This window comes from Stenotrophomonas sp. YIM B13575 (assembly GCF_042787595.1).
Classification (GTDB): domain Bacteria; phylum Pseudomonadota; class Gammaproteobacteria; order Xanthomonadales; family Xanthomonadaceae; genus Stenotrophomonas; species Stenotrophomonas lactitubi_B.
On record NZ_JBHZOP010000020.1, the window covers coordinates 1 to 54,860 of the forward strand.

Annotated in this window: 61 protein-coding genes and 1 tRNA gene (1 of these 62 running past the window's edge); 35 read left to right on the top strand and 27 right to left on the bottom strand. The window is 66.3% G+C overall.

Features of this window, described 5'->3' with window-relative positions; translation table 11 throughout:
- Positions 1-180 precede the first annotated feature (180 nt).
- Complete coding sequence (locus ACFX4F_RS04505) at positions 181-393, bottom strand: DUF4287 domain-containing protein (RefSeq protein WP_025874036.1); 213 nt, start codon at positions 391-393, stop codon at positions 181-183.
- 211 nt (positions 394-604) lie between these two features.
- Here ACFX4F_RS04505 and ACFX4F_RS04510 point away from each other — a divergent pair, with 211 nt between their 5' ends.
- Positions 605-1,504 (top strand): LysR family transcriptional regulator, encoded by a 900-nt coding sequence (locus ACFX4F_RS04510; protein ID WP_089239281.1) that lies wholly within the window; start codon positions 605-607, stop codon positions 1,502-1,504.
- Positions 1,505-1,601: 97 nt separating this feature from the next.
- Here the strand turns inward: ACFX4F_RS04510 and ACFX4F_RS04515 are convergent, their stop codons facing one another.
- The 4 genes from ACFX4F_RS04515 to ACFX4F_RS04530 form a co-directional block, all read right to left on the bottom strand.
- The gene (locus tag ACFX4F_RS04515) at positions 1,602-2,585 is read right to left on the bottom strand and encodes an aldo/keto reductase (protein WP_100463493.1); all 984 of its coding nucleotides are present in this window, start codon (positions 2,583-2,585) and stop codon (positions 1,602-1,604) included.
- 139 nt (positions 2,586-2,724) lie between these two features.
- Positions 2,725-3,393 (bottom strand): PIN domain-containing protein, encoded by a 669-nt coding sequence (locus ACFX4F_RS04520; protein ID WP_380652686.1) that lies wholly within the window; start codon positions 3,391-3,393, stop codon positions 2,725-2,727.
- Between the two features lie 41 nt (positions 3,394-3,434).
- Positions 3,435-4,577, bottom strand: coding sequence for a PilT/PilU family type 4a pilus ATPase (locus tag ACFX4F_RS04525; RefSeq protein WP_285834928.1), 1,143 nt, complete (start codon positions 4,575-4,577; stop codon positions 3,435-3,437).
- 100 nt (positions 4,578-4,677) lie between these two features.
- Entirely contained in the window at positions 4,678-5,715 is a 1,038-nt protein-coding gene (locus ACFX4F_RS04530) for a type IV pilus twitching motility protein PilT (protein ID WP_004147099.1), read from the bottom strand.
- A gap of 87 nt (positions 5,716-5,802) precedes the next feature.
- On the opposite strand from ACFX4F_RS04530, the gene ACFX4F_RS04535 reads away from it, so the two are divergent.
- Together ACFX4F_RS04535 and proC are read left to right on the top strand one after the other, a co-directional pair.
- Positions 5,803-6,480 carry a YggS family pyridoxal phosphate-dependent enzyme gene (locus tag ACFX4F_RS04535; protein WP_380652691.1) on the top strand — a complete coding sequence of 226 codons (678 nt, stop codon included), beginning with the start codon at positions 5,803-5,805 and terminating at the stop codon, positions 6,478-6,480.
- A gap of 16 nt (positions 6,481-6,496) precedes the next feature.
- Positions 6,497-7,321 carry a pyrroline-5-carboxylate reductase gene (gene proC / locus ACFX4F_RS04540; protein WP_380652694.1) on the top strand — a complete coding sequence of 275 codons (825 nt, stop codon included), beginning with the start codon at positions 6,497-6,499 and terminating at the stop codon, positions 7,319-7,321.
- Positions 7,322-7,442: 121 nt separating this feature from the next.
- Here the strand turns inward: proC and ACFX4F_RS04545 are convergent, their stop codons facing one another.
- A complete protein-coding gene (locus ACFX4F_RS04545; RefSeq protein ID WP_380652697.1) occupies positions 7,443-8,318 on the bottom strand; it encodes a LysR family transcriptional regulator in 876 nt (291 codons plus the stop codon).
- 98 nt (positions 8,319-8,416) lie between these two features.
- Here ACFX4F_RS04545 and ACFX4F_RS04550 point away from each other — a divergent pair, with 98 nt between their 5' ends.
- Positions 8,417-9,019 (top strand): short chain dehydrogenase, encoded by a 603-nt coding sequence (locus tag ACFX4F_RS04550; RefSeq protein ID WP_380652700.1) that lies wholly within the window; start codon positions 8,417-8,419, stop codon positions 9,017-9,019.
- A 37-nt stretch (positions 9,020-9,056) separates the two neighbouring features.
- Here ACFX4F_RS04550 and soxR read toward each other — a convergent pair whose 3' ends face one another.
- Complete coding sequence (gene soxR, locus ACFX4F_RS04555; RefSeq protein WP_032951587.1) at positions 9,057-9,491, bottom strand: redox-sensitive transcriptional activator SoxR; 435 nt, start codon at positions 9,489-9,491, stop codon at positions 9,057-9,059.
- 29 nt (positions 9,492-9,520) lie between these two features.
- On the opposite strand from soxR, the gene ACFX4F_RS04560 reads away from it, so the two are divergent.
- Positions 9,521-10,942: an MFS transporter gene (locus ACFX4F_RS04560; protein ID WP_380652703.1), complete on the top strand. Its 1,422-nt coding sequence runs from the start codon at positions 9,521-9,523 to the stop codon at positions 10,940-10,942.
- Between the two features lie 20 nt (positions 10,943-10,962).
- On the opposite strand, the gene ACFX4F_RS04565 is transcribed toward ACFX4F_RS04560, so the two are convergent.
- The gene (locus ACFX4F_RS04565) at positions 10,963-13,005 is read right to left on the bottom strand and encodes an esterase/lipase family protein (protein WP_380652706.1); all 2,043 of its coding nucleotides are present in this window, start codon (positions 13,003-13,005) and stop codon (positions 10,963-10,965) included.
- Complete coding sequence (locus ACFX4F_RS04570; RefSeq protein ID WP_380652875.1) at positions 13,002-13,979, bottom strand: DUF4105 domain-containing protein; 978 nt, start codon at positions 13,977-13,979, stop codon at positions 13,002-13,004. The genes ACFX4F_RS04565 and ACFX4F_RS04570 overlap by 4 nt, the downstream gene beginning before the upstream one ends.
- A 165-nt stretch (positions 13,980-14,144) precedes the next feature.
- On the opposite strand from ACFX4F_RS04570, the gene ACFX4F_RS04575 reads away from it, so the two are divergent.
- Positions 14,145-14,549 (top strand): GFA family protein, encoded by a 405-nt coding sequence (locus tag ACFX4F_RS04575; RefSeq protein ID WP_099819242.1) that lies wholly within the window; start codon positions 14,145-14,147, stop codon positions 14,547-14,549.
- Positions 14,550-14,992: 443 nt separating this feature from the next.
- Here the strand turns inward: ACFX4F_RS04575 and ACFX4F_RS04580 are convergent, their stop codons facing one another.
- Positions 14,993-16,507 (bottom strand): MFS transporter, encoded by a 1,515-nt coding sequence (locus ACFX4F_RS04580; RefSeq protein ID WP_380652710.1) that lies wholly within the window; start codon positions 16,505-16,507, stop codon positions 14,993-14,995.
- 105 nt (positions 16,508-16,612) lie between these two features.
- On the opposite strand from ACFX4F_RS04580, the gene ACFX4F_RS04585 reads away from it, so the two are divergent.
- On the top strand, positions 16,613-17,509 hold the full coding sequence (locus ACFX4F_RS04585) for a LysR substrate-binding domain-containing protein (RefSeq protein WP_380652713.1): 897 nt from the start codon (positions 16,613-16,615) through the stop codon (positions 17,507-17,509).
- Between the two features lie 464 nt (positions 17,510-17,973).
- Here ACFX4F_RS04585 and ACFX4F_RS04590 read toward each other — a convergent pair whose 3' ends face one another.
- From ACFX4F_RS04590 to ACFX4F_RS04600, 3 genes are all read right to left on the bottom strand, one after another.
- Positions 17,974-18,861, bottom strand: a complete 888-nt coding sequence (locus ACFX4F_RS04590; protein ID WP_380652716.1) for a LysR family transcriptional regulator — start codon at positions 18,859-18,861, stop codon at positions 17,974-17,976.
- Between the two features lie 39 nt (positions 18,862-18,900).
- Positions 18,901-19,782 (bottom strand): SDR family NAD(P)-dependent oxidoreductase, encoded by an 882-nt coding sequence (locus ACFX4F_RS04595; protein ID WP_380652719.1) that lies wholly within the window; start codon positions 19,780-19,782, stop codon positions 18,901-18,903.
- Positions 19,783-19,878: 96 nt separating this feature from the next.
- A complete protein-coding gene (locus ACFX4F_RS04600; protein ID WP_380652722.1) occupies positions 19,879-20,742 on the bottom strand; it encodes a DMT family transporter in 864 nt (287 codons plus the stop codon).
- A 133-nt stretch (positions 20,743-20,875) separates the two neighbouring features.
- Between ACFX4F_RS04600 and ACFX4F_RS04605 the strand changes: the two genes are divergently transcribed.
- The gene (locus ACFX4F_RS04605) at positions 20,876-22,255 is read left to right on the top strand and encodes a PLP-dependent aminotransferase family protein (RefSeq protein ID WP_099819237.1); all 1,380 of its coding nucleotides are present in this window, start codon (positions 20,876-20,878) and stop codon (positions 22,253-22,255) included.
- 58 nt (positions 22,256-22,313) lie between these two features.
- Positions 22,314-23,039, top strand: a complete 726-nt coding sequence (locus tag ACFX4F_RS04610) for a hypothetical protein (protein ID WP_380652725.1) — start codon at positions 22,314-22,316, stop codon at positions 23,037-23,039.
- Between the two features lie 11 nt (positions 23,040-23,050).
- On the opposite strand, the gene ACFX4F_RS04615 is transcribed toward ACFX4F_RS04610, so the two are convergent.
- Entirely contained in the window at positions 23,051-23,524 is a 474-nt protein-coding gene (locus tag ACFX4F_RS04615; RefSeq protein ID WP_380652728.1) for a hypothetical protein, read from the bottom strand.
- Between the two features lie 117 nt (positions 23,525-23,641).
- Between ACFX4F_RS04615 and ACFX4F_RS04620 the strand changes: the two genes are divergently transcribed.
- The gene (locus ACFX4F_RS04620; RefSeq protein ID WP_380652731.1) at positions 23,642-24,325 is read left to right on the top strand and encodes a class I SAM-dependent methyltransferase; all 684 of its coding nucleotides are present in this window, start codon (positions 23,642-23,644) and stop codon (positions 24,323-24,325) included.
- Positions 24,326-24,340: 15 nt separating this feature from the next.
- Here the strand turns inward: ACFX4F_RS04620 and smqnr are convergent, their stop codons facing one another.
- From smqnr to ACFX4F_RS04650, 6 genes are all read right to left on the bottom strand, one after another.
- The gene (smqnr, locus tag ACFX4F_RS04625) at positions 24,341-24,988 is read right to left on the bottom strand and encodes a SmQnr family pentapeptide repeat protein (protein ID WP_380652734.1); all 648 of its coding nucleotides are present in this window, start codon (positions 24,986-24,988) and stop codon (positions 24,341-24,343) included.
- Between the two features lie 214 nt (positions 24,989-25,202).
- Positions 25,203-26,756: a PepSY domain-containing protein gene (locus tag ACFX4F_RS04630; RefSeq protein ID WP_380652737.1), complete on the bottom strand. Its 1,554-nt coding sequence runs from the start codon at positions 26,754-26,756 to the stop codon at positions 25,203-25,205.
- An 11-nt stretch (positions 26,757-26,767) separates the two neighbouring features.
- A complete protein-coding gene (locus tag ACFX4F_RS04635; RefSeq protein ID WP_380652740.1) occupies positions 26,768-28,906 on the bottom strand; it encodes a TonB-dependent receptor in 2,139 nt (712 codons plus the stop codon).
- 120 nt (positions 28,907-29,026) lie between these two features.
- The gene (locus ACFX4F_RS04640; RefSeq protein ID WP_099819230.1) at positions 29,027-29,413 is read right to left on the bottom strand and encodes a DUF2946 family protein; all 387 of its coding nucleotides are present in this window, start codon (positions 29,411-29,413) and stop codon (positions 29,027-29,029) included.
- Between the two features lie 226 nt (positions 29,414-29,639).
- On the bottom strand, positions 29,640-29,894 hold the full coding sequence (locus tag ACFX4F_RS04645) for a hypothetical protein (RefSeq protein WP_099819229.1): 255 nt from the start codon (positions 29,892-29,894) through the stop codon (positions 29,640-29,642).
- A gap of 11 nt (positions 29,895-29,905) precedes the next feature.
- Positions 29,906-30,130, bottom strand: a complete 225-nt coding sequence (locus ACFX4F_RS04650) for a hypothetical protein (RefSeq protein ID WP_089239225.1) — start codon at positions 30,128-30,130, stop codon at positions 29,906-29,908.
- Between the two features lie 487 nt (positions 30,131-30,617).
- Between ACFX4F_RS04650 and ACFX4F_RS04655 the strand changes: the two genes are divergently transcribed.
- The 24 genes from ACFX4F_RS04655 (at position 30,618) to ACFX4F_RS04770 (ending at position 49,361) form a co-directional block, all read left to right on the top strand.
- Positions 30,618-32,954: a VapE domain-containing protein gene (locus ACFX4F_RS04655; protein WP_380652744.1), complete on the top strand. Its 2,337-nt coding sequence runs from the start codon at positions 30,618-30,620 to the stop codon at positions 32,952-32,954.
- Positions 32,954-33,238 carry a hypothetical protein gene (locus ACFX4F_RS04660; RefSeq protein WP_099819387.1) on the top strand — a complete coding sequence of 95 codons (285 nt, stop codon included), beginning with the start codon at positions 32,954-32,956 and terminating at the stop codon, positions 33,236-33,238. Before ACFX4F_RS04655 ends, ACFX4F_RS04660 begins: the two co-directional genes overlap by 1 nt.
- Positions 33,239-33,300: 62 nt before the next feature.
- A complete protein-coding gene (locus ACFX4F_RS04665) occupies positions 33,301-33,528 on the top strand; it encodes a hypothetical protein (RefSeq protein WP_099819227.1) in 228 nt (75 codons plus the stop codon).
- A 41-nt stretch (positions 33,529-33,569) separates the two neighbouring features.
- Positions 33,570-34,106 (top strand): hypothetical protein, encoded by a 537-nt coding sequence (locus ACFX4F_RS04670; protein WP_380652749.1) that lies wholly within the window; start codon positions 33,570-33,572, stop codon positions 34,104-34,106.
- A gap of 168 nt (positions 34,107-34,274) precedes the next feature.
- Positions 34,275-34,658: a hypothetical protein gene (locus tag ACFX4F_RS04675; protein WP_380652752.1), complete on the top strand. Its 384-nt coding sequence runs from the start codon at positions 34,275-34,277 to the stop codon at positions 34,656-34,658.
- Between the two features lie 360 nt (positions 34,659-35,018).
- A complete protein-coding gene (locus ACFX4F_RS04680) occupies positions 35,019-35,447 on the top strand; it encodes a Mor transcription activator family protein (protein ID WP_380652755.1) in 429 nt (142 codons plus the stop codon).
- Complete coding sequence (locus ACFX4F_RS04685) at positions 35,444-35,794, top strand: hypothetical protein (protein WP_099819223.1); 351 nt, start codon at positions 35,444-35,446, stop codon at positions 35,792-35,794. The genes ACFX4F_RS04680 and ACFX4F_RS04685 overlap by 4 nt, the downstream gene beginning before the upstream one ends.
- Positions 35,791-36,276 (top strand): glycoside hydrolase family 104 protein, encoded by a 486-nt coding sequence (locus ACFX4F_RS04690; protein WP_099819222.1) that lies wholly within the window; start codon positions 35,791-35,793, stop codon positions 36,274-36,276. The genes ACFX4F_RS04685 and ACFX4F_RS04690 overlap by 4 nt, the downstream gene beginning before the upstream one ends.
- Positions 36,277-36,287: 11 nt before the next feature.
- A complete protein-coding gene (locus tag ACFX4F_RS04695; protein ID WP_380652759.1) occupies positions 36,288-36,650 on the top strand; it encodes a hypothetical protein in 363 nt (120 codons plus the stop codon).
- A complete protein-coding gene (locus ACFX4F_RS04700; RefSeq protein WP_380652762.1) occupies positions 36,625-36,903 on the top strand; it encodes a hypothetical protein in 279 nt (92 codons plus the stop codon). Before ACFX4F_RS04695 ends, ACFX4F_RS04700 begins: the two co-directional genes overlap by 26 nt.
- A gap of 119 nt (positions 36,904-37,022) precedes the next feature.
- Entirely contained in the window at positions 37,023-37,577 is a 555-nt protein-coding gene (locus ACFX4F_RS04705; RefSeq protein WP_380652765.1) for a hypothetical protein, read from the top strand.
- Entirely contained in the window at positions 37,574-38,164 is a 591-nt protein-coding gene (locus ACFX4F_RS04710) for a phage baseplate assembly protein V (protein WP_380652768.1), read from the top strand. Before ACFX4F_RS04705 ends, ACFX4F_RS04710 begins: the two co-directional genes overlap by 4 nt.
- Before the next feature lie 52 nt (positions 38,165-38,216).
- A complete protein-coding gene (locus ACFX4F_RS04715) occupies positions 38,217-38,555 on the top strand; it encodes a GPW/gp25 family protein (protein WP_380652771.1) in 339 nt (112 codons plus the stop codon).
- 2 nt (positions 38,556-38,557) lie between these two features.
- Entirely contained in the window at positions 38,558-39,454 is an 897-nt protein-coding gene (locus ACFX4F_RS04720; RefSeq protein WP_380652774.1) for a baseplate J/gp47 family protein, read from the top strand.
- Positions 39,447-40,226, top strand: coding sequence for a phage tail protein I (locus ACFX4F_RS04725; RefSeq protein WP_380652777.1), 780 nt, complete (start codon positions 39,447-39,449; stop codon positions 40,224-40,226). Before ACFX4F_RS04720 ends, ACFX4F_RS04725 begins: the two co-directional genes overlap by 8 nt.
- Positions 40,227-40,233: 7 nt before the next feature.
- Positions 40,234-42,204, top strand: coding sequence for a tail fiber domain-containing protein (locus ACFX4F_RS04730; RefSeq protein ID WP_380652780.1), 1,971 nt, complete (start codon positions 40,234-40,236; stop codon positions 42,202-42,204).
- A 1-nt stretch (position 42,205) separates the two neighbouring features.
- On the top strand, positions 42,206-42,865 hold the full coding sequence (locus ACFX4F_RS04735) for a hypothetical protein (protein WP_380652783.1): 660 nt from the start codon (positions 42,206-42,208) through the stop codon (positions 42,863-42,865).
- A 106-nt stretch (positions 42,866-42,971) separates the two neighbouring features.
- Positions 42,972-44,174 carry a phage tail sheath C-terminal domain-containing protein gene (locus ACFX4F_RS04740; protein WP_099819213.1) on the top strand — a complete coding sequence of 401 codons (1,203 nt, stop codon included), beginning with the start codon at positions 42,972-42,974 and terminating at the stop codon, positions 44,172-44,174.
- Positions 44,175-44,176: 2 nt separating this feature from the next.
- Positions 44,177-44,680, top strand: a complete 504-nt coding sequence (locus ACFX4F_RS04745; protein ID WP_093817501.1) for a phage major tail tube protein — start codon at positions 44,177-44,179, stop codon at positions 44,678-44,680.
- Positions 44,681-44,763: 83 nt separating this feature from the next.
- Complete coding sequence (locus tag ACFX4F_RS04750; RefSeq protein ID WP_089239186.1) at positions 44,764-45,054, top strand: phage tail assembly protein; 291 nt, start codon at positions 44,764-44,766, stop codon at positions 45,052-45,054.
- 120 nt (positions 45,055-45,174) lie between these two features.
- Entirely contained in the window at positions 45,175-47,628 is a 2,454-nt protein-coding gene (locus ACFX4F_RS04755; protein WP_380652788.1) for a phage tail tape measure protein, read from the top strand.
- A gap of 2 nt (positions 47,629-47,630) precedes the next feature.
- Entirely contained in the window at positions 47,631-48,098 is a 468-nt protein-coding gene (locus ACFX4F_RS04760) for a phage tail protein (protein ID WP_380652791.1), read from the top strand.
- Positions 48,082-48,297 (top strand): tail protein X, encoded by a 216-nt coding sequence (locus ACFX4F_RS04765; RefSeq protein ID WP_089239180.1) that lies wholly within the window; start codon positions 48,082-48,084, stop codon positions 48,295-48,297. The genes ACFX4F_RS04760 and ACFX4F_RS04765 overlap by 17 nt, the downstream gene beginning before the upstream one ends.
- Positions 48,288-49,361, top strand: a complete 1,074-nt coding sequence (locus tag ACFX4F_RS04770; protein WP_380652794.1) for a phage late control D family protein — start codon at positions 48,288-48,290, stop codon at positions 49,359-49,361. Before ACFX4F_RS04765 ends, ACFX4F_RS04770 begins: the two co-directional genes overlap by 10 nt.
- A gap of 82 nt (positions 49,362-49,443) precedes the next feature.
- Here ACFX4F_RS04770 and ACFX4F_RS04775 read toward each other — a convergent pair whose 3' ends face one another.
- Complete coding sequence (locus ACFX4F_RS04775; RefSeq protein WP_380652797.1) at positions 49,444-49,824, bottom strand: tautomerase family protein; 381 nt, start codon at positions 49,822-49,824, stop codon at positions 49,444-49,446.
- Positions 49,825-50,388: 564 nt separating this feature from the next.
- On the opposite strand from ACFX4F_RS04775, the gene ACFX4F_RS04780 reads away from it, so the two are divergent.
- Positions 50,389-50,817: a hypothetical protein gene (locus ACFX4F_RS04780; protein ID WP_380652800.1), complete on the top strand. Its 429-nt coding sequence runs from the start codon at positions 50,389-50,391 to the stop codon at positions 50,815-50,817.
- A 54-nt stretch (positions 50,818-50,871) separates the two neighbouring features.
- On the opposite strand, the gene ACFX4F_RS04785 is transcribed toward ACFX4F_RS04780, so the two are convergent.
- The 6 genes from ACFX4F_RS04785 to ACFX4F_RS04810 form a co-directional block, all read right to left on the bottom strand.
- A tRNA-Val gene (locus ACFX4F_RS04785) sits at positions 50,872-50,946 on the bottom strand.
- Between the two features lie 134 nt (positions 50,947-51,080).
- On the bottom strand, positions 51,081-51,434 hold the full coding sequence (locus ACFX4F_RS04790; protein WP_099819207.1) for a PilZ domain-containing protein: 354 nt from the start codon (positions 51,432-51,434) through the stop codon (positions 51,081-51,083).
- Complete coding sequence (locus ACFX4F_RS04795; RefSeq protein WP_099819206.1) at positions 51,431-52,387, bottom strand: DNA polymerase III subunit delta'; 957 nt, start codon at positions 52,385-52,387, stop codon at positions 51,431-51,433. Before ACFX4F_RS04795 ends, ACFX4F_RS04790 begins: the two co-directional genes overlap by 4 nt.
- Positions 52,384-53,049 carry a dTMP kinase gene (gene tmk / locus ACFX4F_RS04800; RefSeq protein WP_099819205.1) on the bottom strand — a complete coding sequence of 222 codons (666 nt, stop codon included), beginning with the start codon at positions 53,047-53,049 and terminating at the stop codon, positions 52,384-52,386. Before tmk ends, ACFX4F_RS04795 begins: the two co-directional genes overlap by 4 nt.
- A complete protein-coding gene (mltG, locus tag ACFX4F_RS04805; RefSeq protein WP_380652805.1) occupies positions 53,046-54,107 on the bottom strand; it encodes an endolytic transglycosylase MltG in 1,062 nt (353 codons plus the stop codon). Before mltG ends, tmk begins: the two co-directional genes overlap by 4 nt.
- A gap of 157 nt (positions 54,108-54,264) precedes the next feature.
- Positions 54,265-54,860, bottom strand: the 3' portion of a protein-coding gene (locus ACFX4F_RS04810) for an aminodeoxychorismate synthase component I (RefSeq protein WP_099819203.1). 769 nt of this gene lie beyond the right edge of the window; the window shows 596 of its 1,365 coding nt (coding positions 770-1,365); its start codon lies off the right edge, out of view — the gene reads right to left on this strand; the stop codon is at positions 54,265-54,267.

Below are 54,860 nucleotides of genomic sequence, written 5' to 3' on the forward strand. Positions count from 1 at the left end.
CGGGTGGGCTGTGCAGGGGGCGCTGCAAGTACGTCCATGTAAGCTCGGTCGCCGCATCCATGCGGCTCACGCCCCTGCACAGCCCACCCGCCCGGCCTTGGACAATTTCCGTGCGCGTCCAGCCACGTAAAGAGAAAAGAAGAGCAGAAGCGGGTCGCTGCGCTCGGTGGAGCTGTGGGTTCAGCGCTGGGTGGCCAGGTGGTGGGCGACCAGGGCATTTGCGTGGCCATGGCCCAGCCCATGCTCGGATTTCAGGAAGCTGACCAGCTCCATGTGCTTCAGCCCCGGCCGTTTGGCCAGCAGCCCCAGCCAATGCGTCACCGGCTGCCCGTAGGTCTTCTCGATGGACGGAAAGTAGGACGCCGGGCCCTTGGGTTTGCTGTCGGTGCTCATGTGCTGCTCCCTGTTGTTTGGAAAGTACCCATTCGACGAACCACGGAACCACAAATCGACATGGCGGATTTACAAACCAGCACCGGCACAACCCGGCACCTATCCACGCATGGCGTGGATCTACGTGTCGACCAAGGTCGACACCTACCAACTGCCTCGGGAACCTGTCGACGGCGGGCGCCGGGCGCAGCCCGGCCGTATCATCCCCCTCATGCCGCGTGAAAACCTCAACGACCTGCAAGCCTTCGTCCACGTCGCCCGCGAAGGCAGCTTCACCAAGGCCGCCGCCCAGCTGGGCGTGTCCCAGTCCGCCCTCAGCCATGCCATGCGTGGGCTGGAAGAACGGCTGGGCGTGCGCCTGCTGACCCGCACCACCCGCAGCGTCGCCACCACCGAGGCCGGTGCCCGTCTGCTGGAGACCCTGGCCCCGCGCCTGGCCGAGATCGAAGACGAACTGGCCGCACTGGCCGAATATCGCGAGCGACCCGCAGGTACCATCCGCATCAATGCCACCGGCCACGCCGCCGAATACCTGGCCTGGCCAAGGCTGGCGCCGCTGCTGCAGCAGTACCCGGACCTGAAGGTCGAGCTGACCACCGATTACGGCCTGGCCGACATCGTCGCCGAGCGCTATGACATCGGCATCCGTCTCGGTGAGCGCCTGGCACGCGACATGGTGGCGCTGCCGATCAGCCCGCCGCTGCGCATGCGCGTGGTGGGCGCGCCGTCGTACTTCCGCCAGCACGTGGCGCCGGTGCACCCGCACGATCTGGCCGGGCACAACTGCATCACCCTGCGCCTGCCCACCCATGGCGGCCTGATGCCGTGGGATTTCGGCCAGGACGGCAACGAGCTGAGCATCCGCGTCTCTGGTCAGTGGACCTTCAACACCATGGGCATGACGCGGGCGGCAGCGCTGGCTGGCAGTGGCCTGGCCTGGCTGCCCGAGGACCAGGTGCAGGCGGCCCTGCAGGAGGGCCGCCTGCAATCCACACTGGATGACTGGTGCCCGCACTTCGACGGCTATTACGCGTACTACCCGTCGCGCCGGCATGTCACCGTGGCGATGCGCACCGTGCTTGATGCGCTGCGCGGGCCGATGATGGATTGAGGAGTGCGGACCAACGGTCCGCACCCACCACAGGCCGAGAGTCCGCACCCACCACAGGCCGAGAGTCCGCACCCACCGCAGAACGCACCCACTGCGATCAGCCCTTGGCCTGTGCCGCACGCTGCGCGTTGTAGCGCTCGCCGACGATGGCGATCTCCTGCAGCGTCTGCGCGATACGCTCCAGCTCGGCCGGCGACAACTGCAGGTCGGCGGCAGCCAGATTCTCTTCCAGGCGATGGATCTTGGTCGTACCCGGAATCGGCACGATCCAGGGCGCCTGCGCCAGCAGCCAGGCCAGCGCGACCTGTGCCGGGGTGGCACCCCGCGCCGCCGCGATCGTGGTGATGCGGTCAACCAGCGCTTGATTGGCCCGACGCGCTTCCACTTCGAAACGTGGCACGGTATTGCGGAAATCGTTGTCGGCGAAGGTGGTGTCGGCGTTGATCGCGCCGGTCAGGAAGCCGCGACCCAGCGGACTGAACGGGACGAAGCCGATGCCCAGTTCCTGCAGCGCCGGCAGCAGTTCGCGCTCCGGCTCGCGCCACCACAGCGAGTACTCGCTCTGCACTGCGGCCACCGGTTGCACGGCATGGGCGCGACGCACCGTGGCGGCACTGGCTTCGGACAAGCCGAAGTGGCGCACTTTGCCCTCAGCGATCAGGTCACGCACGGTACCGGCGACGTCCTCGATCGGCACGTTCGGATCTACACGGTGCTGGTAGAACAGGTCGATATGGTCCGTGCGCAGGCGCTTGAGGCTGGCTTCGGCCACTGCGCGGATGTTCTCCGGGCGACTGTCCAGGCCTGTGTCGACCTGTGCGTCCTTGAAGCCGAACTTGGTGGCGATCACCAGCTTGTCGCGGTGCGGTGCCAGCGCTTTGCCGAGCAGATCTTCGTTGGTATACGGCCCATAGACTTCGGCGGTGTCGAAGAAGGTCACCCCGCGTTCGACCGCCGCATGCAGCAGGGCGATGCCCTGGCTCTGCTCGACGGCGGGACCATAGCCGTGGCTCAGGCCCATGCAGCCCAGGCCCAGGGCGGAGACTTTCAGGCCGCTGCGGCCGAGTTCACGTGTCTGCATCGTCGTGCTCCAGTAGGGGAGCGATGACGATACGCCTGCAGGGCCGGCGGATTGAACGACCTGGATGGCAGTCGGTCATGACTGGATTTCATGAATGCCGTTCTGCCACACACAATCCGGCATCCGCTGGTCGAGGTACCTACGCGACCTTGGACGGCAGCTGATAACGCACTTTGGTGCCCTCCAGCGTGATCCATTTTTTCTGTTGGAGTTGCTGAATGAGCGCAGTGACATCCTTTGCCGGCAGTGCTTTCTGAAACAGGCTGTGGATCGCACAGGTGAGCGACTTCATTGAAGCCGGCCGCGCCTTGCCCTGCTTCACCAACACCGCATGTACGCGCTGCAGACGCGCATCGACGCCCAGTGCTGGCGGCTTGGGCTTCGATACGATCGGCGCCGGAGCCTTGGCCGGAGCCCGCTGCGTGCCACGGAGCATCGGCAGATCGGCCACGGAAGCGCACCGCAAGACGTTGAGATGACGCGATTGCAGGTGCGCAACCAGCGGATCGAAGCCGGTGTCCCTCGAAACGATCTGGAAGAAGGCGCTGGGATCGGCTGCCGCCATTTCGCCAATGTAGAAGGCTATATGGAAATCCAGCGCGTTGGACCCGCTCCCATTGCAACGCACATAGCGGCCGTTGCTGCCCAATGCCTGGACTGCCTCGGCGACATCCATGCTGATCCGCGACTGCGATGCGCCAACAAAAATCAGCACGGTGAAACCAGGGGCAACCAACTCTCTGAGAGACGGAGGCTGCACATTCTCGTAATCGATGAGGACAACATTGCGAGCAAGCGGCATATCCATATGCACCCCATTTACGAGAGTCAACCAGCGGCAGCGGCCCCTCACCGGACCTCTGAAATCTCCACCCCGTCCAGCCCCTGTGACAGGGTGCGGGCATCGCCGCCCTGGCTGAGCTTGATGCGCAGGCGCACTTCGTTCTGCGAATCGGCGTAGCGCAGTGCGTCCTCGTAGCTGATCTCACCGGCCTGGTACAGCTCGAACAGGCTCTGGTCGAAGGTCTTCATGCCGAGCTGGACCGAATCCTTCATCAGCTCCTTCAACTTGTGGATCTCGCCGTCGCGGATGTAGTCCTGCACCAGCGGCGTGCCCAGCAGGATCTCCATCGCGACCTTGCGCGAGCGGCCATCCGGCGACGGAATCAACTGCTGCGCGACCACGCCCTTGAGGTTCAGCGACAGATCCATCAGCAGCTGGTTGCGGCGATCTTCCGGGAAGAAGTTGACGATGCGGTCCATCGCCTGGTTGGCGTTGTTGGCGTGCAGTGTGCACAGCACCAGGTGACCGGTTTCGGCGAAGGCGATGGCGTGGTCCATGCCCTCGCGGGTACGCACCTCGCCGATCATGATCACGTCCGGGGCCTGGCGCAGGGTGTTCTTCAGCGCGGCTTCCCAGCTGTCGGTATCGATGCCGACTTCGCGCTGGGTGATGATGCAGCCCTCGTGCTTGTGCACGAATTCGATCGGGTCTTCGATGGTAATGATGTGCCCGGTCGAATTCTGGTTGCGGTAGCCGATCATCGCGGCCAGCGACGTGGATTTACCGGTACCGGTAGCGCCGACGAACAGGATGATGCCGCGCTTGGTCATCGCCAGCGTCTTGATGATCGGCGGCAGGCTCAACTCCTCCACGGTCGGGATGCGCGTCTCGATGCGACGCAGCACCATGCCGACCTGGTTGCGCTGGTAGAAGCAGCTCACACGGAAGCGGCCGACACCGGACAGGCCGATGGCGAAGTTGCATTCGTGGGTCTTTTCGAATTCCTCGCGCTGCGCCGGCGTCATCACGTTCAGCACCAGGTCGCGGCTCTGCTGCGGCGTCAGCGGAGTCTGGGTGATCGGCGAGATCTTGCCGTTGACCTTGATCGCCGGCGGCATGCCAGCGGTGATGAACAGGTCCGAGGCGCGCTGGTGCGCCATCAGCTTGAGGAACGAGGTGAAATCGATGGTGGTCGCGGTGGTGTTCACGGCGGGCTCCCAATGGGGCATGTACCAGGAATCGGTCGGTGGAGGAAACAGCGCGGGGCCGGCGGCGTAGTGCTGCGCCCTGCCCCGCCATTGCCTCGCCTTACTCGAACAGACGCTTGTCCTTGGCGTATTCGCGGGCCTGGTTGCGGGTGATCAGGCTGCGCTTGACCAGGTCCTGCAGGTGCTGGTCAAGGGTCATCATGCCGTACTGCTGACCGGTCTGGATGGCCGAATACATCTGCGCCACCTTGTCTTCGCGGATCAGGTTGCGGATGGCCGGAGTGCCGACCATGATTTCCCACGCGGCGGTACGACCGCCACCGACCTTCTTCAGCAGCGCCTGCGAAATGACCGCGCGCAGCGATTCGGACAGCATCGAGCGCACCATCGGCTTTTCGCCGGCCGGGAACACGTCGATGATGCGGTCGATGGTCTTGGCCGCCGAACTGGTATGCAGGGTGCCGAACACCAGATGGCCGGTTTCCGCGGCGGTCAGCGCCAGGCGGATGGTTTCCAGGTCACGCAGTTCGCCGACCAGGATGATGTCCGGATCCTCACGCAGTGCCGAGCGCAGCGCCTCGTTGAAGCCGTGCGTATCGCGATGCACTTCGCGCTGGTTGATCAGGCACTTCTGCGAGGTGTGCACGAATTCGATCGGATCCTCGACAGTGAGGATGTGGCCGTATTCGTTCTTGTTGATGTAGTCGATCATCGCCGCCAGCGTGGTCGACTTGCCCGAACCGGTCGGGCCGGTCACCAGGATCAGACCCTGCGGCTGCTGGATCACCTCGCGGAACAGCGGCGGGCAGGCCAGGTCTTCCAGGGTCAGCACTTCGGACGGAATGGTACGGAACACCGCACCGGCGCCACGGTTCTGGTTGAACGCATTGACACGGAAGCGCGCCAGCGACGGGATCTCGAAGGAGAAGTCGACTTCGAGGAATTCCTCGTAATCGCGGCGCTGCTTGTCGGACATGATGTCGTACACCAGCGCGTGGACCTGCTTGTGGTCCAGGGCTGGAATGTTGATCCGGCGAACATCGCCGTCCACGCGGATCATCGGCGGCAGGCCTGCAGACAGATGCAGGTCGGACGCTTTGTTCTTTACGGAAAACGCCAACAGCTCGGCGATATCCATGAGCGGCTACTCCCCAATAACGGCTTCGACTGGAAGGATCTTTCCCCGGGCGGCAGTATAGCCTCCTGATTGAACGGAACGCGTTACGTGGCCACTCCCCTGCCCCAGATCCTGAGCAACCTGCACAACGCCGCCGATGCCGCCGGGCGGCCACCGCCGCGCCTGCTGGCGGTGTCCAAGACCCAGCCGGCCGAGGCCGTCGCGGCCCTTGCCGCGCAGGGCCAGACCGCCTTCGGCGAGAACTACGTGCAGGAGGCGTTGGCCAAGATGCAGGAACTGCAGCAGCTGGGCCTGGAATGGCACCTGATCGGCCACCTGCAGTCGAACAAGGCCGAGCCGGTCGCCACGCACTTCGACTGGGTGCAGAGCGTGGACCGGCCCAAGCTGGTCACCGCCCTGGCCCGCTACCGCCCCGCTGAACGTGGCCCGCTGAACGTGCTCATCCAGGTCAACATCGATGACGAATCGAGCAAGCACGGCTGCGCGCCGGAGGACGTGGAGGCACTGGCCGCAGCCATCGCCGCCGAACCCAAGCTGCGCTTGCGTGGCCTGATGGCGATTCCTGCGCCGTGGCCCGAAGCCGAGCGCCGACGCGATGCGTTCGTGCGCATGCGCACACTTTTCGAGGCGCTGGCGGCCCGTCATCCACAGGTGGACACCCTGTCGATGGGCATGAGCAGCGACTACGCTGACGCCATTGCCGAAGGTGCCACCCTGGTGCGCATCGGCACCGCCCTGTTCGGCGCGCGTCCGCGCCCGGCCTGATTCCAAGGAGATTCCCATGGCAGCTGATTCCATCACCTTCATCGGCGGCGGCAACATGGCCCGCAGCCTGATCGCTGGCCTGATCCGGCAGGGCGTGCCGGCCACGCACATCCACGTGGCCGAACCGGTGGCCGGACTGCGGGAAGCACTCGCTGCCGATTTCGGCGTGCAGACCCATGACAACGCGGCCGACGCGGCTGCTCAGGGTGGTGACACCTGGCTGCTGGCAGTGAAGCCGCAGGTGCTGCGCGATGTCTGCCAGTCACTGCAGGGGCTGGCGCAGGCGAAGAAACCCTTGGTGATCTCGATCGCCGCCGGCATCACCAGCGCGCAGCTGCAGCGCTGGTTGGGGGGCTCGCTGCCGGTGGTGCGCGCGATGCCCAACACGCCCGCCCTGCTCGGTGCCGGTGTCACCGGCCTGTATGCAACGTCGTCGGTGGATGCGCAGCAGCACGCGCAGGCCGAACGTGTGCTGGCCAGCGCGGGACGCACGGTGTGGATCGACGACGAAGTGCAGATGGATTCGGTCACCGCCGTATCCGGCAGTGGCCCGGCCTATGTGTTCCTGCTGGCCGAAGCGATGGAAGCGGCGGGGATCGCACAGGGCCTGCCTGCAGAGGCGGCGCGCACGCTGGTGGTGCAGACGCTGCTGGGCGCCTCGCGCATGCTGGACGAAGCCGGTGAAAACCCGGCCGAACTGCGTCGCCGGGTCACCTCGCCCAATGGCACCACGCAGGCGGCGATCGAGAGCTTCCAGGCAGGCGGGTTTGAAGCGCTGGTGGAAAAGGCACTGCGTGCGGCGCAGGTGCGCGGGCAGGAGCTCTCTGCAGCGAATGATTGAAACAGGTGTGCCGAGCAACGGTCGGCACCCACCGCCATCCACGCATGGCGTGGATCTACTGACACCTGTCGCCGCTGGAATGCATGGTGCTCTTCAGTAGATCCACGCCATGCGTGGATGCTCATTGCCCCAATGTGGCCATGACGAAATCGACGAAACACTGCAGCCGCGGTCGTGGCCGACGGTCGGGCAGATAGATCAGGTGCATCGGCCGTGGCTCGGGCAGATGGTCGCGCAATAGTGGCTTCAATCGTCCTGCCGCGATTTCACCGGCAAGCAGCGCGGTCGGCTGCAGCACCAGGCCCGCACCCGCCACGGCTGCTTCGCGCAGCGCGTAACCGTCATTGCTGGTCAGCCGCGCTTCCCAGTCCACCTGTTCGCCGTTGGCCAACTGCCAACCGTGACCACCGCGCCAGGCCAGGTGGCTCAGGCAATCATGTCCTTCAAGATCGGCAGGCGTGCGCGGCGTGCCGCGGCGGCGCAGGTACGACGGCGATGCGCACAGGCTCATCGCATACGGCGGCAGCGGCCGCGCCACCAGTTCCTGCGACGGCAGCGGACCGACGCGGATCGCTGCATCAAAGCCATCCTCGATCAGATCGATGCGGCGATTGCTCAGGTCCAGTTCGAGGTTCAGCAGCGGCTGTGCCCGCAGCAGCTCGGCCAGCAGTGGTGCGAGTACACAACTGCCCCAGGTAGTCGGCGCACTGACCCGCAACAGTCCGCGTGGCTGCACCTGCAGCCCGGCCACGTCCGCCTCGGCCTGCTGCACCTGTTCCAGCACCTGCCGGCACCCGGCCAGATAGGCGTTGCCGGCCTCGGTCAGGCGTTGGCGCCGGGTGTTCCGCTGGAGCAGCGCGGTGCCCAGGTGCGCTTCCAGCTGCTGGATGTACTTGCCGACCATCACCGCCGAGACCTGCAGGTGACTGGCGGCGGCGGAAAAACTGCCGTGCTCGGCCACGGCGACGAAGGCCTGCATGCAGCGCAAGGTATCCATTGCAAACCCATGGTTAGGAATATGCGAATGATACGCCCCTTACCAAACTACCCAGTGACGGCGCAGACTGCGTCCATTCCCTCTCGCAAGGAGCTGTCATGAAGATTCTTCTCGTCGGTGCCAGCGGCACCCTCGGCCAGGCCGTTGCCCGCCACTTGGGCCAGCAGCACGACATCCTCGCTGCTGGTCGCCGCAGCGGCAGCCTGCGCGTGGACCTCACCGACGACGCCAGCGTGCGCGAGCTGTTCGCGCAGACCGGCCCGGTCGATGCAGTGATTTCCACCACCGGCAAACTGCATTTCGGCCCCCTGCAGCAGATGACACCCGAACAGTTCAACATCGGCCTGCAGGACAAACTGCTCGGTCAGGTGCGTCTTGCGCTGGCCGCGCAGCACCATCTCAACGTGGGCGGTTCGATCACCCTGACCAGTGGCATCGTCAGCGCGCAGCCGATCCGCGATGGTGCCAACGCCACCGCCGTCAACCATGCGCTGGAAGGCTTCGTGCGCGCGGCGGCGCTGGAACTGCTGCCGCGCGGGCTGCGCATCAACGTGGTCAGCCCGAACGTGCTGGTGGAATCGATGGAGGCCTACGCTCCGTACTTCCCCGGCTTTGAAGCAGTCACCGCACAGCGCGCGGCGCTGGCCTTCCAGCGCGCGGTGGAAGGCATCCAGAGCGGCGAAACGATCACGGTCTGGTGACGGGCGTGCCGACCAGGGTCGGCACCCACCAGCACGGTCAGCCCCAGCGCATCGGGCCGTCGCCGCGCTCGCCGAGCACATCATCCGGGTTGGCCAGGCGGCAACGCTTCAGTGACAGGCAGCCGCAGCCGATGCAACCGGTCAGCTCGTCGCGCAGCAACTGCAGCATGTGGATGCGTTCTTCGAGCTCCACCTGCCAGCGTGCCGACAGCTTGGCCCAGTCGGCCTTGGTCGGCGCCCGCCCCTGCGGCAGGCTCTCGAACGCACGCGCCACCGCCTCCAGCGGCATGCCCACGCGTTGCGCCACGCGGATCACCGCCAGCCGCCGCAGCACATCGCGGGCGTAGCGGCGCTGGTTGCCCGACGTGCGCAGGCTGCTGATCAACCCCTTGCGCTCGTAGAAATGCAGCGCAGAAACCGCTACGCCACTGCGGCGGGCGACATCGCCGACGCTCATGTCCTGTGCCAGCATCGATTGACCTCAACTTTGGTTGAGGTGACATGCTGCTACCATCGCCGCCAGATGACAAGCGCGGCCCGTCCGCCACCCGCAGGAACCCGATGCCCTCCCCCGCTGCCACGGCCGATCCGGTCGACTCCTCCATCCTGTCCGCGCGCTACCGCGCCACCACCGTGGGCATGGTCGCCCTGGTCTCCCTGCATGCCTTCGAGGCGCTGGCGGTGGCCGCCGCGATGCCGACCGTGGCCGAGGCACTGGACGGCCTGCGCCTGTATGCGCTGGCCTTCGGTGGCACCTTGGCCACCAGCGTGATCGGCATGACCCTGGCCGGCCGCTGGGCCGACCGCCACGGGCCGGCACGGCCGCTGTGGTGGGGCCTGGCCTGCTTCGTGCTGGGCCTGCTGCTGGCTGGCTTCGCGATGCGCATGGGCATGCTGGTGGCCGGCCGTCTGCTGCAGGGCCTCGGCGCCGGTGCCATCTCGGTCTCGCTGTATGTGATGGTCGGCCGCACCTATCCCGAGCATCTGCGGCCGAAGGTATTCGCCGCGTTCTCTGCCGGTTGGGTAGTGCCCTCGATGATCGGCCCGGCACTGAGCGGGGTGATCGTGCAGCACCTGGGCTGGCGCTGGGTGTTCCTGGCGGTGCCGCTGCTGGCGATACCGGCCGGCCTGCTGCTGCGACCGGCGCTGGCGCGCATGCAGGCGCCAGCGACAGGTGTTGCCGATGATGGCCGCGGAAGCATCGTGCGCTGGGCCACCGGCGCGTCCCTGGCTGCCCTGCTGCTGTATCTGGGTGGGCAGCAACAGGGCGTGCCGGCGCTGCTGTGCATCGGCGTGGCGATGCTGGCGCTGCTGTTCTGCGTGCATCGCCTGTTGCCCGCCGGCACCCTGCGCCTGCGCCGCGGACTACCCAGCGTGATCGCATTGCGAGGTGTGGCCGCTGCCGCGTTCTTCGCCTGCGAAGCCTACCTGCCCCTGCTGCTGCAGCGCGAGCGCGGGCTGTCGCCCAGCTGGGCCGGTGCGGTGCTGAGCCTGGGTGCACTGGGTTGGTTCACCGGCTCGTGGCTGCAGGGTCACCAACAGCGCGGCTGGTCGCGGCAGCAACTGCTGCGCGTGGGCACGCCGCTGATGACCGTGGGCATCGCCGCGACGCTGGCGGTGCTGTTCACTGCGGTGCCACTGCCGGTCGCACTGGTCGGCTGGACGCTGACCGGCTTCGGCATGGGCATGATCTACGCCAGCCTGTCGGTGCTGACGTTGTCACTGTCACCGCCGCACGAACAGGGCGCGAATACCTCGGCCCTGCAGTTGAGCGAAGCGCTGTCGGTGACCACCGCACTGGCGGTATCCGGCGCGCTGTTCGCCTTATTCGTGGAACGCGCCCCGCATACCGGTTACATCCTGTGCCTGGCCATCACCCTCGGCCTGGCCGCGTTCGCCACGGTGATCGCCAGTCGGGTGTAGGCGCCGCGGAGAGCATCCCGTTATGGCCGCGCCACCGTGCCCACTTCATCGATGTCCTGGTGCAGGATGCGGCGTACTTCCAGCACCGCCTGCGGGGTTTCCTGCACGCTGTGGCCGGAAATGATCACCTTCTCCGACAGCGCGCCGGGCAGGTGCGAACTCCAGTACGGCACCAGCCCATCGTCGGACTTCTCCACCGGCAGTTCCGGTTTGCGCTGGGCGATGATCGAGTGGTACTTCAGGCCCGGCGTGATCGGCAGCTGTGCAGCGGCTTTCACGAACGGGTCGCTGGCCTTGAGGTTGTCGATGCTGTTGGGAATCTTCGGCTTGGCCGTGCCATCCACCTGCTGCTCGGCCTGCGCCAGGGCCAAAAACACATCCTCGAACTTGCCGAGGATGGTCAACGGCAGGCGAACAAGGCGGCCGATCAGGCGGCCGACCTTGTTGCCGGCGATGTCCGTGCCTTGGTGCGGGGCGGCGATGAAGATCGCACGCTCCACGTTCGGTTCGGCCTTGAAGTGCAGGAGCGGACCGAGCTTGGACTGCACCCGCTTCAGGCGTTCGCCCTTCAGGTTGTAGTTGGCCAGCAGATCGTTCCACAGCACGTCGCCGGAGTCGCTGACCAGCAGCCGCGCCAGCACGCCGCCCATGCTGTGGCCGATGTAGACCATGTCCTTGGAAGCACGCGTGCTGCCGTTCGGGTCGAAATGCTTCAGCGTGTCGTTGAATGCGTTGGCAATCTCATAGCGGTTCAGCGCAATCGGCGCATTGGTAGGGTAGTACACCTGCCACACTTGGAACTGCTGGCGCAGTTCGGGGTCACCCATGATCTCGTTGGCCAGGTTCACCCACGCTTCCGGGCTGCTGCCCAGGCCATGCAGCATGAAGATGATGCGGCGGTTCGGATCCCACGGCTGCATCAGGTAGATGTGCGGCTCGCCGATGCCCTCGCTCATGCCGAACAGGGTACGCAGCGACTGCGTGGCGAACCCGCTCTGCGCCAGCCACAGGCCGTAGGCGGCAGTGAAGTTGCCCGCCAGCGGCACCTCTTCGCCATGCAGGCTGATGCGCTCGGTCGCCTCCGGCGAATAGCCATCCAGCAGCACCTGGCGGGTGCGCATCACGTCTTCCAGCGTGTTGCCTTCAAAACGCAGCAATGCGGTGACGTTGATCGAGGACATCTCGCTGTACTCGGGCACCGAATCGTCGTGCTGGTGGCGGCGTCCGCGACGGACGCCCTCCTCCTGCTCGTCCCTGGTGGCCTGCGCCTGCGCCGTTTCGGCCTTGGCCCCCTCCGCGGCGACTGCCGGCACCACCAGTTTCGGCGGGTCCATCACCATCACCAGCTCGGCGCCGAAACCATCGCGGCGATAGGTGCTGCGCATGCCGACGAAGCTGACGGTACCGGCCGGCACCAGCTGCTTGGGAATGCTCTTCAGCGACAGCCGCTGGAAATCGGAAGCCAGCGTCCAGCTGCCTGCCGACACCGGCTTGGTGTAGTCCTCGCCGGCCAATGCGGCGGCGCGGGCGCGCGCGAACAGCACCACGGCGGCCTTCTCCGCAGCGTAGTTGTAGTAATCGCGCACCTGCGTCTGCCGGTCCTCGAACGCGCGATCGGAGGGCGAGCGTCCGCTGTAGAACAGATAGGCGTAGCCATAGCGCGCCGCCTCCAGCCACGCATCCAGCGCCGCATCGCTCATCGGTGGTTCGTTGGCTGCCTGCTTCTTCGGCGTCAGTGCCAGCGCCGCCTTCACCCACAGCTCGGACAACGTCGACAAGCGCTGCTCGACGTTGAGGTCATCGGTCATCAACAGCGTGCTGCGGCAGACCAGGAAGTCCTTCTCGCACTGCGATTCGTCCAGCCCGGCCGCACTCAGCGTCTCGCGCGAGGCGGGGCTGAGCTTGCCGGTGTTGAGCACGTCGGCACGCTTGTTGACCAGGTAATCGCTGGACGCCACCTGCTTGACGGTGACCATCGCGCAGCCGCTGCCACCCAGCAGCAGGAAGGCAGCAAACAGCGCCGGCAGCACGCGCTGCCAGCGGAACAGGATCATCGGGGTCATTGCTGCGGGTCCTGCTCGGTGCCCGGGATGCCCTGGCGGATCACGGTGGAGAAATCATCGTCGGATGCCATCTTCAGCGCGCGCTCAGTGATGCGGCCCTTGGCATGCAGTTCGGCGTACGCCACGCCAGGCGTGAGCGCGCCCACCTCCTGCGCGTACTCGGCCAGGTAGCCCGAAGCCAGCAACCGGTAGTCCAGCGGCAGGCGCGGAGCGATATGCCGTGCCAGATCGAAGACGATCGTGGTGCAGTTGCTGGTCAGCGTGTTGTAGAAACCGGGCGCGGCATCGAGCTGCCGCGCCTGGTCGATGTAGGCAGCGAACAGGGTCTTGAGCTGGTTGCGGTCCATGCCGTGCAGGCGGTACAGGTAGACATCCTCGCCGCGCGCGTTGGTGCGGGTGCGGATGATGTCGGTTTCTTCAGAGGCGACCAGCGTCATCTCGAACTTGCGGAAGAAGCCGCCCAGCGCCGAGAACGATTCACCGCGCTCCTTGCGGATTTCCAGCGAGAACACCAGGTGGCGCCCGTCCTCGAATCCGAACGAGACCAGGGTGTGGGCGATCGCCGGCCCCATCCAGTACGACAGCACCAGATCGGCCGAACGCAGCTGGTCCAGGTCGTAGCTGCGGCGCACCCAGCGCGCGTCGTAGTCGGTCTCGGTGCGCCAGGTGAAATCGCGCACGTTGTCCAGCACCACGTGGCGGCCATCGAAGGATTGCACGTGCAGGCGCTGCGCCACGTCATCGGCCCAGTCGCGGTCCTGGCGCGGGGTCAGCAGCAGCCACCACAGCCCCGCCAGCGCCAGAGCGCCGGCAAAGGCCGCCCACAGCCGGCGCGTGCCACGGCCGCGCGCCACCTGCCAGGCCGCCCAACCGGCCCCCAGCAACCACAGCAACGCCACAGCACCGCCCAGCCAGCCCGGCCCGGGCATCTGGTAGGTCAACAGACCGGCCACCCACAGCGCCAGCAGCACCATCACACATCCTGTCATCCATCGTCCTGCGGCTTTCACTGGCGTCCTGTCGGGGTCCCGGGGCGGCATAGTTAGCCACAAGCCGCCTCACGGCGACATCTACAATCGGTTCAGGCTGGCGCCGCCGGGGGCATACTGGCACCCACCAAGGGCGCGCAGGGAGCAGAGATGGGCATCACCACCGTGGCCGGCGTCGCCGTGCAGGCGCAGCATCGGGCCAGCTGTCATTGCGGCACGGTCGAGCTGCTGCTGGACCTGCCCGAGGGCATCGTCGACCCGCGCCGCTGCGATTGTTCGATGTGCCGGCGCCGCGGCGCCATCGCCGCCAGCGTGGCGCGGCACGGGCTGCAGATCGTGCGCGGGCAGGACCATCTGCGCCTGTACCAGTTCAACACCCACGTCGCCGAGCACTACTTCTGCGGGATCTGTGGCATCTACACGCACCACCGCCGCCGCTCCAACCCGGACCAGTACGGCTACAACGTGGCCTGCCTGGAAGGCATCGATCCGTTCGCGCTGGGAACGATTCCGGTCAATGACGGAGTGAACCACCCCGCCGACCGTACCGGTTAGTGCCGGCTGCGCCGGGGCGGCGGCGCGATCTTCTGCCACGGCGCCATGCTGGCCCGGCCGACGCGCAACGGGCGCTTCAGCGGCGTTCGACGCAAGGGCGCGTCCGCCGCAGGCGGCAGCGTCTCAGCAGGCAGCGCAGGGCGCGAGGGCCAGAGTCGGTCGAGCAACCACATGGCAGGTCTCCGTGGGGGACGGGGACGCTCTACCCTACCGACGCCCAGGCCAAGACCGGGTGACGGCGCTGCGGCAGGCAGGTGACCGCCAGACACATTGTCCATGTGGCGGCCGCGCACCTCACCGTCACTGCGGCTTTCACGCGCAACGAAGCTGAAGTCAGCGCAGCAACATTGGAAGTGGGCGAACACCTGAATGACGAGCTGCCACACCTTGCCGCGCCTTCGGCGATTGTTTCGCCGGCTCCCCCCGTGCGGTCACCGCCACCATCAGCTACCGGCTCCGGGCACGGCAACGGCCGTTGAGCGCCGCAGCAGCACATGCAGCAGCAGGGCGCTGCCGGCGGTCAGCGCTGACAGCATGTGCAGCAGTTGCGCCAGCGCCTCGCCGCTGGCGCGCTGCAACTGCAGGGCCGTTGCTCCGGGCAGCAGCGGTTGGGCCGAATGCAACGCACCGGTAGCCAGATAGGCCGCCGCCCTGCCCAGTGCTGGAGCAGATGTGCCCTGCAGGCGGTGGCCGATGAGCGTCGCCAGCAATGCGGTCACTGCCGCCAGTGCGATGCCCTCGCCCGCTACCCGCACCGTGCCGAAGATCCCCGCTGCCATGCCCGCGCGTTGCACCGGCACCACACTGACCGACAACCCGTCCATCAGCCCCCAGGGCAATGCGGTGCCTGCACCGATCAGCAGCAGCGGCGGTATCCATTGCGCAGGCAGCGGATGTACCGCCTGCCGCGACAGCAGATACAGCCCCAACGCGCAGAGCAGCAACCCAGCCACGCACAGGCGCGTGCTTGCCATCCGGCCGGCCCAGCGCGCGGCCAGCAGTGGCAGCACCAGCATCGGCGCGGACAGCGCCAGCATCTGCACGCCGACGGTGGCGACGCCCTGGCCATGCACGCCCAGCAGCTGCAGCGGCAGCAGCACCAGCAGCACCACGTAGCCGAAGCAGGTTGCCACCGGCAGCAGCTGCACACCGACGAATGCCCGCTGCGCGAACAGCGAAAGATCCAGCAACGGCGCCGGCTGCCTGCGCTCGATCAGTACGAACGATGCCGCCAGCAGCACGGTCGCCAGCGATGCCCACCGTACCCGCGCTGCGGGCAGGCCGAATTCGCCCAACCACAACAGCGCCAGGGTCAGCATGCTCAGCGTCAGGCTGAAAGCCAGCATGCCCGGCACGTCCAGCCGCCCGGCCTGCCCGCGGCTCTCTGGCAGCACGCGCACTGCCAGCATGCATGCCAGCAGAGCCAGCACACCACCGGCGGCAAACACGCTTCGCCAACCCATCGCCTCAAGCAGCGCGCCCGCAAGCAGCGGCCCCAGCGCCAGGCCGGCGCCAAAGGTGGTGCCCAGCAGGGCAAACACACGCATACGGGCCTGGCCGTGCCACGCCTGCGCCAGCGCCGCGCTGCCCGATGCCAATGCCGCGGCAGCGCCCACGCCTTGCAGACCGCGCGCCAGGTCCAGCCAGAACAGATCCGGCGCCATGCAGACGAAGAACGTCGCCAACGCGAAACCGCCGCTGCCCAGCAGGAACAGCCGGCGTCGTCCATAGCGGTCCGCCAGTCCCCCTGCTGCCAGCAGCAGGCTGCCGAAGCTGAACATGAAGGCGTTGGTCACCCAGGCCAACGAAGCGGGCGAGCTGGCCAACTGGATGGCCAGCACCGGCACCGCTACCGCGCCGGCCGAGAGCGACAACGGCAACGCAAGCGCCGCCAGGCACACCGACACCAGGGCCCAACGCCCTTGCACGAGCTGGGAATCCATCAAGAAACGGGCCATCGGGGCCTCCTGCAATCGGGGCATTGATGATGAACAGGCCGCGATCGGGTAAAAACAGGCTCACAGGCGTTTGATTACGGCCAGGTGTTCCGCAATCATCCCGCCATGGATTCCATTTCCGCACTACTGGCTTTCGTCCGCACCGCCGAGGCCGGCAGCATTGTCGGCGCCGCGCGCGTGCTGGGCCTGTCCGCTTCGGCGGTGGGCAAGCGGATCGCCCGCCTGGAACAGGACCTGGGTACGCGACTGTTCCACCGCACCACGCGGCGCATGCACCTCACCGACGAAGGCGACCTGCTGCTGCAGCGCTGCCGCCGTGCATTGGATGAACTGTCCGAGGCCCAGGCCGACCTTGCGCAGCGTCAACTCGCTCCCCGCGGGCTGCTGCGGATTGGCCTGCCCACCATCGGCTACCGTTTTCTGCTGCCGGTGCTGCCCGGCTTCCAGCAGCGCTACCCGCAGGTGCAGTTGGAACTTGATTTCAATGACCGCCTGGTCGATGTCGTCAGCGAAGGACTGGATGCAGTGATACGCAGCGGTGAACTGGCCGACTCCAGCCTGATGTCGCGGCGCCTCGGCAGCTTCCACTTCGTGCTGTGCGCAGCGCCGGTCTACCTGCGAACACACGGCTGGCCACGGTCGCTGCCGGAACTGCGTACGCTGCAGGCGGTGCGTTTCCGCTTCCCGACCACCGGCATGCTGCAACCCTGGAGCCTGCCCGGCGTCGATGGCGACGCCGGCGCCGCTCTGACTACAGCAATGACCTGCAACAACATGGAAGCGCTGCTGGCCGCTGCAATCGGCGCCATGGGCGTCGCCTGGATGCCCGACTTCCTGGCGGCCGAAGCACTGGCCGATGGCCGGTTGCAGCAGGTGTTGCCGATGATGGAGCCGCAGCGCGGGCAATTCTCACTGCTCTGGCCCGGCAATCGTCATCCCAGCGCGCGCCTGCGGGTGTTCATCGATTACATGGCCGATCATCTGTTCGCCCGTCCTTGTTGAGCAGACAGATGCACCGCCCGCCGCCGCTCCCCATGCACGACGCGCATTGCCACCCCCGAGGCAAGCGCGATCAACGCATTCGTGGCTGACCACGCACAGGCGGCGGGCGATGCGGGTTGGCGTACCGGACAACTCTGGGACTGACCGGCGGATCATGGTGATCCCCACACATCGCCCACCACGGACAGCGGGTCACGTGATCGGCAGGCGCCATCCGTGCGCCTGCCGATCACGTGCCAGAGTTGATTGTGGGACGCCAATCCCAGCCGGCCGATGATGGCCGACGGGGACATGCTGGTCGTTGCCGCCGAGGCGGTATGTAGGAGTTACCCGCGCCCGTGCCTCAGGCTTGCTGCAGGCGCGATTCCCCAGCGCTGAACTGCGAGCCGAATCACATTCCAGAGGCGCGCACGACGCGGGCCAACTCCCTTCCCGCGCCTGCAGCACGGATACTCAACCGGCAATCACGACACTGCCGGTTGTGCAGCCATCGCCAGGAAATTCTGCAGCACCGGCGTAGGCGATTCCGGGCGCATGCAGAACTGCAGTTCGAACGCCGCATTGCCTCCGTCCAGCGGTCGATAGACGATTTCTTCGGGACGGAACCCGCTCATGCTGGCCGGCACGATTGCCACGCCCGCTTCCACGGCCACCAGCGACAACACCGCGTGCATGCCCTGCGCTTCCTGCACGACCCGTGGCGTGAAGCCGGCAGCCGTACACAGGCCCAGTACCTGCGCATGGAAGCCGACACCTTCGGCCGATGGCCATGAAACGAAGGGCTCGTCCATCAGGTCTGCGACGCCCAGCCGTTGCCGTGCGACCAGCCGATGCGCGCGCGGCAGGGCAATGGCCAGTCGATCATGGTCGAACGCCTGCAGATGCAGTTCTGCGGAAATGATCGGTGGAATCAGGATGCCCAGGTCGATGCGCCCCTCGCGCAGCCACTGTTGCTGCTGCCGCGACGTGGCTTCGTGCAGATGCAGCTGCACCTGCGCAAACGCATGGCGGAACTGGCGGATCAGTACCGGCAGGCGCCCATACAGTGCGCTGCCGACGTAGCCTACGCGCAGGCTGCCGGTCTGCCCTGCCGCCGATTCGCGCGTGCGCTGCAGCGCCTGTTCGGCCTGTTGCAGCGTCGCGCGCGCCTCCACCAGCAGCGTCTGCCCCGCCGCGGTCAGGCCCAGCGTACGGTTGCCACGCACGATCAAGCCCGTGCCCACTTCGTCTTCCAGGCGCCGCATCGCCGCCGTCAATGGCGGCTGTGACATGTGCAGGCGCGCAGCGGCGCGATGGAAGTGCAGTTCTTCGGCCACCGCCACGAACTGGCGGAGCAGGCGCAGATCGATCATTTCATCGCAGGCAGGTGGAGACCCGCCTAGGGTACGCGCTCAGCCGCGCGCGTCGACACTCGGCCGTGCAATGACCGGCCACTGCAGCGCCACCGATTCGATGCTGTCGGCGGCCACGGCGCGAAGGTCGCGTGGATAGTCGACGTTCTCTGCTTCCTGCAGCCGCAGTGCATGGAACTGGCCATTGCTGGCACGCAGAATCCAGCCACCCTGCCGGCAGCGCGTGGAAACCAGGAAGGCAACACCGGTAGCCACGGCATCGGGATGCAGTTCATCCGGCTCCCCGTCGATGCCCCACATGCGGGTCTTGGCCACCGGCGATACCGCGTTGACCACGATGCCGTGCTCGGCGCCTTCCAACGCCAGCACATTGACCAGCCCCTGCGCGGCCAGCTTGGCCATCGCGTAGCCACACAGGCCGCGCTGCGCATACTGCGGGTACAGCGCGCGATCGGAGGTGGTCAGCACGATGCGGCCGCCGCCGGCAGCACGCATCGCCGGCCATGCCGCCTGTGCCAGCCACAGCGGTGTCTTCGCGGCCAGGCACAGCATCTGCTCCAGCGCATCATCCTCCACCGCTTCGATAGCGGCGTAGGCCACCCAGCCGGCGTTGTGGATGATGAAGTCCAGGCGACCATGGCGCTGCAGAATGTCCTGCACGAGCGCATGGCAACCGCTGCGCTGGTTGATGGGGCCGCTGGCGGCCTCGACCGGCAGGCTCTGGGCACGCAGTGCCGCCACCGCCGTGGCGATGCGCTGCGGATCGGCGCCCGTGCCATCCGTTGCAGCGCCCACGTCATGCATCACTACATGCGCGCCACGCTGGGCGAGCAGGCGGCTGTAGGCCAGGCCCAGGCCACCGGCGGCACCGGTCACCAGGCCCACCTGGCCTTCCAACGAGATACTGGAATTGGGTTTCATCCGGCCAGCATCGGCGAGCGCCATCGTCCTCGGCCAATACTGTTTGCACACCCGCGTGATACGCCAACGGTATCGCGCGGCGATGGCGCTGCGCGGTCAGCGGCTGAAGCGACGGGCTCCGGCCACGCAGATCACCGCCGCCACGGTCACCAGCAGCATCCCCGCGCTGACGGTCTCGTGCAGCAGCATCGCCGCCAGTGCCAGGCCGAAGAACGGTTGCAGCAACTGCAGCTGGCCGACCGCGGCAATGCCGCCCTGGGCCAGGCCGCGATACCAGAACAGGAACCCGATCAGCATGCTGAACACCGCTACATACCCCAGCGCCCACCATGCGGAAGCAGCGACCGCCGTGAACGAGACCGGGCGCATCGCCACCATCAGCGGCAGCATCAGCGGCAAGGCCAGCAGCAATGCCCAGCTGATCACCTGCCAGCCACCCAGGTGCCGGGCCAGGCGGCCGCCCTCTGCATAGCCGAGCCCGCACACCACGATTGCCGCCAGCATCAGCAGATCGGCCTGCAACGAGGCTTCGATGCCGTTGCGTGCGGCGTAGCCGACCACGCAGGCACTGCCCAGCAGCGAGAACACCCAGAATGCCGGCCGTGGCCGGTCGCCGCCGCGCAGGACGCCGAACACCGCCGTGCTCAGCGGCAGCAGGCCGAGGAACACGATGGTGTGTGCCGAGGAGGCGTGGCGCAGGGCGAGCGCGGTCAGCAACGGAAAGCCCACCACCACGCCCAGGCTGACCAGCGCCAGGCCTGGCAGATCGCTTCTGACCGGGCGCGGCTGGCGCAATGCCAGCAGCAGCACCAGCCCCAGCAACGCGGCGATGCTGGCGCGTGCGGCGGTGACGAAGCTGGCGTCCAGCTCCATCACCGCCAGACGAGTGGCCGGCAATGAGCCGGCGAAGATCACCACACCGATGAAGCCATTGATCCACCCGCTTGCCGACCGTTCCACACCCTGCTCCAGAAGTGCCGGGCAATGGCCGGCTGTGCCCGTCATTGGGCCACCGGGCATCGGCGATACACAGCTACAATCCAGTACAGTCACAAGTAACTGTACTGCCCACAATCCCCTTACAGTCACGCGCATGTCCCGACCGCCCAGCCGCATCGACAGCGTCATCCACGCCGTCCGCTCCCGCATCAGCTCGCGCCTGGATGGCCCGGGCAGCCGCCTGCCTTCGGTGCGCGCGCAGGCGGCGACGATGGGCGTTTCCGTGTCCACCGTGGTCGAGGCCTACGAACGTCTGGCGGCAGAAGGCGTGATCGCCGCGCGCGCCGGCTCCGGCTTCTACGTGGCTGGCCCGGCAGCGCCGCTGGCACTGGCCGAGATGGAGCCGCGCCTCGATCGCGCGGTGGACCCGCTGTGGGTGTCGCGGCAATCGCTGGAAACCCCGTCCGGCCACCTCAAGCCGGGCTGCGGCTGGATGCCCAGCGACTGGCTGTACCACGATGGCCTGCGCCGTGGCCTGCGCCGCATGGCGCGCGCCGACGCCGCGCACCTGGTCGACTACGCGGGGCCGCTCGGCCTGCCGGCATTGCGACAGACGCTGCAGCGACGCGCGGCCACGCTGGGCATCGAAGCATCGATGGAGCAGTTGCTGCTGGCCGAATCGGGGACGCACGCGATCGACCTGATCTGCCGCTTCCTGCTGAAGCCCGGCGACTGCGTGCTGGTCGACGACCCCAGCTATTTCAATTACCACGCGATGTTGAAGGCCCATCAGGTGCAGGCCATCGGCATACCGTACACACATACCGGGCCGGATCTGCAGGTGTTTGCCAGCGCGCTGCAGGAATACGTGCCGCGCCTGTACATCACCAACGCCGGGCTGCACAACCCGACGGGCGCGGTGCTGTCGGCGACCACCGCGCATCGCCTGCTGGGCCTGGCCGACCGCAGCGAACTGATCATCATCGAGGATGACATCTTCGCCGACTTCGAGCTGCGCCCGGCGCCGCGGCTGGCGGCGCTGGATGGACTGTCGCGGGTGATCCATGTCGGCAGTTTCTCCAAGGCCATCTCGGCGGCATCGCGCTGCGGCTACATCGCCGCACGCCCTGACTGGATCGAGGCACTGACCGATCTGAAGCTGGCCACCAGCTTCGGCGGTGGGCACCTGGCCGCGCACCTCATGCAGATCGCACTGACCGACAGCGGCTACCGACGGCACATGCAGGCGGTGCGCACGCGCCTGGCCGATGCGCGCAAGCACACGCTGCGGCAGGTGCAGAAGCTGGGCATCACACCATGGCTGCAACCGGAAGCAGGACTGTTCCTGTGGTGCCAGCTGCCCGATGGCCGCGATGCATCGGCAGTGGCACGGCAGTGCCTGCGCGAGGGCATGGTGCTGGCGCCCGGCAATGCCTTCAGCCAGTCGCAGCGCGCTGCCGACTACGTGCGCTTCAATGTGTCGCAGTGCCAGGACCCGAAGATCTGGCAGGTACTGGGGAAGGCGCTGCAGTAGAACGGCTGGAGCATTACAGTGCGTTATCCTGCCGGCCATCCAAGCAAGGAGCGTCCGCATGCGTCGATGGATCTGCATCGCCTTGGCCTGCAGCCTGACCGGTGGCTGCATCACGTTCGGGCCCCGCGACGGCTCGCTGCAGGTCATTGGCTATGCACCCACGGACGGGAACTGCCAACTGCAGATCACCGCGCCGGGGGCATCCAACGCGGATGCCGTGCCGGTGCAGGGGTATTTCCAACGGCAGCTGATGGTTCATTCCAGCAGGCCCGGTCGCGTCGCGCTGCTGTGCAATGGCAGGCTGCAGGCCGAACGCAACTTCCGTTACGGCCGCGACGTGAGGTTCGGCGAGGTTCTACCGCTCCTTGTTTTCGAGCGCAGCGCGCTCGATCTGGGCGGCAGCACACCGGTGGCACACGTGCGTGCTTTCCAGTCCGATTTTCTGGACTGGAACAATGCCTCGCTTGCAGGGGTGACAGAACATGGCTCGTCACACGGACTGGCGTTGGCCAGTGCGACGTACGCAACGCTGGTGGAGCACTACGCCTTGCCTGGCACCCCGCGCAACGTCATGCAACGGCCCAGCGTTGAGTCACCGCATGATCCGGCACTGGAACAGGTGATGGCCGTGCAGATCATCGGCGACGCAGCGTCGATACGTACCGCACAACAGCGCCGCTCCAGCGTCCTCATCCATGAGTACCGGCTGCAACGCGTGCATGATGACTGGCGATTGACCGGCCTGTATCGACTGGAAGCAGACGGAATGAAGCCGGCGCTCTGAATACCTCGGACTCAATCGGCGAGGTAGGTCTCTGCGGGAATGTCCAGCAGCTCCGGACCTGAAAGCGTCGCGCCCTGCAGATCGGCGCCGGCGTTCAAGGCATTGTCGATCGCATTGAGCAGCGAACTCCGCTGGCAGATCGCCTTGAACGCAGCGCGCGGGCCTTCGTGGTACATGGACAGGGCGCGCTTCAGGCCATCGACGAATACCGGTTCGCGCTCGAGCGGCAGTTCATGCAGCTCACCCTGCGCGTCAGAGGCGGTGAATGTACGCGGCAGCAGCACGCCCAGTTCCATGTGCCCGATCAGGGCCATGGCGAATGCTTCAGGCAGCCACACCAACAGGCGGCGCATCTGCCCGTGTTCGCTGCCGAGCGCGAGCAGTGCCTGCTCGGCCTGCTCCTCATCCACGTCCTCGCGTCCAAGCAATGTCAGCGCCAGTTCGAAGGCTTCCGCCGATGGCATCGGGGGCGTGCGAGGGTTCATTCGCGATCTCTGGAATACAGGCAGGCGCAGACCTTAAGCAAAGGCGGGCATCCCTGCAATCGACACTTGCGGAGGGCGGTAAAGTGGATGCTCGCCATTGCTGCAGGAATGCTTCCGATGTCCTTCTCCGATCCCCACGCCGTCGCCCGCTACGCCGACGGCCCGCTGCGGCAGGTACCGGGTTTCCTCGGACTGCAGCAGATGACCCACCTGCTGCTGGCCGAACATGTGCCCGACGATGGCCAGGTGCTGGTGCTCGGCGCAGGTGGCGGCCTGGAGCTCAAGGCCTTCGCCGAAGCGCACCCGCACTGGCGGATGCTCGGTATCGACCCGGCCGCACCCATGCTCGCGCTGGCCGAACAGACCCTGGGGCCATTGATGGCACAGGTCACGCTGCTGGAAGGCTACATCGACGATGCCCCGCACACCGTCTTCGACGGCGCCACCTGCCTGCTGACCCTGCATTTCCTCACCGTTGAACAGCGCCTGCACACCCTGCACGAACTGCGGCAACGGCTGCGGCCGGGTGCGCCGCTGGTGGTAGCCCACCACAGCGTGCCGCAGGACGCGGCCGGCAAGCATCGCTGGCTGCAACGCTACGCCGCATTCGGAGAGGCCTCCGGTATTCCACGTGCCGATGCGCAGCGCGCGGTCGCCGCCATCAGCGAGCGCCTGCCGCTGCTGTCGCCCGAACAGGAAGTGGCGTTGCTGCAGGCGGCCGGCTTCGACAACGTGGAATTGTTCTATGCCGGCTTCAGCTTCAAGGGATGGGTAGCCTACGCGCCGGCGACGCCGGCATAGCGGTACCACGCATGCTCAAGGCACCACAGTGATGCCGATCCGCTGCATCAGCAGCGCGACCTGCTGCACATCGAGCGTGGCGCCACGCAGATTGGTGCTGCGCACATCCAGCTCGCCCAGTTCGGAGTTGGTCAGGTCGCAATCGGTGAAGTTGGCCGTGTTCCAGTCGATGCCATCGAACTGGCCGCCGGACAAGTCCGATCCTGCGAAACTGGCGCCGCTGATGTTGGCCCCGTCCCAACGGTTCTCCAACAGCTCGCACTTCTCCAGCGTCACCCGCGAGAAGTTGGCATAGCGCAGGTTGGTCTTCTTGATGAAGGCGCTGCAGAACCAGCTGCGCGTGGTGATCTGGTTCATGAAACTGGCGTTGCTGAAATCGGCGCCCTGCGCGCGGCACTCGCTGATTTCCAGCCCCAGCGCCTTGATGAAGTTGAAGTTGCACATGCTGATGTCGCACTGGCGGAAGCTGGCTTCCTTCAACGTGGCGCCACTGAAACGGCACCCGGTGCGGGTGTCGGCGTCGTAGAAACCGCAGTTCACGAACTCGGTGGCGGTGAGGTCCGCGCCGGAGAAATCGCACTCGTGGAACTGCTGGTCGACCACCTTCTGGCCGGTGAACTGATCGGCGCCAATGCGCAGCTTGTGGTGAACGGTGGAGGACATGCGGGGTTCCGTGCCGGGTGCCTCGCCATGATGCCGCGTCCGGCCGGGCGGCGGTAGAGCGTGGCCATCGCGGTTCATGGCTGCTGCAGTCGGGATGTGTACAGCGCCAAGGCGGGCTCTCCAGCGGTCCGGCCCGATCGGCAACTGCACGCCTTCATGCACCCGAGCGCGGCTGACGTCCCTGTCATGCCATGGACGGCGCGGGCGTACGCCATCAGAGGCGAGGCAGATCCCTGCGACTGCGCTCAGAGAACGGAGCATGCCAATGGCGCTTGCGCCGGAGTGTCATCCGCAAGCGCCGATAGCCGATGACGGTCGCCGTCGCGCACAGCGCGACACCTGCCAGGCTGAGCAACAGCAGCACGACCAGGCGGCTGTTCGGCTGCCGCAGCAGCGCGGGCAGATCCCAGCTGTGCAGGAAGGAAAACAGCCAGCGCCCAACCCGCTCGCGCCTGCCCATCGTCAACAGCGGATCGCCGGTAGCCAGGTCGACATAGACGCGGGTTGCCTCAGCATCATCGAAGTCAGCCACCGCCACCGGAAAGCGACGTACCGCGGCGCCATTCATCGCCTCTGCAGCACGCGGATAGAAGTAAGCATCGGGCGCCTGCAGGAGGGTGAATCTGCGCAGTCGTGCGTCGGACATCGCCTCTACCCTGCCCTGCAACCAGTCTGCACCGAATGCAGTGGACACCTGCAGTGCGCCGTCACGCTCCGTGACCACGCGTGAATCGGCATTGCCATCCAGTACTACCGCGAACAAGTCACCGCCGATCCGTCGCCACTGGATCTCCACCGGCGCGAACTGCGGTGTGTGCACTGCAGCCAGTAGCGCAGCCGGCTGTGCGATGACGCCTGCATCCGCCGGAACCTCACCCTGATAGCGCGCAACGTCGAGCGAGGCGCGTGAGCTGCTGAACACCCCCAAGGGATTCATCGACATCAGGCCACTGAAGATCCAGGTGAACACGAATGCGCTCGCCAGCAACCCGATCAGGTGATGCCAGCGCATCCACGGTTCCTGGTACGGCGTCTTCGACCCTGACCGGTACTGCCCGCGAAATCGCCAGCGCCAGATGCCGACCACGACCCCGCTGATCGCGGCCACCGTGCACAGCGCCGACAGCACGATCACCGTCCAGGTCCACACCGGATCCACCGACTGCATGCGCAGGAAGTACAGCCAGTGCAGCCACGCACCCACATAGTTCCAGCGCTGCTGCAGGCGGGGTGCATCCAGCACCACTTCGCCGGTACGCGAGGACACGTAGACATCACCGGGCTGTGCACCACCGACGCCGACACGGTACAGCGGCCGATGCGAATCAAGGCCGCGCGAATGCGTCCAGCGATCCTCGTCCAGCGGCATGGCACCAACGAAAGCCGGCCCACCGGCGAACTGCGCGGCGGAGACTTCGGCAAGCTGCGCCGATACTGGCGGCAATGCCTGACCGGTAAGCGCCGACCACGCGCCCATGTTCGCCCCGGAGCGCACCACGTAGGCGGGCTCGCCACGCAGCGTCGTCAACACGATCCGCTCAGGCTCCTGTCGCACCGCATCCGGCAGCACGGAAAGCGCCTGCCAGCCGCGCGCATCAGCCAGTGTGGGCAGCGCGGCCAAGCGTTCTCCCGGCGCCAGCTTCGGGTAACCGATGAACAGCATCACCATGCCGCTGACGAACCACAGCACCATCAGCAGGCACCCACCGATGCCCAGCCAACGGTGCACCAGGTAGGTCCAGCGCTTGGCAGTGGATCGCAGCGACATGGCGGCCTTCCTCAGAAGCGATGGTCGAAGGTGAATTCGACGCGCCGGTCGGCGCCCAGCAGCCACTGCGTACTGGTGTAGTACGCCGTGGCGTAGTACGCCTTGTCGAACACGTTGAACACGCGTGCGGTCACCCGTGTACGCGGCGCTGCCTGCCAGGTCAGTGCCAGATCGGTGGTGGTGTAGCCCGGCAGCTGCAGCGTATTGGCGTTGTCGGCGTAGCGCTTGCCCACGTAGCGCACGCCACCGGCCACGCTCCAGTCGGGCAGGAACTGCCAGCTCAACCAGACGTTGGCCAGGCGCTCGGCCACGTTCGGCGGCACGTTGCCATCACGCGAGACGATCACCGCCGGCGTGCCGGTAGCTTCCAGGAAGTCCTCGAACTCGGCCTTGAGCACGGTCGCGTTGGCATCCAGCGACCACTGCGGCGCGAAGGCCCAGTTCAACGAGGCTTCGATTCCCTTCGAGGCCTGTGCACCCACCTGCACGCGACGGTCCGGTTGCAACGGGTCGCGGCTGAGCAGCCCGGTCTTGCGGATGCGATAGGCCGCCAGCGTCCACTCACCCCCATCGAAGGCCTGCTTCATGCCGACCTCGATCTGCTTGCCCTTGGCCAGATCGAACACGCCGTTGGCCGGGCTGATCATCAACAGACCGCTGACCGGGTCCGCCGCCTGCGAGTACTGCGCATAGAGGGTCATCGACGGTTGTATCGCGAACACCGTGCCCGCTCGCCAGCCGGTGCTGCTGTAGGTCTTCGAGAACGCCCGCTGGCCGCTGACCAGGTCGTTGCGGTCGATCGTGGCGCGATCGTGGCGCAAGCCAGCAAGCACCGACCAACGCTCGCTCAGTTCCAGCCGGTCTTCCACGAACAGCGCGACCTGCTTGGCGCTGTTGCGGTAGCGCGGCAGGTTGGGTGCATCGCTGACGAACCCGCCGGGCACCGGGTTGAAGGGATCCACAGGCCCCGAGCTGCCCGCATAGGTGTTGTTGGTGTGCTTGAAATGCGCACGGTTGGCATCGAAGCCGACGGCGAAACTGTTGGGCAGACCACCCGCATTTCCCAGCAGGCGCAGCGTGGAGGTCAGCCCGGTCTGGTCCTGGTTGTGGGTGATCTGGGTGTTGCCGGAGCGGTCGATCAGGCCGGTGCGCTCGTTGTAGACATAGGCCTCGGCGTTGCGCCAATCGCGCTGGCTGTCGATCTGGTAGACGCGCGTGCGCCATTCCACGTTCTCGTTCGGCGTCCACAGCGCATCGAGCTGGGTCCAACGGTCGCGGAAACGGATCACGCTGTCGGCCACGTTGTAGTTCTCGTGGCGCAGTGCATCCAGCTGCCGCCCATCGATCAGCGGCGTACCGAAGTAGCGCATCGGCTTCTGGTAGCCCTGCGCATGGGTCAGCGTGAACTGCAGATCCGACCGTGGCTGCCATAGCAGCGCACCGGAAAACGTGGCATCGCCGTTGTGGCCGCGGTCGACCCAGCCGCTGCTGTAGTTGCCGCTGACGTCCACGCGGTAGGCCAGCGCCGGCGTGAGCGCACCGCCACTGCCGAATCCGAGTCGCGCGGTGTCTTCGCTGCCCAGGGTGACGCTGACCTCGTTCTCGATGGCACCGCGCGAAGGCTTCTTCGGCACGATGTTGACCACGCCGCCGATGGCGCCATCACCATGGATGACCGAGGCCGGCCCGCGCAGCACTTCGATGCGCTCGATCGACCAGGTATCGAACGGAAAGGTGATGCCCACACCGCCGTACTGGCGCAGGCCGTCGTACAGGCGCATCACCGAGGCGCCATCGGTAAAGCCCCGGCTGGACAGCGCACTCAGGCCGTTGCCCGGATGGGACATTGCACTGATCGCACCGGCGCGGGTGATCGCGTCGTTGAGAGTGGAATCACCGCGCTGCTCCAGTTGCGCGCGCGAGATCACGGTCAGGCTTGCCGGGGTCTGCAGCACGCTCAGGCCGAGGGCCGAGCCGGTGCTCGCGGTGGAGGACAGCGCGCCGCTGCGGGTATCCACCACGCGGACGGTATCCAGGGTGGTCGGCGATACGGCATCTGCGGCAAGCGCAGGCGTTGCCTGCAGGAAGGATGCGCACAGCGCAGTCAGCGTCGCCCAGCGCAGGGCGACGAGGTTGGAGTGTTTTTTCATTTTTTCACGGCATGCGGTACTGCCCCGTCCAGCGGGACAGCAGGAAGAAGAACGCACGCAGTAGTGCCAGGCCATGCCTGGCAGCTCCATGGGAATCGACTACGTTGCTGCGTGCGCGGCTCAGCCAGCGAATGCCGCCGGTGGCCCACGCGCTCCCAGCGTGCCGCAGATCCGCTGCGGCAAGGTCTGCACCGCACCACGCAGCGCGCGGCACACCGGTGCCAGCGGCATCATCAACAGCAGCGCCGCCACCAGCAGGGTGATCAGCCGTGCGGCAATCAGGCAGTAGTCGCAGTCCACGCCCATCTCGTGGTCGGCGTGTGGATCGGCCGGCGGCTTCGGTGCCGCTTCGCCATGCTGCATTGCCATCGCGTGGTGGTCGTGGTGCCCTTCCATCGCGTGCTGCGCGTGCAGGGTGTGGTCCATGACCGCCACCGGTGCAGCAACAGCAACGTGCGCATGCGCCAGCCAGCGGCTCACCAGCGGGGCAAGCAGCACCAGCAGCATGGCAAGCCATGCCAGGGTCTGGAACCGGCGGTGGAGAACGGAGCGACGCACGCGGCCATTCTACGGGGGTGTGGCCAACCTTGGACCATGTTCAGGGTTGCTGGTGCGGACCTGCGACATCGTGACGCAGGGGCCCCCTGCAGATCCACACCATGCGCGGATATCCGCCGGAGGGGACGGAGGAGCGACCGATGTGACAGCCCCCTTCCGTCCCCTGGCGGCAACGTTAGAACCGCGCCGGTTGCTGCACAGCGCGTTCCAGGAACATGACGCCCGCCTGCAGGCTGTTGCGGGCGTTCTCCAACCAGCGCTCCGGATCGGCTACCGCGAATCGCTCCTGTGCATCCACATCCCCGGAGTCAGCCAGGTCGGCCAGCTGCAGATGGATGTGGTGCTCCACCAGGCTCATCAATACAGCGAGCTCGGCCGATACCACGGCGATGCGTTCGGTGAAGCCAGCGTCGTTGCTGTTCAGAGACATGTCCCCTGTTCCTATGCGTTGCGGTGTTGATGGATGGCTTCGAAACGCTCGGCGCAGGCAGGCCCACAGAACAGCCTGGCCGGATCGTTTTCGAAGTCTTCGCTGCAGTCCGGGTTGTGGCACTCCCCAGTGGGTGTGAGAGGGGCAACGTTGCTGGCCCGCACTGCGTGCTGGGCCAAGGCGCGTTGCAGGTGGCGCGCTTCCAGTTCCTGCGCTTCGTCGATGGTGTCCGTCATGCCAGTCGTATTTTATCGGGAGGTGGTCGCACCGATTGAGAACGTCGCGACGATCATGCGCGGCATGCGCGCGGCGTCGGACAGGCGTATTTCATCGGGTTCGTTTTCAGGCATGCGGACTCCTTGTGCATGGCGCCCGGGGCGGGCAATGAGAGAGAGCGAAGGGCCGTGTCGAACGGCACCGCCATCATCGGAAAATGCGTTCTCGCCGGCTGCGACGCATCGTCGCAATGACCGCGATCTGCGACTGACATCGCAGATCCCTCGCGGACAAACAGACGCTGCAAGGCCAGGGATGCAAGGTGTCAAAAGGTGTTGCAAAAGCAAGTTCATTCCGACACCATGACGGCGTCACCACCTTCCATCACCCACTGACCACGTTGCGTCGGGCAGCCGCCGCATGTCCCGCGTACTGCGGGCAGCAGACAGCACCATGGCCGCAACCGGCCGCGGTGAACCGAACCATGCTTCAAGGGGGCCCCGCCGAATGCAGACACCGCACCCAGTGCAGGACATCGTTCCGGCATTCCTGCAGGCCATGCACGCGCACGGCATCGTGCCTGATGCGCGTGGCCGCGATGCACTCAATGCGGACGGCACGCTGGTGCGCTTCCACGTCGAGGGGGATCGGCGCGGCACCCGCAATGGCTGGGCCGTGCTGTTCGGCGACGACGTGCCGGCCGGCGAGTTCGGCAGCTGGCGTACCGGCCTGCGCCATGGGTGGTGCGCGAAGTCGCCAACCTCGTTGACCGCCGCCGAGCAGCGTGCGATCCGGCAGCGCCAGGAAGCGGCCCGCGCCGACCGGGAAAGACTGCAGCGCGAGCGCGAGGACGCGGCAGCCAAGGCGGCCAATGTCCTGTGGAGCCGTGCCGTGCCTGCCGATGCCAGCCATCCGTATCTTGTGCGCAAGGGCATCCAGCCGCACGGGCTGCGCGTGGCGGCGTGGCCGGTGCGCAACGGCGATGGCCTGGTGTTCCGGCACATCGACAACGCACTGCTGGTGCCGGTGATGAATGCAACAGGCCGCATCGTCTCGCTGCAGGCGATCTTTCCACGCATGGATCTGGCGCTTGGTCGCGACAAGGACTTCCTGGCTGGCGGCCGCAAACAGGGCTGCTTCCATGTGCTCGGCAAGCCGCTGTCCAGCCAGCCCATCGCCATCGCCGAGGGCTATGCCACCGCGGAGTCCATCCATCAGGCGACCGGCTGGTGCGTGGTGGTGGCCTGGGACGCCGGCAACCTGGCCTCGGTCGCCCGTGCATGGCGAACCGCCATGCCCGAGGCAAGCTTCGTGATCTGTGCCGACAACGACCAATGGACCCGGCAGCCGCTGGACAATCCCGGCGTCACCCAGGCAACGCATGCCGCTGCGGACATCGACGCACGCGTGGTGTGGCCCGAGTTCGCCGTTCTGCACGACGAGGATGACCGCCCCACCGACTTCAACGATCTGCATCTGCGCGAAGGATTGGAAGTTCTGCGTGCGCAGTTGATGCCCGCTGCTGCCGCCACCGGGGATGAAGCCGCCACAGAGGATGACGCACCGGCAACGGCCGCCGCGCGCTATCTGGTGCCTGGCAATCTCTCCGCCTTTGACACCTTTACCCCGTTCCCCGACTGCAGCGCGCGTGGCCGACCATTGCCGACCGCACGCAATCTGGCCGAACTGTGCCGACGCACCGGCGTGACCGTGCGCTACAACGTCATCCGCAAGGATCTGGAAATCCTCGTCCCCGGCCTGCAGACCACGGTGGACAACGCCAAGGAGGTCGCCGCCGGCGAGGTGATGGACTGCATGCATCGCGCCGGCATGGCCATCGCCAGCTTCGAGACCAACCTGTGCCAGGTGGCCGAAGCCAATCCATACAACCCGGTCGCCAGCTGGATCAGCTCGCGGCCATGGGATGGGCAATCACGCCTGCAGGCGTTCTTCGATACGGTGCAGGAAGCCCAGCCCACTCGCATGGCCGACGGCCGCATCCTGAAGGAGATCCTGATGCGACGCTGGTTGATCTCCGGCGTTGCCGCCGCCTTCGAGCCCGATGGCGTGGTCGCCCGCGGCGTACTGACCTTCGTGTCGAAGCAGAACCTGGGCAAGACGCGCTGGGCGCGGCAGCTGGCGCCGGCCGAGCTGCAGCTGATCGCCGATGGCGTGGTGCTCGATCCCGCCAACAAGGACAGCGTCAAGCAGGTCATCTCCAAATGGATCGTCGAGCTGGGCGAGGTCGATGCCACGTTCCGCCGCACCGATATCGCCGCGTTGAAATCGTTCATCTCCCGCAGCCATGATGAGATCCGGCGCCCCTATGCGCGCACCGAATCACGCTACGCGCGGCGCACGATCCTGTTTGCCAGTGTCAACGACGAACGCTTCCTGCGCGATGCCACCGGCAACACACGCTGGTGGACCGTGCACGCGGTGGCGCTGGGCGAACCGGCACGGATCGACATGCAGCAGGTCTGGGCCGAGGCCCATGCGCTGTATTGCAGCGGCGAAACCTGGCATCTGGCCAGCGATGAGCTGGACGCGCTGAACGCCACCAACAGCGAACACGAACCGATCTCGCCGATTGCCGAGCTGATCGACCGTCACTTCGACTGGTCATTGCCCGCCGAGCGCCGGAGCACGCCCTATCGTGCTACCGAAATCGCCATTGCAGTGGGCATCGACAAGCCCAATCGGCGTGACGTCAACGAGGCAGCAGCCTACGTGGTCAAGCGCCATGGCGTGCGTACCAGGCTGATCGGCAAGGAACGGGCGAAGGTGTGGCTGATGCCACCGCGCAGCCGCAGCATCGCCGAGCACGCAGCCGGACCGTTCTGATGCCGCGAACCCACGACGGACGTGATGTCTGCAGCGGCAGTGTCGAGTGGCGTTTGGACTGCGAGGCACGGCATTTGCTGGGGCTGGACGGCTACCACTGCATCGATGCGCGCGGACGCAGGATCAGGATCGGTCCGCGCCGACACCGCCAGCAGTACCTCCAGCGCGTGCAGGTGGCACGCGGCCATGCCGAGCGCGATCGGCTGGCAGCGGCCGCGCTGCGGCTATGGGACGCAACAGCCCCGCGCGTCGAAGATTGGATGCAAGTAGATGAAAGGTGTTGACTGAAGAGGCAGGCAAAGGCAAGATACCGGCAACGGCCACGCCACCTCCCAGGAGCCCAGCCATGCCTCGCGCCCGCCTGCACGCCTTTGAAGGCGAACAGTTGACCGTGCAGCAGATCCATCAACGCGTACCCGTTCTGTCGCAACGGACCATCCGCGACCACCTCGCCGCCGGCCGCCGCACGTCCACGGCGATGCTGTGCTTCGACCCCATCGCCGCCGCAGCACGCGGTGGCCGCATCACCCAGCGCATCCTGCGCGCCCGCAGCAGCACCGGCAGCGATTGTTGACTGCCGCCGCACCTGTGCATTCCCCCAGGAGTAGACACCGCATGATCCCCGCCTCGCTCGACAGCAGCCAGCGCATGATCGCCGACACACTGGCCGCATTCCGCTGCGGATCCGCCTTTGGCAGCGCGCCGCTGCGATCCGCCCCGTTGACACGGCAACCGCTGTACATCGGCATCGCCGGCGGCAAGGGCGTGGGCAAGGACACCCTCGCCAACGGGCTGGCCTCTGCGCTGGCACTGCCCTGTGACACATTCGCTTCCCGGCTACGGCAAAGCAACGGCGCCGAAAGGGGCCGCGAACACGTTCATCCGGAGCTGTGGGTACGCTCACTGTTCTCGCGCCTGCCCGCAGGTGGCCTGGTTCCCGATGTCCATTTCGATGACGAGGCACGCGCCATCCGTCGCCAGGGCGGCGTTGTCATCCGCATCACCCGCCCCGGCCACGACAGCGTGGACCTGCATGCCGGCGGCCAGCCGCTGCCCGCCGCGCTGATCGATATCGAGCTGCACAACGACCGCAGCGCGGCCGATCTGGTGCGCACGGCACTGGACCAGTTGATGTGCCGTGGCGTGATCTGAACGGCCTGCCGGAACCGCCGCCGCGCGACGGGCCGGTCCGTTGCTTTTTTCATCCATAACGCAGGTTCCGGCCCATCATCGGCGAAAATGATGTAAGGTCGTCCCCCATCAATGACGGCACCTGCCGTCACCCTGCATCCCCAACCGCTTTCGCAGAGAGGAAATGTCATGGAGGTCGAACAGTTCACGTCGACACGCCAGAAGGCCATCGCGTTGTTCAAGTCGCAGCCCAAGGGTGGCAAGGACATCGTGAGTCTGGATGCGATCTTCATTTCGCTGTGCTCGCTGGCCAGCGCCCAGCCCGAGGCCGCTGCCGCCAAACAGGCGCGTACCGCCGCCCGCCCCGGCAACCAGCAGCCCCCCGCACCATGGTTCATCGAGACGCTGGCCGCGCTCAAGGGCAAGGGCGAGTCGATCACCGTGGCACGCTTCCTGATGTTCGCCAACCGTTTCCCGGTCAAGCGCATGGACCAGGTCAATGCAGCCCGCTGGCTGCGAGATGCCGGCTATATCCCGCGCAAGACCGGCGGCAACCTGGTGTTCGACCTTTGACCCAGCGCCACCTGCAGTCCTGAAGCCCCGGCATCGTCCGGGGCTTTTTCGTTTCAGGGCCCGGCGCACCCGGCACGAGGATCTACCCTGTGGCCGTCCTCACCCTGTACCTGCCACCTTCCCTTGTCCTGCCTTTGTTTCCAGCTGATGAGGACAAGGAGTACTACAGAACCGGCGAAACGGCAGGAAAGGCTGGACGGCAAAGCATGGCGACTCGCAAACCTGCGCATGCAGGTCCTCGCCGATCCTCGCGCACGCATCTGAACGCCTTCAGCCGACAGATCCAGAAGTAGATGAAAGGTGTTGACTTGATCGACGGGATGGCAACAGTGGATACCAATGCCACTGACCAACCTCGCCATGAACGCCCTGCCCGACAGCATCCAGACCCTTGCCGAGGTCATCGGCGAATCCGCAGCCCTCACGCTGGTGCGTGCGTGGCCGCCGACCACCTCCAGCACCACCGGACACAACCGCGTCATTGTCTACGTCCCCTCCACCCTGCCCGATCAGCATCGACTGATCGACATTCTTGGGCTGGAGATGGCCCAGCGCCTGGTCGCCCACTTCGGCGGTGAACTGCTGTTCCTGGCGTCCTGCTTCGCCGCCAGCGCACATGAGCGTCGCGAGCAGATCGCGCGCGCGGTGGCCAGCGGCATGCCCCGCGAGCACGTGGCGCAGGAATTCGGCGTATCGCAGACCACCATCAAGCGCGCCCTCCGCGGTGCGCGCTCTGCCCCGGCCCCTGCGGTCCATCCGGCCCTGTTGAAGGGGTACGCACGCGCATGAACGAGAGCGACCTGCTGGCCGGTGTGCCGGACTGGGCCAAGTACCTGGGCGGCACCTCCGGGGTGCTGATCGCAGTGTCGTTGTGGCTGCGGCAATGGCTGTCGTCGGCCAAGGTCGACCGCACCGCCGATGAAGCCACCAGCAACACCCTGCGCACCCTGCAGGAACAGCTGGCCGCCGAACGCACACGCGCCGATGGACTGATGCACGAACGCGAGGCCATGGCCCAGGAGATTGGCCAGCTACGCGGTGAAGTCAGCGCCCTGCGCGCGCAGATTGCCCAGCAGAGCGTGCAGATCGATGCGCTGCTGGACCTGGTGCGCAAGCGTTCGGGAGCGACTGCATGACCGCCGCCGCAGCCAGCGCCCTCGGTGGCGCCAACGTGGCCGCGTTCCTGGACATGCTGGCCGTATCCGAAGGCACCGATATTCCCGGCCAGCGCTCCCGCAATCGCGGCTACGACGTGATCGTCGGCGGCCAGCTTTTCAACGATTCCCGCGACCATCCGCGCGTACTGGTGTCGCTGCCACGCTACGGCATCACGTCCAGCGCCGCCGGCCGCTACCAGTTCCTGCGCAGCACCTGGGACGACCTGCGCGCGCGCCTGGACCTGCCGGACTTCGGCCCGGTCTCGCAGGACCGCGCGGCGGTGGCGCTGCTCAAACAATGCGGTGCTTACGATCTGATCCGCCTGGGCCGCTTCGATGCCGCGGTCGCCGCCGCCCGCCGCATCTGGGCGTCGCTGCCGGGCGCCGGCTACGGGCAGAAGGAGCATGCACTGGAAACGCTGCGCACCGCCTATCGCGCTGCTGGGGGGCTTCTGCAGTGATGCCGATTCCCGTGAGGCTTCGCATCGCCCTGCTGGGCCTGGTTGCCAGCCACGTGGGCTGCGCCTGGCTGGGCTGGGAGCTGCGTGACCGCAGCGCGGATCTCGCTGCCGCCAGCGCACAGGTCGCGCAGCAGACCAGACGTGCCGACACCGCACTCGTCGCGCGCCAGCAGGACCACACCAACGCACAGGCTGGTGCACAGGCCGAATCACAGCGCCTGGCCATGCAGTCCGCGCGCACCCGCCAGTTCAACACCCTGCAACGGGACATCGACACCCATGCCAAGACTCCTGGCCGCGACCGCGGCGATGCTGATGCTGAGTTCGTGCGCATCTGGCGCGAAGCCAATGCCGGCCGCCCTCGTCATCCCTGACATCAGTATTGCACCGGCACAACTGCGCGCGCCGCAGGAACTGCCCGATCTGCAGGCCGCCGATGACGATGCGCTGCTGCGCAACCACGTTGCCGTGGCGCGCCAGTACCACGAACTGGCCGACCAGATGCGCGCGCTGCTGTGCAGCCTCGGCAGCCAGCAAGGTTTCACCGTCAATGGTGCACCACCACCGAGGCCTGCGGGCTGCATCGCTGATGACAGTGCCAGCGCTCACGGACCGCGCCGGCCCTGATCGAGCCAGTCACGGCCACGCGTGCAATGCCCCGCGCCCCTGCCAATGGCAACACTGCATGCAGAAAGCGCGTGCCGCGGCCCGCCGCGTTCTTCCTTCCATTCATCGCATGAGCTGACATGGCAACCGACACCCCCTCCTCCACCCTGGACGCGCTGCACGCCGCCATCGAAGCGGCGATCCGAGCACGCTTCGCCGACTTCGCGACCGTCGAGTTCTATCGCGACGCTGACAGCGGCAGTCTGGCCACACCCGCGTGCCTGCTGGCGATGACCCGCTGTGACCGTGGCAAGGACAGCGATGATGGCAGCGGCCAACTGCAGGCCGTGCTGCGCTTTGAAGCACGCATCTCCGTGCAGTCCGCAGTAGCCGGCTCTGCCCTGCAGCTGCGCAGGGCCGCCGTGACCCTGGCCACCTGGCTGCATCAGCTCGGCCGTTTTCCCGGCGTACCCAGTGGCGCGATCGAGGTGATCGCCGCGCTACCCGAGGATGCCGCAGCCGCGCAGCCGGATCTGCGCACCTGGATCGTGGAATGGTCAGTGCCCATCGCGCTGGGCGGCAATGCCTGGGAGGACGCCGATGGCGTGGTACCGCAGGCGTCCTACAGCTTCGCACCGGAAATCGGCCGGGCCCATGAGTCGCGCTACCAACCGCTCGCGGAGGACGCACCATGAGCGCTGAACATGCCCGGTTGATCGGCAATCTGTTGATGATCGGCGTCGTGCGCGAGCTCGATGAAGCCGGCAGCCGCGTGCGCGTGGATGCCGACGGCATGCTCACCGACTGGATCCCCTGGCTGGAACGCCGTGCCGGACCGGGCATGCGCACCTGGTGCGCACCGGAGCCCGGCGAACAGGTGGTGCTGGCGTGTCCGTATGGCGACCCCGGCCAGGCGCTGGTGCTCGGCAGCCTGTACCAGGATCGCTTTCCCGCACCGGCCGACACACGCCAGCTGCAGCGCACGCAGTACGCCGACGGCAGTCTCGTCGAGTACGACCGCCAAACCACCACGCTGACCATCACCGTCGGCACCGGCAAGGTCATCGTCAACTGCGCCAACGCAGAGGTGCATGCCAGCGAATCGGTACTGCTCGACACGCCGTCGATCAAGGCCACCGGCAACCTGGACGTCACGGGTGCGATCACCGCAGGCAAGGACATCAGCACATCGGCAGACGTCAAGGCTGGCGCCATCAGCCTGAAGTCACACAAACACACCGCCCAGGGCCCGACGGCTCCCACCACGCCGGCACAGGCGTGATGGGCCATCGCTGCAATGCCCTGGAAACCCGTACTCCACGACGATAGAGGCCATGCAAGGAATCGACGCCAACACCGGCAAATCACTGGATGGGCTGGCCCATCTGCACCAGTCCGTGCGTGACGTTCTCACCACGCCCCTTGGCTCCCGGGTCCTGCGTCGCGAGTACGGCTCGCGCATCTTCGAACTGATCGATGCGCCAACCAACCGCTCGCTGCGCATGGACCTGATCGCGGCCACCGTCGACGCACTCGCGCGATGGGAACCGCGACTGCACGTCGAGAACGTCGACGTCTCCCTCCCCGCCCCCGGCGTGATGATCCTGGCAGTGACCGGGATCCACCTGCCGGACGGCGAGGCCATCACCATCGAAGGAATCGAGGTTCGCTAACCGTGGCATCCGGCTCGTTCACCAGTGTCAATCTCTCCCAGCTGCCGGCCCCGGCGGTCATCGAAGTGCTCGATTTCGAAGCCATGTTCGATGAGTCGCTGACTGCACTGCAGGCGCTGGACCCCACATTCGACGCGCTGCTGCCGTCGGATCCCGCCTTCAAGATCCTCGAAGTCTGCACCTACCTGCGCCTGCTCGACCGACAGCGCGTCAACGATGCCGCGCGCGGCGTCATGCTGGCCTACGCCGTGGGCAGCGATCTGGATCAGCTGGCGGCGATCTTTGGCATCGCACGCCTGGTACTCGATCCCGGCAAGCCGCAGGAGGGCATCCTTCCTCGCTATGAAAACGACGAGGACTTCCGTCGCCGCATCCAGCTGGGACCGGAAGGCTTCAGCGTGGCGGGGCCGGAGGGCGCCTACGTCTTCCATGCACTGAGCGCGGATCCGCGCGTGCTGGATGCCAGCGCCACCAGCAGCACGCCCGGTGAGGTGGTGGTGTCGGTGCTGTCGCGTGAAGCCGACGGCACCGCCACCCAGGGCCTGCTTGACGTGGTCGAGGCGAAGCTGAGCGCAGATGACGTGCGCCCGTTGACCGATCACGTGCTGGTGAAGCCGGCGACGATCATCAACTACGCCGTCACCGCCACGCTGTACACCTTCGCCGGTCCCGACTCGCAGGTCGTGTTGGCTGAAGCACGCACGCGCCTGGATCGCTACATCGTCGAATCGCATCGCCTCGGCCGCGACGTGACCCGCTCCGGGCTGTTCGCTGCATTGCATGCCGAGGGCGTACAACGCGTGGTGATCGAAAGCCCCGCCGCGGACGTAGTGGTGGACCGTACCCAGGCCACGTACTGCACCGCCGTGACGCTGGCCCACGGTGGCAACGATGAGTGAGGCCACCACGCGCCTGGTCAATGCGCGTCTGCGTGGCGCGGTTGATGGGAAGAACCAGGTGTTCCGCCATCCCGGCGGCATGCTCGCAACGGTTCAGGCGGTGTATCGCACGGATGGGCAGGGACGCCGGCACCTGAACGATGTTTCCATCACCGGCAGCGTGGTCACCCTCGCCGCCGCGCCTGTGCCCGGCGTGATCATCGACGCCGACGCACAGGTCCGGGTGCCGTCATCGGCCAACCTGCTGCCGCCCAATGCCACCCATGCCGAGCGCGCACTGTCGCGGGCGATCGTTGCCCGCCCGCTGCCGGTGGACATCACCGCCCTGTGGGATGCCGATCGCTGTCCGGCCGCGTTGCTGCCTTGGCTGGCATGGGCGCTCTCGGTTGACGAATGGAAGGCCTACTGGCCCGAACCGGTGAAACGCGCGCGGGTACGCGCAGCGATCGCCATCCAGCGGCGCAAGGGCACGGCCGGCAGCGTGCGCGACGTGGTCGCTGCATTCGGGGGTTCGGTACTGATCCGCGAATGGTGGCAGCTGCAGCCGAAGGGACCGCCGCACACCTTCGAAGCGGTGATGACCATTGCCAACCAGGGCGGCACGTCAGCGACCGCCATGTTCGTCGACGACGTCATCGGAGAGATCACTCGCACCAAGCCGGTGCGCTCGCATTTCACCTTCACCCAGGGCATGCAGGCCGACGCAGCAATCGGCGCGCTTGCAGCCGCACACGCCACGGCCTTCCGCCGCATCCAACTGATCGGAGAGTAAACCCCGCATGCGCTTGAAAATCACCGACGCCGGCTTCGCCAAGCTGGTCAATCCGCCGAATACCGGCACCAATGCCGTTCTGGTTACCCAGATCGGCCTGACGTCCACTGCGTTCACGCCTTCGGCCGGCCTGACCGCGCTGCCAGGCGAGATCAAACGCGTCGCCACCTTCGGCGGCCAGGCCGTGGGCGATGATACGCTGCACGTGACCATCCGCGATGACAGCACGACCGCCTATTCGCTGCGCGGCTTCGGCCTGTACCTGGCCGATGGCACGCTGTTCGCCACTTACGGCCAGACCGATCCGATCATGGAAAAGTCGGCGGCCTCGATGTTGTTGCTGGCCACGGATGCACGCTTCACCGACGTGGACATCACCCAGATACAGTTCGGCAACGCCGAATTCATCTACCCGCCAGCCACCACCGAGGTGCTGGGCGTGGTCGAGCTGGCCACCAACACCGAGGCGGAAGACGCGGCCGACACCCAGCGCGCGGTGACCCCGCGCGGCGTGCGTGCATTCACCGACAAGCGCTTTGGCGCGGCCGCACCGACGGCACTGGCCAGGACGCTGCTGTCTGCCGCAACCACGGCCGCCGCACGCACCGCGTTGGAGCTGAAGGGGGCCGCGCTGAAGGACACCGGCCATGGCAATGGCCTGGACGCCGATACCCTGGATGGCAAGCACGCATCCGCGTTCGCCCTGGCGGGTGACTTCGCTACGGTCGGGCACAAGCATGTCATCGCAGATGTGACCGGGCTGCAGACTGCCTTGGACGGCAAGGCATCCAAAGGCACGAACAGCTTCACCGACCAGCAGTTTGTCGGCGGAACGTATCCGCTGGTGGGTTTTGGCGCCCAGGGTGCAGAGCAATCATTCATCGGCGGCTGGGCGAACGCGGGCCTGTGGCGGGTATGGAGCAATGATCGCGCGGCCAGTAGTGAAATCACCATCAAGCACGGCGACACCCCGCGCTGGAACGGCTCGGCGATGTGGCATGCCGGCAACTTTGCGCCAGAGTCGAAGATGGATGTAGCGGGCGGTACGTTCACCGGCGCCGTCTCCGTCAAGAACAATTCCCTGCGCGTTTCAGGGTGGGGGAGCATTGCAACCGACGGCGTTGTCTACTTTGGCTCGGGTGACAGCTATCTATTCAAGAGCGGACCAGCATTCAGCTTCCGCAACAGCGAAGGAGCCTTCGTCGCCAACCTGAACTCGGGAGGCTCGATCTGGACCAGTGATAGTTTCAATCCGAGCTCAAAGGTCTCCAAAGCCGGGGACACCATGTCCGGCACGCTCAGCATCTACACCGGAGCGGTAAACACCCAGAACGTTCCACTGCGATTTGGCTGGAACAACAATATCCAGCGCTTTGCCTTCGCGATGGAATCCAGTGCATCGCTGTCTCTTTACGGGTACGACGCAAACGGCGGCACTCCAACACGCAAGGCAAACATCAGCAACGACCCATATCGTACACTCGCGGTAGATGGCGGCATTTGCTCCACAGGCGGGGCTTCTGCACTGGTGGTGCAAGATCGTCTAAATAACGGCATCGAATATCACCTCTACTGCGCCGGGAACGCATTCCGCGTTTGGTCGTCAACCGCTCAGGGGGTCGATCGTTTGACGCTGACCGACAGCGGAGTCCTCATAACGAGCGGTGGCTACGACTTCGGCTCCTCGCGCAAACTGAAGGATATCGACGGCCCCGTGCCCTACGGCCTGGCCGCCGTCGAGCGCATGGAACTGGCTACGGGCCATTACAAACCGGAGTACAACAGCGACGGCCGTCGCCGCCTGTTCTTCGTCGCCGAGCAGCTCGCGGAGCTGGTACCCGAAGCTGTCGACCTGGAAGGCGTCGAGTTCAACGGCGAACGCGTTGCCTCGATCAAGCTCGACCAGCTGCTTCCGGTCATGGCCAAAGCCATCCAGGAACTGGCCGCCGAAGTGCGCGCGCTGAAGGCGGAGCGCTGACATGGCCATCGGATACCGCTCGGCAGGCGTCGACTTCGACGACCTGTTTGATCCTTACCTGGAAGGCCCCGTCGCGCAGGATTGCGGCCTGCGCGTGGGCGGCACCGACCTCAGCCGTCGCTACGCCCACATCCAGTACGGCAGCAAACGCGGTGACGTTGGTTACCGCGTCGGCGGCATGGACGTATCCAACCTGTGGGCTGCGCGTGGCAGCGCCAGCTATCGCCTGCCGTTCCATGGCCAGGGCTATTCGGCAAGCAACGGTGCCAAGACCAACTCGACCGGATCGGCATCGGCATCGGTCTCGATCGACATGCTGTCCGATGGCAACTACAGCATCCGTCGAAGTGTCACCGGCGGTGGCAACAACAGCAACACGGTCGTTGCCTCCGGTCGTTGGCTTCCGGCAGGCGCGAATGCCTCCGAGTACGACGTGCAATTCAGTGTAAGCAACCAGGGAGCGGCGTACTTCAGTAACAGTGCACCGTCGTTCGCCTCGCTGGCGTCTTCGCAATCGGCAGGCGTCTCCATCAGCGTGCCCGCCAGGTCCACCAGTTTTGAAAGCGCCTCCACCAGCATCAACGTCCACCTGCGTCGTGCCGGCGGCAACGCGCAGGTCTCCAGCTTCAGCGCAAGCGTCAGCGCCTCCGGCTGGGTCTGATCGATCACCGGGCCACGGCTGCAATTATCGCCGCCGTCGCCCTTCCCGAAGATATACACGTCGCCTGCATCTGCAGGCACACCACCACACCGAGGAACCTCTCCGAATGACCGAATTTCTCCATGGCGTACAGGTCGTCAACATCGACACCGGTGCCCGCTCGATCGCCGTCGCCTCCACCAGCGTGATCGGCATCGTCGGCACCGCACCACTGGCTGACGCCGATGCATTCCCCATCAACACTCCCGTCCTGGTGACCTCGCCATCGCAGGCGGCCAAGCTGTCGGCCAAGACCGGCACCGAAGCCGGCACCCTGCCGGGCGCACTGGACGCGATCTTCGACCAGTCGTCGGCCGTCGTGGTCGTGATCCGTGTCGAGAGCGGCGCCTCCGACAGTGCCACCCTGGCCAACGTCCTGGGCGGCGTGAACGCACAGACCGGCGCTTACTCTGGCGTGCACGCACTGCTCGCCGCCAAGTCCATCGTCGGTGTGAAGCCGCGCATCCTGGTGGCACCGGGCTTCACCCACGTGCACCCGGCCGACCCGGCCAGTCCGGACACCGTGCTGGCCAACCCGGTCATCGCCGAGCTGCTCGGCATCGCCGACAAGCTGCGCGCGATCATCATCAAGGACGGCCCGAACAGCAACGACGACGCGGCCAAGACCACCACCGCACTGACCGGTTCCAAGCGTGTCTACGTGGTTGATCCGGCCGTGCTGGTGCAGCAGGGTGAAGCGATCGTCAGCCGCTATGCCTCCGGTGCCGTGGCCGGCGCCATCGCCCGCAGCGACAACGAACGCGGCTGGTGGGCGTCGCCGTCCAACCAGGAGCTGTACGGCATCGTCGGCACTGCGCGTGCGATCGATTTCGGCCTGTCCGATGCGACCAGCCGCGCCAACCTGCTGAACCAGGCCAACGTGGCGACCATCATCCGCGAAGGCGGTTTCCGCCTGTGGGGCAACCGCACCGCCAGCATCGATCCCAAGTGGCAGTTCCTGTGCGTGGTGCGCACCGCCGACATCATCGCCGACAGCCTGGAGGCTGCCCACCTGTGGGCCGTCGACCGCGGCATCAGCAAGACCTACGTCGATGACGTGCGCGAGGGCGTCAATGCCTTCCTGCGTGGCCTGAAGACGCAGGGCGCGATCCTCGGCGGCAACTGCTGGATCGACCCCGAACTGAACGCAGCGGACAGCGTGGCCCAGGGCCGCTTCTACTGGGACTTCGACTTCACCCCGACCTACCCGGGTGAACAGCTGACCTTCCGCATGCACATGAACAACAACTACGTCTCGGAGATCTTCTAAGCATGGCGCGCAAGATCCGCAAGAACTTCAACTTCTACGTCGACGGCAAGGGTTTTGCCGGCAGCGTGATGTCCTTCACCGCCCCCAAGCTGTCGCTGAAGACCGAGGACTTCCAGGCCGGCGGCATGCTTGCCCCGACGGAGATCGTGCTGGGCCACGACAAGCTCACCGCCGAGGTCACCTTCGCCTCCGATGACGCGGAGATCATGTCCAAGTTCCACGTCATCGAGAGCAAGGAGTACGGCTTCACCGCCCGCGAGGCGCTGGAAGCCGACGATGGCTCGGTCACTTCGGTCGTGCACAACATGCGCGGCAAGGTGAAGACCCTCGACCGCGGCGAGACCAAGGTCGGCGAAAAGGGCACGGTCAAGGTCTCCCTGGCACTGAGCTACTACAAGCTGACCCATGGCGTGCAGGTCGTGCAGGAGATCGACGTGACCAACATGATCGCCCGCCAGGGCGGCGTGGACGCACTGGCCGGCATCCGCGGCGCACTGGGTATCTGATTCCCGGCACCGCCTCGACGTACACGGGGGCGCACAGCGCCCCCGGATCCACCGCATCTCCATCGACATCCGGGAATACATCCATGTCCAGCAAGACCAAGACCAGCGCCGACACCGTCATCGAACGCGACGGCTACGCCGAAATCACCCTTTCCCGCCCGCGCCAGGTCAACGGCGTGGACACTGCCGTGCTGCGCATGCGCGAACCGACCGTAGAAGACATGGAGCGCTACCAGGACGACAAGGGCACCGACGCCCAGCGCGAAGTACGCATGATTGCCAACCTGTGCGAGATCGCACCGGATGACGTGCGCAAGATGCCGCTGCGCGACTACGCCCGCCTGCAGGCCGGCGTCGCGCTTTTTACCACCTGACCCTGCCGCAGATCAGGCAGGGAGCGCTCGCCCTGGCCGGCCATACCGGCTGGGGCCTGCGCGAGATCATGACGCTGCGGGTGTCGAAGTTCATCTGGTGGATACAGGGATTGCCGGTACATGGCGAGTAACGTTCAAACGACAACGATCACGATCGGCGGCTCGGTTTCCCGGTCGTTGCAGGACGCACTGTCCTTCAGCAACGATGGCCTGAAACGCCTCGGCGATGAAGCCGACAAGCTCGAGCGCAAGCTCAATTTCATGGGCAGATCGAGCAACCAGTTCGTCCGCATGCGTGCCGAGGCCGATGCGTTGCGCGCTTCGCAGGAAGCGCTGCAGCGGATCGAAGACAAGCGCACCGCGAATCTGGAGAAGCGCGAGAAGCTGGGTTCGGCGTTCGGCGATGCACGCGGCATGCTCGGCAGCGCCATCACCACGCTGGCCAAACCGGTGGAGAACGCCGCCGGCTTCGCGCGCGAGAACCAGGCCATCGGCAACGCCGCCAACCTGACCCGCGCGCAGGTCGCGGCGCTGGGCCAGACCATCCTTGCCGAATCCGGCCGCACCCACCAGGGCGCGGGCGAACTGCAGCGTGCGGTCAGCCAGCTGGTCGCTGCCGGTCTCGATGCACAGACCGCACAATCCAGCCTCGGCGCAATCGGCCGCACCACCACCGCTACCGGCCAGAGCATCGACGACGTCACGCTGGCGGCGTCGGGCCTGCAGCAGGCATTGAAGATCAATCCGGCCGGCCTGCAGTCGGCGCTGGATGTGCTGGTCGTAGCGGGCAAGGACGGCGGCCTGGGCCTGAAGGACATGGCCGCTGCACTCCCCGTGCTCGGCGGCGCATTCCAGTCGCTGCAGATGCACGGCAACGCGGCCGCGGCCACCATGGGCGCAGCCCTGGATGTCGCCCGGCAAGGGACCGGCGGTGCGGACGAAGCGGCCGGCAACATGCAGCGCTTCATGGCCAGCATCCTCTCGCCCGACCTGCAGGCCCGCGCCAAGAAGGGCTTCAAGCTGGATCTGCGCAGGATCATCAACGAAGCGCAGAGCAGCGGCGGCAATCCCTTCGACGCGGCGATGCAGGCAATCATCCAGGCCACCGCCGGCGACCAGACGAAGATCGGCAAACTGTTCGGCGATGCACAGGCGCAGAACTTCGTGCGCCCGATGATCCAGAACTGGGATGAGTACATCCGCATCCGCGACAAGGCGCTGAACTCATCTGCAGGCACCACCGACAGTAGCTTTGCGGCCAAGCTGCAGACCGACCCGGAGAAGATCGAAGGCGCGAAGATCGCCGTGGACAACCTGTCCAAGGCCTTCGGGACCGCGCTGCTGCCAGCCGTTGGCGAAGCAGCAATGAAGCTGACCGAACTGCTGAACGGTGTTGCATCGTTCGTGCAGGAAAACCCAAAGCTGATCGCCAATACCACCCAGGTTGTGGTCGGCCTGATGGGCATGCGCACCGCCGTGCTCGGCGTGCGCTACGCCTGGACATTCCTGCAGGGCCCGATCCTGGCGGTGCAGAAGGCGTTCGAGCTGTTCCGCGGCGGCAGCCTGCTTGCGCAGATGGGGCAGTTCGGCCCCACCGCCATGCGCCTGGCATCGGGCTTCCGCGTGGTCGCGACTGCCGTCGGCGCGATTGGTGGTGGTCCCATCGCCATCGCGGTCGCCGCCATCACCGCCGGTGCACTGCTGGTGCGCAAGTACTGGGAGCCGATCAAGGCTTTCCTCGGTGGCGTCTGGGATGGCCTCAGCGGCGCCGGAAGCGCCGCCATGGGCGAACTGATGCGCGCCGTCGAGCCGCTGCGCCCCGCCTGGGAGGTCATGGCCGGGCTGATCGGCCAGGCCTGGGACTGGCTGTCGAAGATGCTGGAACCGGCGCAGTACACCGGCAATGAACTGTCACGCGTCGCCGAGATCGGCTCGCTGGTTGGCGAAGCGTTGCTGACCAACTTCCGCATGGTCATCCAGGTCATCGGTGGCGTCGTGCAGACCGTGGTCTGGCTGGGTGAAATGCTCGGCATCGCCGCCGGCTGGATCACCGTCACGTTGGGCGGGGCCTGGGACGCGATCATGGCATCAGCAGGAGCGGCCATCGACTGGATCATGGGCAAGCTGCAGCCGTTGCTCGATGGCATCGGTTGGGTGTCGGAGAAGGTGGGCGGTGGTCTGGGCTTCCTCAAGGACAAGGCGGTCGAAGGCGCCGGCATCGCCATGGACCGGGCAAACATGGGCAAGGCGGTCTACGGCTCCATGGCAGCCAACGGCGGTGGTGGCATCGGTGACATGGCGCGCGTGGCATACGCGGTCGGCACCAATGACAACGACGGTCTCAAGCGCCGCATGACAGACCTGGGAGGCGCGCAGCAAGGTCGCCCGGCACCGCCGATGCCCTCCTCTGCCACCGCACGCGCACCCACCACCGTGCAACAGCAACAGACCAACAACATCACCATCCACCAGCAACCCGGTGAATCCAGCGAGGCGCTGGCACGGCGGACCGCCAACGCGCTGCAGCACCAGCAGGCCGTGCAGGCCCGGGCCACCCTGGGAGACAGGAACTAAGCATGAAGCGCGAGTTCGTAACCGGCGCAGTGGACAAGCTGCTGTCGCAATTCAAGAGCAACGATTCCGGAAACACACCAGTACTGCTGATGCTGGGTGGATTCAAGTTCAGCCTCAACACGGCTGTATTCCAGCAGATCCAGCAGTCCAACGATTTCCGCTGGCAGGCACAGGATCGCGTCGGGCAGATGGCTGCACTGCAGTACACCGGCCCGGGCTCGGCCACCATGACCCTGCCGGGCGTTGTCTACCCGCTGTTCCGTGGCGCCGGCAACGAGATGTCGCAACTGCGCAAGCTGGCCAGCCAGGGAAAACCGCAGCGTCTGCTGACGGGCAAGGGCGGCAACCTGGGTCTGTGGGTCATCGAGAAGATCGACGTCACCTCCAGCGAATTCACCGTCGACAGCCAGATCCAGAAGCAGGACTTCACACTCACTCTGCGGAAGCACAGCGATGGCACGAACGTATAACACCCGCGACGGCGACGTCGTCGACCGCATTGCCTACGCGCACTATGGCGAACAGTCACCGGCGATCCTGCGCGCGGTGTTCGATGCCAACCCCGGCCTGGCCGCGCGCGGCCCTGTGCTCACTGCAGGCGTGGCGATTGTCCTGCCGGACGTGCAGCGTCCCGCCAATGAACGCAAGGGAGTATCGCTGTGGGATTGAACATCGCACCCGCGTTCCGCGTGGTGGCCAACAGCCAGGACATCACCGACAAGATCATGTCGCGCTTCAAGTCGCTGCGCATCACCGACGAGACCGGCAACAGCGCCGACACGCTGGAACTGCAGCTGGCCGACCATGATCCGAACGATCCGATCCAGCTGCCGCCGGTGGGCGCGGAGCTGGAGGCCTTCATCGGCTACGACGGCGAAGTGCGGCGCATGGGCCTGTACATCTGCGATGAGGTGGAGATTTCCGGCTATCCCGGCAGCATGACCCTGCGCGCCCGCGCCGCGCCGTTCGAAACCAGCAAAGGCGGCAAGAACGATCTGCAGACGCAGAAAACGCGCAGCTGGAAGAAGGGAACTACGATCGGCGACATGGTCCAGCGGATGGCGGCCGAGCACGGACTGACCGCGGCGGTGAGTGCGTCGCTGGCATCCATCGTGCTGCCGCTGACCGTGCAGTCGCAGGAGTCGGACATGAACCTGCTGCTGCGCCTGGCCAAGCAGCACGATGCCATCGCCAAACCGGGCGGCGGCCGGCTGGTGCTGGTCAAGCGTGGTGAATCGACCACCGCCAGCGGCGAACGCATTCCGGACGTGACCCTCACCCCGGCCGATGGCAGCAGCTACCGCGTCACCATCGCCGCCCGCGAGGATGCCGGCACCACCATCGCCTACTACCGCGATGTGCGTGGCGCGCAGCGCCAGGAAGTGAAGGTGGGCAGCGGCGAGCCGATCGTGCGCCTGCGCATGGCCTATGCCGACCGCGAAACCGCCGAAGCCGCCGCGCGCGCCAAGCATCGCGAGCAGGCGCGGCAGACCCGCACGCTGAGCTACAGCCTTCCAGGGCGCGAGTCGCTGATGGCCGAAGCCACGGTGGTGATGCAGGGCTTCCGCGATGGCGTGGACGGCGAGTGGCTGGTCAAGCGCGCCGAGCACAGCATCGGCACCGACGGTTACCGCACCAGCATCGAGTGCGAACAGCCCAACAGCGCTGAATCAGTGAAGGCCGCCAGCAGCGCAGCGGTGAAGCAGACCCCGCAGGTGGGCAGCGAAGTGTAGATCCACGCCACGCATGGATTGGTCCCTTAGCCCCTGCCGGGCTCCCAGTAGATCCACGCCACGCGTGGATGCGCTTCGCGCATCAACTCACGTACTGCGCCACTCCATTACCGAACGACCAGTTCTCCCGCTTCACTTCCACCAGGTTGATGAACACATCCTCGCGGCGGATACCCACTGCCGCATGCAGGCCATCGGCAATGCCCAGGTACAACGCCTTTTTCTGCTCCAGCGTGCGCCCTTCGTTCCAGGTGATCTGGATGCAGATGAAGTCATCGCTGCGGGCGATGCCGAGGTAACCCGGGTCGTACACGAGCGTGCCGGCGTCGTGCTCCTGGAAGATCTGGAAGCGATCGTTCTCCGGCACGCCGACCGCGCGCATGGCCTGATAGATCGCCTCGCCGACGCGCTGGCGATACTCGACGGATTTACCTTTGCGAAGATCGATGCGGGCGAGCGGCATGGTGGCACTCCAGAGTGGATGGGCAGGGCGACGCGCTGAGACTACGCCTGCCCCGACCAGTAGCACAGCGCATGGATGGAACCCTCTGCCTCCATCCATGGCATGGTCCCGCCAGCACTGCGCGAGGTGACGCGATCGCCGTGGCGACGCTCCTGCGGAGTCGTCATATGCACGCCCGGCAGGGGCGGCGATTTGCGCCATCAGTGATGGTCTGCACAGCGGGCTGGTGCTCGACGGCACAGAACAGAGCACGCTTGGCCTGCTTAGGGGTAGTTGAGAACTTTCCTTACAGACCGACGTGATTGTTCGACTTGATGATCGCCACGCCGAGGCAGATTGCCTGGGCCGGGATTGGCGTCTCGAAAAAGCAAACCTGACGGATTGGTTGCGCAGCAGTGCGTAACCGCAAGAATGCACCGACTGCCCTCAATGGCGGGCGGTGCGTGGGGATCACTCGATCCGCCGGGTGATTTCTCACTCCGTTGTGTTTGCCCCGGCACGCCAACCCGCACCGTCCGCCACCTTCTTTTGGGAGGGTGGCCCTACGCCAGTGAGGGTTCCGCCATGACCAACAAAACCGTCCCCCATCCCCGTCTGCACGCGCTGATCGGCGACATCGCCACCGATGTTCCCGTAGACCTCGCACGCGAGATCGAGTGCGCGCTCAAGGAGCAGCAGCTCCCGCCCTCACAGCCGATGTTCTTCACCTTCCTTGATGCGATACGCAAGGGAGATGGCGAAGACGGCCAGCCCTGCACCACGCAGATCCTCACCCCGCACACCCTCGCCTCCCTCGGCCGTTCACTGTCCGCACTGAATGCCGTGCTCGATCTTCTGCACGCGGCAGAGCACACGCGCGTGGACGGAGGTGCCGACGAGCAGATTGGCGACTTCCATCGAAACGGGCTGCTGCTGGCCGCACGCCAGATCGCGCATGCCGCACACACAGGACTTGGCGATGCGATCACAGCCGGGGGAAAGGAGCCCGGTTGAATCACGGGCAACAAAAAAGCCCCCATTGCTGGAGGCTTCTTTCGTTCTGCAACATGGTGGGCGGTACAGGGATCGAACCTGTGACCCTTGCCGTGTGAAGGCAATGCTCTACCGCTGAGCTAACCGCCCGGTGTGTTGCTGAGCCGCTCATTATAGGGCGGTTTTTCAGGGCGTCAACACCTTTTCACATCGTGTTTCCCGGCCCATTTCCCCTAATCAGCCAGGCATGGCCTGGCTCTACCGGGAGGGGCAATCCGCCCACATCACATCGTATGCGTCGGCTTGTCCGAACCGGTCAGGCCGGCCAGGATCGTCTCGATCTTGTGCCGTACGGTCTCGCCTTCCTGCCCGTCTGCCAGCTGCACGCCGATGCCGGCCGCGCGGTTGCCCTGCGCGCCTGCGGGGGTCACCCAGATCACCTTGCCGGCCACCGGCAGGCGCTCGCTGGAATCGGGCAAGGTCAGCAGCAGGAACACCTCATCGCCCAGGAAATAACGCTTGGGCGTGGGCACGAAGATGCCGCCATTCTTCACGAACGGCATGTACGCGCTGTACAGCGCGGCCTTGTCCTTCACAGCCAGGGACAGGATGCCCTGGCGGGCGTTGCTGGCACTCATCGATTTCCCCTTGCGGCAGGCCGCTCGTTCACCTTGTTCCAGGCCAGCAGCAACTCGACCACCGCAAGGTCTGCGCGCACAGTGGTGCGCAGCAGGTCGCGGGTGCGGTTGGCCGCATCGAACCAGGCTGCAAGCTTGTGCAATCGCTCCGGCGTGGTCAAGGCATCGGTGCTGGCCTGGGCCAGCGCCAGGTCGGCGGCGAAGCGCAGGCGCAGTGCCGCGTTGTCATCGGCACACCATTTCTGCGCCAGTTCCACCGCACCGGTCTTGCCGGCGGCCAGCTGTTCCAGCTCGCGGCCGACGTCGCGACGCAGGCTCAGGCCATCTTCGCGCAGCCAGTTGTCAGCCTGCCCGGGATGGCCACGTGCTGCATCCAGCGCCTCGCGCGCGGCGGCCTCGCTGTGCCCCTGCTGCTGCAGCCAGGCCAGCGCTTCCTCGCGTGGCGGCAGCTTGAATTCCAGGCGCTGGCAGCGGCTGCGTACGGTCTGCGGCAGGCGCGCCGGGTCACTGCTGATCAACCACAGGTAGCGCCCGGGTTGCGGTTCTTCCAGGGTCTTCAGCAGCGCATTGGCGGCCGAACGGTTGATGGCATCGGCCGGGTCGACGATCACCACCTGCGCCACGCCGTACTGCGGGGTCAGCGCCAGCTTGTTGGTGATCTCGCGCACCTGCTCGATGACGATCTCGGTGCGCAGCTTGTCGCCGCTCTTGTTCGGAATGAAGCTGATCAGCTGCAGGTCGGGATGGGTGCCGGCGGCAATCAGCTGCCGCGTGCGGGTGGCGTGCGCGGCATCACCACGTGCCAGCACATGGTCGGCCAGCGCGAGCGCCACTTCACGCTTGCCCAGCCCAGCCGGGCCACAGATCAGCAGGCCGTGGCCCAGCCGATCCGCATCCAGCGCGGCCACGGTCTGGTCGAACGCGCGCTGCTGCCAGGGCGAAAACGTACTCATGCGCCCTGCCCTTGCTGCAGCCAGCGCTCGACACGCGCGACCACGTCAGCCGCCACGCGTTCCTGCACCTGGCCGGCATCGACCAGCGCGAAGCGCTGCGGGTCCTGTTGTGCGCGGCTGCGGAACACCTCGCGCACGCGCTGGAAGAAATCGTCCTGCTCGCTTTCGATGCGGTCCGGCCACAGATCGCGGCCATTGGCACGCGCGCGGCCAACGGCCACGTCCACGTCCAGCAGCAGGGTCAAACCGGGCAGCAGGCCGACGGCGCGGCGCTCCAGGTCGGCAATCCACTGCGGGTCCAGGCCGCGGCCACCGCCCTGGTAGGCGTAACTGGAATCGGTGAAGCGATCGCTGAGCACATAGGCGCCGCGCTGCAGCGCCGGCTGGATCACCTGGCGCACATGCTGCGCACGTGCGGCGAACACCAGCAGCAGTTCGGCCTCGGCACTGAGCGGTTCGGCAGCGATCTCGGCATCGGGCTTCAGCACCAGGCCGCGGATACGCTCGGCCAGCGGTGTGCCACCAGGCTCGCGGGTCAGCACGACCTCATGGCCGTGGCGGCGCAGGCACTCGCGGATGGCGTTGATGGCCGTGGTCTTGCCCGCGCCTTCGCCGCCTTCCAGGCTGACGAAACGGGGATGGCGAAGCAGCGCGGAACTCATTGCGCCGGGGTCTCCTGGGTGCGTTGCTGGCGCAGCTGCTGCAGGTAGCGGGCTACGGCGGCGTTGTGTTTGTCCAGGCTGGGCGAGAACACGTGTGCGCCGCTGCCATCGCCCACGGCGACGAAGTACAGCGCATCGCCCGGTGCCGGTTGCGCAGCAGCCATCAGCGCATCGCGGCTGGGCATGGCGATCGGGGTCGGGGTCAGGCCAGACCGGGTGTAGGTGTTGTAGGGCGTATCGGTGGTGAGGTCACGGCGGCGGATGTTGCCGTCGTACGCCGCGCCGATGCCGTAGATCACGGTCGGGTCGGTCTGCAGGCGCATGCCGATCTTCAGGCGGCGCATGAACACGCCGGCAATCTGCGGTCGCTCGCTGGCCAGCGCGGTTTCCTTTTCGATGATCGACGCCATCGTCAGCAGCTCGTAGGGCGTATTGATCGGCAGATCCGGCGCGCGGCTTTCCCAGGCTTCGTCCAGCGCCTTCTCCATCGCGCCGTGGGCACGCTTGAGCACGTCCAGGTCACTGTCGCCGCGCTGGTAGACGTAGGTCTCCGGCAGGAAGCGGCCTTCCGGATGCTGGCCGGCGAAACCGAGGCGGTCCATCAGCGCGGCGTCATCGAGGGTATCGGTGGTGTGCAGCAACGGATCGGCGCGCTTGAGCGCGGCGCGCAGCTGGCGGATGTTCCAGCCTTCGATGATGGTGACGCGGTGCTGCAGCACCTTGCCGGCGCGCATGCGCAGCAACAGTTCGCGCGGGGTCAGGTCCGTGCTCAGCGCGTACTCGCCTACCTTCAGCTTGCCGGCGGCGTCCAGCTGGCGCGCCAGCAGCTGCCACTGGGTGTCCTGGCCCTCGTCCACGCCGGCCTCGCGCAGCTTGCGCAGCACGCTGTTCATGCCATCGCCGCTGGCGATGACCACGCTGTCCGCACTGGGGGTCAACGGCACGTCGGCAAACTGGCTCTGCTTGTAGAAGAACCACGCGCCCGCGCCGGCCACGATGGCGACCAGCACCAGCAGCAGCGTTACCACCCACAGACACCCGCGCTTGGCTCCCGCCATGGACTACCTCTGAACTCGATTCCGTCGTGCAGGATACCGTGCCGCTGGTGTGGGGTCATGACCGGGGTGGCGTCTCCGTGCCGACCAACGGTCGGCACCCACCATCACCAGTAGATCCACGCCATGCGTGGATGAACGGCCATGGCCGCGGCCGGCGCTACCCCTGCTGGCCAAGCGCCCGCAGCAGCCCGCGCGCCTTGGCCCGGGTTTCGTCCAGCTCCTTGTCCGGGTCCGAGTCGACCACGATGCCGGCACCGGTACGGAAGCTGACCTCGTTGCCATCCACTTCGGCGGTACGGATCAGGATGTTCAGGTCTAGGTCGCCATCGCGGTTCAGCCAGCCGAACGCACCGGTGTACGCGCCGCGCGGCACCTGCTCCAGCTCGCTGATGATCTGCATGCAGCGCACCTTTGGACAGCCGGTGATGGTGCCCCCAGGGAAGGTGGCAGCGATCACTTCGCCCGGGGTCACGTCCGCGCGCAGATGGCCGCTGACGTTGCTGACGATGTGGTGCACGTGCGCGTAGCTTTCCACGGTCATCAGCTCGTCCACGACGACCGTGCCGGGCAGGCAGATGCGGCCCAGGTCGTTGCGCTCCAGGTCGATCAGCATCACGTGCTCGGCGCGCTCCTTGGGATGGCCGACCAGCTCCTGGATGCGTGCGGCATCGTCGTCGCCCTCGAAGCGCGGGCGGGTGCCGGCGATCGGGCGGGTCTGCGCGTGGCCGCCGTGCACCGAGACCAGCCGTTCCG

Coding starts and splice junctions, on each gene's coding strand:
- ACFX4F_RS04505 (WP_025874036.1), bottom strand. CDS start 393: ATGAGCACCGACAGCAAACCCAAGGGCCCGGCGTCCTACTTTCCGTCC.
- ACFX4F_RS04510 (WP_089239281.1), top strand. CDS start 605: ATGCCGCGTGAAAACCTCAACGACCTGCAAGCCTTCGTCCACGTCGCC.
- ACFX4F_RS04515 (WP_100463493.1), bottom strand. CDS start 2,585: ATGCAGACACGTGAACTCGGCCGCAGCGGCCTGAAAGTCTCCGCCCTG.
- ACFX4F_RS04520 (WP_380652686.1), bottom strand. CDS start 3,393: ATGGATATGCCGCTTGCTCGCAATGTTGTCCTCATCGATTACGAGAAT.
- ACFX4F_RS04530 (WP_004147099.1), bottom strand. CDS start 5,715: ATGGATATCGCCGAGCTGTTGGCGTTTTCCGTAAAGAACAAAGCGTCC.
- proC (WP_380652694.1), top strand. CDS start 6,497: ATGGCAGCTGATTCCATCACCTTCATCGGCGGCGGCAACATGGCCCGC.
- ACFX4F_RS04545 (WP_380652697.1), bottom strand. CDS start 8,318: ATGGATACCTTGCGCTGCATGCAGGCCTTCGTCGCCGTGGCCGAGCAC.
- ACFX4F_RS04550 (WP_380652700.1), top strand. CDS start 8,417: ATGAAGATTCTTCTCGTCGGTGCCAGCGGCACCCTCGGCCAGGCCGTT.
- soxR (WP_032951587.1), bottom strand. CDS start 9,491: ATGCTGGCACAGGACATGAGCGTCGGCGATGTCGCCCGCCGCAGTGGC.
- ACFX4F_RS04560 (WP_380652703.1), top strand. CDS start 9,521: ATGCTGCTACCATCGCCGCCAGATGACAAGCGCGGCCCGTCCGCCACC.
- ACFX4F_RS04565 (WP_380652706.1), bottom strand. CDS start 13,005: ATGACCCCGATGATCCTGTTCCGCTGGCAGCGCGTGCTGCCGGCGCTG.
- ACFX4F_RS04570 (WP_380652875.1), bottom strand. CDS start 13,979: ATGGTGCTGCTGGCGCTGTGGGTGGCCGGTCTGTTGACCTACCAGATG.
- ACFX4F_RS04575 (WP_099819242.1), top strand. CDS start 14,145: ATGGGCATCACCACCGTGGCCGGCGTCGCCGTGCAGGCGCAGCATCGG.
- ACFX4F_RS04580 (WP_380652710.1), bottom strand. CDS start 16,507: ATGGCCCGTTTCTTGATGGATTCCCAGCTCGTGCAAGGGCGTTGGGCC.
- ACFX4F_RS04585 (WP_380652713.1), top strand. CDS start 16,613: ATGGATTCCATTTCCGCACTACTGGCTTTCGTCCGCACCGCCGAGGCC.
- ACFX4F_RS04590 (WP_380652716.1), bottom strand. CDS start 18,861: ATGATCGATCTGCGCCTGCTCCGCCAGTTCGTGGCGGTGGCCGAAGAA.
- ACFX4F_RS04595 (WP_380652719.1), bottom strand. CDS start 19,782: ATGAAACCCAATTCCAGTATCTCGTTGGAAGGCCAGGTGGGCCTGGTG.
- ACFX4F_RS04605 (WP_099819237.1), top strand. CDS start 20,876: ATGTCCCGACCGCCCAGCCGCATCGACAGCGTCATCCACGCCGTCCGC.
- ACFX4F_RS04610 (WP_380652725.1), top strand. CDS start 22,314: ATGCGTCGATGGATCTGCATCGCCTTGGCCTGCAGCCTGACCGGTGGC.
- ACFX4F_RS04615 (WP_380652728.1), bottom strand. CDS start 23,524: ATGAACCCTCGCACGCCCCCGATGCCATCGGCGGAAGCCTTCGAACTG.
- ACFX4F_RS04620 (WP_380652731.1), top strand. CDS start 23,642: ATGTCCTTCTCCGATCCCCACGCCGTCGCCCGCTACGCCGACGGCCCG.
- smqnr (WP_380652734.1), bottom strand. CDS start 24,988: ATGTCCTCCACCGTTCACCACAAGCTGCGCATTGGCGCCGATCAGTTC.
- ACFX4F_RS04630 (WP_380652737.1), bottom strand. CDS start 26,756: ATGTCGCTGCGATCCACTGCCAAGCGCTGGACCTACCTGGTGCACCGT.
- ACFX4F_RS04635 (WP_380652740.1), bottom strand. CDS start 28,906: ATGAAAAAACACTCCAACCTCGTCGCCCTGCGCTGGGCGACGCTGACT.
- ACFX4F_RS04640 (WP_099819230.1), bottom strand. CDS start 29,413: ATGCTGCTGGTGCTGCTTGCCCCGCTGGTGAGCCGCTGGCTGGCGCAT.
- ACFX4F_RS04645 (WP_099819229.1), bottom strand. CDS start 29,894: ATGTCTCTGAACAGCAACGACGCTGGCTTCACCGAACGCATCGCCGTG.
- ACFX4F_RS04650 (WP_089239225.1), bottom strand. CDS start 30,130: ATGACGGACACCATCGACGAAGCGCAGGAACTGGAAGCGCGCCACCTG.
- ACFX4F_RS04655 (WP_380652744.1), top strand. CDS start 30,618: ATGCAGACACCGCACCCAGTGCAGGACATCGTTCCGGCATTCCTGCAG.
- ACFX4F_RS04660 (WP_099819387.1), top strand. CDS start 32,954: ATGCCGCGAACCCACGACGGACGTGATGTCTGCAGCGGCAGTGTCGAG.
- ACFX4F_RS04665 (WP_099819227.1), top strand. CDS start 33,301: ATGCCTCGCGCCCGCCTGCACGCCTTTGAAGGCGAACAGTTGACCGTG.
- ACFX4F_RS04670 (WP_380652749.1), top strand. CDS start 33,570: ATGATCCCCGCCTCGCTCGACAGCAGCCAGCGCATGATCGCCGACACA.
- ACFX4F_RS04675 (WP_380652752.1), top strand. CDS start 34,275: ATGGAGGTCGAACAGTTCACGTCGACACGCCAGAAGGCCATCGCGTTG.
- ACFX4F_RS04680 (WP_380652755.1), top strand. CDS start 35,019: ATGAACGCCCTGCCCGACAGCATCCAGACCCTTGCCGAGGTCATCGGC.
- ACFX4F_RS04685 (WP_099819223.1), top strand. CDS start 35,444: ATGAACGAGAGCGACCTGCTGGCCGGTGTGCCGGACTGGGCCAAGTAC.
- ACFX4F_RS04690 (WP_099819222.1), top strand. CDS start 35,791: ATGACCGCCGCCGCAGCCAGCGCCCTCGGTGGCGCCAACGTGGCCGCG.
- ACFX4F_RS04700 (WP_380652762.1), top strand. CDS start 36,625: ATGCCGGCCGCCCTCGTCATCCCTGACATCAGTATTGCACCGGCACAA.
- ACFX4F_RS04705 (WP_380652765.1), top strand. CDS start 37,023: ATGGCAACCGACACCCCCTCCTCCACCCTGGACGCGCTGCACGCCGCC.
- ACFX4F_RS04710 (WP_380652768.1), top strand. CDS start 37,574: ATGAGCGCTGAACATGCCCGGTTGATCGGCAATCTGTTGATGATCGGC.
- ACFX4F_RS04715 (WP_380652771.1), top strand. CDS start 38,217: ATGCAAGGAATCGACGCCAACACCGGCAAATCACTGGATGGGCTGGCC.
- ACFX4F_RS04725 (WP_380652777.1), top strand. CDS start 39,447: ATGAGTGAGGCCACCACGCGCCTGGTCAATGCGCGTCTGCGTGGCGCG.
- ACFX4F_RS04730 (WP_380652780.1), top strand. CDS start 40,234: ATGCGCTTGAAAATCACCGACGCCGGCTTCGCCAAGCTGGTCAATCCG.
- ACFX4F_RS04735 (WP_380652783.1), top strand. CDS start 42,206: ATGGCCATCGGATACCGCTCGGCAGGCGTCGACTTCGACGACCTGTTT.
- ACFX4F_RS04740 (WP_099819213.1), top strand. CDS start 42,972: ATGACCGAATTTCTCCATGGCGTACAGGTCGTCAACATCGACACCGGT.
- ACFX4F_RS04745 (WP_093817501.1), top strand. CDS start 44,177: ATGGCGCGCAAGATCCGCAAGAACTTCAACTTCTACGTCGACGGCAAG.
- ACFX4F_RS04750 (WP_089239186.1), top strand. CDS start 44,764: ATGTCCAGCAAGACCAAGACCAGCGCCGACACCGTCATCGAACGCGAC.
- ACFX4F_RS04755 (WP_380652788.1), top strand. CDS start 45,175: ATGGCGAGTAACGTTCAAACGACAACGATCACGATCGGCGGCTCGGTT.
- ACFX4F_RS04760 (WP_380652791.1), top strand. CDS start 47,631: ATGAAGCGCGAGTTCGTAACCGGCGCAGTGGACAAGCTGCTGTCGCAA.
- ACFX4F_RS04765 (WP_089239180.1), top strand. CDS start 48,082: ATGGCACGAACGTATAACACCCGCGACGGCGACGTCGTCGACCGCATT.
- ACFX4F_RS04775 (WP_380652797.1), bottom strand. CDS start 49,824: ATGCCGCTCGCCCGCATCGATCTTCGCAAAGGTAAATCCGTCGAGTAT.
- ACFX4F_RS04780 (WP_380652800.1), top strand. CDS start 50,389: ATGACCAACAAAACCGTCCCCCATCCCCGTCTGCACGCGCTGATCGGC.
- ACFX4F_RS04790 (WP_099819207.1), bottom strand. CDS start 51,434: ATGAGTGCCAGCAACGCCCGCCAGGGCATCCTGTCCCTGGCTGTGAAG.
- ACFX4F_RS04795 (WP_099819206.1), bottom strand. CDS start 52,387: ATGAGTACGTTTTCGCCCTGGCAGCAGCGCGCGTTCGACCAGACCGTG.
- tmk (WP_099819205.1), bottom strand. CDS start 53,049: ATGAGTTCCGCGCTGCTTCGCCATCCCCGTTTCGTCAGCCTGGAAGGC.
- mltG (WP_380652805.1), bottom strand. CDS start 54,107: ATGGCGGGAGCCAAGCGCGGGTGTCTGTGGGTGGTAACGCTGCTGCTG.